The organism is Nocardioides lacusdianchii (genome assembly GCF_020102855.1).
In the GTDB taxonomy this organism is placed as follows: domain Bacteria; phylum Actinomycetota; class Actinomycetes; order Propionibacteriales; family Nocardioidaceae; genus Nocardioides; species Nocardioides lacusdianchii.
In genome coordinates this window covers 1-54,443 of record NZ_JADHZD010000014.1, presented here as the reverse complement: position 1 = coordinate 54,443, position 54,443 = coordinate 1, and the positions used below count along the sequence as shown (strand labels likewise).

Below are 54,443 nucleotides of genomic sequence, written 5' to 3'. Positions count from 1 at the left end.
ACCCCGGCCGCGTCTTCAGCCGCGAGCAGCTGCTGCAGGAGGTCTGGGGCTACGACTACTTCGGCGGCACCCGCACCGTCGACGTGCACGTACGCCGCCTGCGCGCCAAGCTCGGCACCGAGCACGAGCACCACATCGGCACGGTCCGCAACGTCGGCTACCGCTTCGTCGTCCCCTCCCGCGACAAGGACGCCGAGGAGCCGTCCCGCTCCTCCCGCTCGACCTCCGACGCCTGATCCGGTCCCCCCTTGAGCGGGGAAGGTCCTCGTGACATGTCAGGGACGACCCTCCCCGCTGTCGTGCACTCGTCCACAGGCTCGCCGACGCGTGCGTCGACCGCTGCCGTCGCGGGCAGGCGTACGCCATGCCTCTCGACGCCGTCACCGACATCCTCGCCCGCCAGGACGGTGTCATCGCCCGGCACCAGCTCCTCGCGGCCGGGGTCACCCAGGCCCGGATCGACACCTTGCTGCGCCGGCGCGACCTCGTACCCGTCCATCCCGGCGTCTACCTGACGCACACCGGAGCGCCGACGTGGTCCCAGAGGTGCTGGGCCGCAGTGCTGTACGCCGGCCGCTCGGCCCTGCACCTCGAGTCGGCGCTGCACGAGCCGGGCAAGGGCGCCGCGCCCACAGGCCCTGTCCACGTCGCCATCGACTGGGGCAGGCGGGTGGTCCCACGGAGCGGCATCTGCGTCCATCGGGTGCGGGGGCTCGAGGAGAAGGTCAGGTGGAACCTCTCGCCTCCGCGCGTGCGCATCGAGGTGGCGGCGATGGAGGTGGCGCACCGCGCGCCCGACGAGCTCGCCGCGATATCGGCGCTGGCCGCGGCCGTCGGCGCGCGACGTACGGTCGCGGGCCGCCTCCGCGAGGAGCTCGTTCGGCGGGGACGGCTGCGGCGCCGCGCCCTGTTGACCGGCCTGCTCGACGACCTGGAGCGCGGAACCCACAGCGTGCTCGAGCACGGCTACCTCGCGCGGGTCGTCCGGCCGCACGGCCTGCCCGAGCCGACGGCCCAGCAGGCGCCGGTCGCCGTCGCCGGCAGGACGGAGTACCGCGACGTCGCGCACGACGACGTGGACCTGGTGGTCGAGCTCGACGGGCAGCTGCACGACCGCTCCGAGGCGCGAGACGACGATGCCGACCGGGACCTCGACGACCTCGCCCGCGGCAAGGTCGTGCCGCGGTTGCGCTACCGGCAGGTCTTCGCGACGCCGTGCCGCACTGCTTCTCGCCTCGCCGTCCTGTTCCGCGCCCGCGGGTGGGACGGCATCCCGGTGGCGTGCGGGCTGCCGGCGTGTCCCGTCGGTGCGGACGAGCGGGGAAGCTCCTCGTGACATGTCGAGGACGACCTTCCCCAGTCTTTTGCCCACGCGCACGCGGCTAGGGTCGGGGCGTGGACGAGGTCGCCGAAGTCATCCGGATCGCCGAGGCGGCCGCTGCCGCCGACGGTGCGTCACCGCTCGACGAGGCGGCACAGATGGCGCTGACCGACGGCACCGCCGCCGTCGCGGTCCTCGACGGTGGCTTCGCGCTGGTGCACGACGGCGACCTGAGCCTGGCGGTGCACCCCGACCACCGCGGGCGGGGCGTCGCGACCACCCTGCTGCAGGGGACGGCGTACGCCGATGCGCGCACCGCGTGGTCGCACGGCAACCACCCGGCCGCGTCGCGGCTCGCGGCGAGCCACGGCTGGGAGCGCGTGCGGGACCTGTGGGTGATGCGCCGCAGAACGCACGAGCAGCTGCCCCCGCTGGAGCCGCCGCCGGGGGTGACGATCCGCGGCTACCGCGAGGCCGACGCGGACGCGATCGTCGCGGTCAACGCGGCGGCCTTCGCGAGCCACCCGGAGCAGGGCGCGATGGACGCCGGCAACCTGGCGCGGCGGATGGCCGAGCCGTGGTTCGACCCGGCGGGCCTGCTCGTCGCCGAGGACGGGTCCGGGGTGCTGGGCTTCCACTGGACCAAGCAGCACGACGCCCGGCTGGGCGAGGTCTACGTCGTGGGCGTCGTGCCGGCGGCCCAGGGCCGGGGGCTCGGCCGGGTGCTGACCCTGGCCGGTCTGCACCACCTCGCCGGTCTCGGTGTGGACGAGGTGCTGCTCTACGTCGAGTCGGACAACGCGCCGGCCGTCGCCGTCTACTCACGCCTCGGCTTCACCCACGCGGACGTCGACACCCACGTGCAGTACGCACCGACCGCTGACTAGCGCAGCGGGCGCACGTGCAGCCCGACCTCGGGGTCGACGACGACCTCCTGGGCGGCGGGCATCTCGTCGACGGTGAGGGTCGCGTCGACCGGGACGTTGCGCTTCACGAGCGCGAGCGCGACCGGGCCGAGCTCGTGGTGGCGGGCGCTGGATCCGACGAAGCCGACGTCGCGGCCGTCGTACGACACCGGTGATCCGACAGGGGGAAGGCGGTTCTCCGACCCGTCGAGGTGGAGCAGAGCCAGCCGTCGCGGCGGACGGCCGAGGGTGTGCACGCGCGCGACCGTCTCCTGCCCGCGGTAGCACCCCTTCTCGAGGTGCACCGCCGGACCGATCCAGCCGACCTCGTTGGGGATCGTGCGGTGGTCGGTGTCGATGCCCAGGCGCGGCTCGCCACGCTCGATCCGCAGCGCCTCGAAGGCCCACAGGCCGGCAGCGGGCTCGGCAGCGTCGGCGTACGCCGCCATGCGCTCGCGCGGGACGAGGTCGTAGCGGCCGCCCGTCCGTGACGGAGCGTCGCCGGGCCGCCACATCACGGCGAGGTCGTCGACCAGCGCGATCTCGACGCGGGTCATGAACTTCATCCGCTCCAGCCACTCCACCAGCGCGGCACCCGCGCCCGGCTCGGTGTGGGCGGTGAAGGACTCGCCGTCGTCGACGCCCGCGAAGGCGTGCTCGACGTGCCCCTGCGGGCTGAGGACCAGCGCCTGGGTCCACACGCCGGGCGCGAGGCCCTCGAAGTACTGGGTGGTGAGGCTGTGCAGCCAGCTCAGTCGGTCGGGACCGGAGACCCGCAGGACGTCGCGGTGCGACAGGTCCACGAAGCCCTCGCCGCGGGCCAGGCTGCGCTGCTCGGTGTTGAAGGAGCCGTAGTGAGCGGCGACCGGGGCGTCGATGCCGTCACCGGCGACGGCTCCGGGAAGGGCGAGGAAGGGGCTGGCCATGCCTCGAGTCTAGGTCGGATCCCCCGAGGCGCAGTCCGCGCAGACCCCGAAGATCGCGAGGTGCCCGACGTCGACGGTGAAGCCGTCCTCGCCCAGCGCCGCGACGAGCGGTGCGACGACCGCGGGGTCGTAGGAGCGTACGGCGTGGCAGCGGCGGCAGACCGCGTGGACGTGCTCGTGCTCGCGGGTCGAGTGGTAGGTCGGAGCGCGGTCGCTCAGGTGGGTGTGGCGCACCAGGCCGAGCTCCTCGAGGACCTCGAGGGTGCGGTAGACGGTGGAGGCGTTGACCGAGCTGACCTGGCTGCGCACGTGGGCGAGCACCTCGTCCGGCGTGGCGTGCCCGAGCTCCTCGACGGCGCGCAGGATGAGCTGGCGCTGCGGGGTGAGGCGCAGCCCCTGCTCGCGCAGCCGGGCAGCGAGGTCGTCGCTCATCGCAGGGCTCACACCCGCTGGAGGCGGGCCCAGGTGTGGGGCTGGAGGTCCTGGCCGACCGCGGCCATGTCGTAGGCGTAGAGGAGGTCGCCCTCGACGTTGCCGTACATCCGCGACCCGCCGGTGACCTCCTTCGCGGTCTCGGTGAAGGACACCCCGGCGGTGTGCATCTCGAGCTTGCCGCCCTCGGCTGCGCCGTACCAGACCTCGGAGAAACCGATGTTGTGCGCGAGGAGCAGCTCGACCTTGCCCGGCTCCGGGCAGCGCAGGAAGCCGGTCTCCATGGCGGCGTCGCGGACGAACTCGCCGTCCTCGTCGACGATCCACGCGCGCGACATGTAGTGGAAGAACGGCCGGCCGTCGTGGGTGAAGATCAGCTCCTGGCCGAAGTGGAACTTCTCGATCGTCGGGTAGTCGCCGTGGCCGTTGCCGCGCCAGGTGCCGAGCAGCCACGCCACGGGGCCGCAGTTGGGGTGGAGGTTGTCCGGCAGCTCGAAAGGCATGGGTGTCACTCTAATGTGAGGCCATGGCTCGCTCACTCGTCGTCAAGGTCACCTGCGGCGCCGAGGACCCCGAGCGCCTCAACCAGGGCTTCACCGTCGCTGCCGCGGCAGCTGCCTCCGGCGCCGACGTCTCGCTCTGGCTGACCGGCGAGGCCGCGTGGTTCGGCGTACCGGGTCGGGCCGAGGAGTTCACCCTCGACCTCGCCACGCCGCTGGACCAGCTCATGGGGGCGGTGCAGACCAGCGGGACGGTCACCGTCTGCTCGCAGTGCGCGGCGCGGCGCGGGATCGTGGAGGGCGACCTGCGCGAGGGCGTGACCATCGCCGGTGCCGCCGTGTTCGCTGAGCAGGTCCTCGGCGACGGCGTCCAGGCGCTGGTTTACTGACCCTGTGGTTTGGCCGCACCCGTGACGGGGCAGGGTGCAGCCATGGGGGGAACGCTGACGATCGACTGGGACAACCTCGAGTCGCTGCTGGGCGCGATGGTCGAGGTGGGTCTGCAGTCGAAGGAGATCGACACCTACTTCCAGCAGCACGTCGTCAACACCGTGGGGCTCGACTACCCCTCGTGCGCGCTCAAGCCGATCGGTGACGTGCTGCCCGAGCTGGGCTCGGCCTTCGAGGATGCGCGGCGCTACCACCAGCGGCGCTGGGTGGAGGTCATCCACTCCCTGGCCACCAGCGCGAACGACCTGAACCGGGTCGACCAGGAGATCGACCTCGACCTGCGGGCGTACGCCGGCGGGCTCGACTCGATGCCCGACACGACCATCTCGGTCAAGGTCTTCGAGCCGACCGACCTGACCCTCGACGACCCCGCCGAGGGCGAGCCGCAGCTGAAGCACGACCAGACCTGGGAGATGACCTCCGCCGGCTACGACGAGACCCGCGACGCCATCAACGCGGGCATCGACTTCATCAACGGCCTCGGCGCCCCCGGCGTACACCTCCCGCGCCTGCCGGAGAAGTCCCTCGAGGACTACATCGTCTATCCGCTGGCGGGCAACTACCGGCTCCTCGGGGCCAACGCCGACGCGTGTCGTCACACCACCACGGCGTTCCGCGACTGGTCGCTGAACTTCGGCCGGCTCGCGCTCAAGACGCAGTTCTGCGTGACCGGCTCGACCGCGCACCAAGCTGGCCGCCAAGCTGAGCAGCAAGCTCAGCCCACTGGGATGGCTCGTGTTCGCCAAGGAGGTCGTCGAGAAGGGCTTCGGCGCAGTCTCCGACATCTACGACGACATCATGGACTGCAAGCAGATCATCGAGGCGTGCTTCAGCCTGGTCGACACGATCGAGGCGTGGGCACGCGCGATGCGCGACTCTCTCGCGGTGATGGAGAAGGTCCGCGACATGGTGCGAGAGCTGCCGACCTCCGAGCCCGGCGGCGGGCTCGGAGGCATGCCGCCCGTCGACCTCCCGAGGGTGGAGCGGAACCTCGGTGAGATCTCGCTCGAGATCTCTGACTCCAGCGAGCAGGAGTCCGCCCTGGACGACGAGCTCGAGGAGCTCGAGGGGCAGGCCGAGGAGCAGGCTGAGGGCGACGAGGAGGACGACGACGACGGACCGGTCATCATGGCTCCCGGTCCCCTCGGCCAGCCGCCCTTCGTCGATGGCGGCTCGACCTCGACCCCGATGATGGCCTGACCCGCTGACGACCCCTTGGAGACCCTTCGTGCCCCGTAGCCTGCCCGCGCTCATGATCACAGCCGCCCTGCTGACCGGGTGCGGCACCCAGGACGACACCCCGGCGCGACCCGCGCCCCCGGCGGCGGCCCCGTGCCTGATCACGGCCGAGCAGCTCGCCGAGATCACCGGCGTCGAGCAGTCGCTGTCCGCGGCCGACGCTCCGCCGCTCGACCCGGACGACGACGCCGTGGAGGAGGTTTCCTGCGACACCGCCCTGGACGAGCGCGAGGTGAAGATCAGCTGGCAGGTCGGCGGGGCCGACCTCACCGTCGGAGGACCGATCACGCACGACGAGCTGCGTGTCTTCGTCGAGCAGGGCGACGCGGAGGTCGAGGAGGCCGAGGTCGGAGCAGCCGAGCCGGCGTGGGTGGGCACGCGCCGCGAGCTGAGCCGCGTGTGGGCGACTGCGGCGGCCGTCGAGGGGGACGCGCGCCTGGTCGTGGAGGTGGTGGGCGACGACGAGACCACCGACGTGCCCCAGGCACGCGCTGAGGTCGTGGCCGTCACCGAAGCGCTCGTCGAAGCCGTGGGAGCACGCGGATGACCCCCCTGGAGTTCTTCGACGCGTCCGCCCCCGTGACCGACCGGCCGAGCACGACGGAGGTGCTCACCGAGCTCGGCGGCCTCACCGCGGAGCGGGAGCTCCTCGCCGCACTCGACGACCTCGACGACCTCGTCGCCACGGCGTCCGAGCACGATCGGGACGACCCGGTGCCGCAGGAGCTGGTGGTCCTCCTGCGCGAGCTCACGGGAGCCGATGGCGCACCCGTCGCGTGGAGCTCGCTCAATCGTCGCGTCCGCGACGGGCTCACCACGTGGGACGCCTTCTGGGCCGACCCGAGCGCCGAGCAGGACGGCGTACGTCTCGTGCACGAGGTGCTGGGTCGCTTCGGCGCCGCCCTGGGGTCGGCCCTGGGCGCGCACGGCTCCTGAGGCCGACGGACGGCGAGAACAACACCTCCCGTTCACCGAGCGGTGCCAGACTTGACCCATGAACGACCCGGCCACCCTCACCAGCGCTGTCTCCCAGTCGGTCGACGAAGGCCCGGTGGCCGAGCCGTTCGGTCACCCGACCGACACCTTCGACGTCGAACCGCCCTACACGCCCGACGCTGCGGCGATCGACGCCGTGGAGAAGTACGACGACCGGTTCATCGACCGCGAGATCTCCTGGCTCCACTTCAACCAGCGGGTCCTCGAGCTCGCCGAGGACCCGAGCCTGCCGCTGCTCGAGCGGGCCCGATTCCTCGCGATCTTCGCCAGCAACCTCGACGAGTTCTTCATGGTCCGCGTCGCGGGCCTCAAGCGCCGGATCGCCGCGGGCGTCGCCGTACGCGCAGCCAGCGGGTTGATGCCGCGCGAGCAGCTCGAGCAGCTCTGGACCAGCAGCCGCGAGCTGATGGAGCGCCACGCCCGGGCGCTGGTGGCCCTGCTGCCGGAGCTCGGCGGGCACGGCATCGAGATCCTGCGCTGGTCCGAGCTCGACCGCGAGGAGCAGAAGGTCTGCAAGAAGCTCTTCAAGGACCGGATCTTCCCCGTCCTCACCCCCCTGGCCGTCGACCCGGCCCACCCGTTCCCCTACATCTCCGGGCTCTCGCTCAACCTCGCGGTCGTCGTGCGTCACCCCGAGACCGGCACCGAGCACTTCGCGCGGGTGAAGGTGCCGCCGACCTTCGGTCGCTTCGTCGGCCTGGGCAACCAGCGCTTCGTGCCCATCGAGGACGTGATCGGCGAGCACCTCAAGAAGCTCTTCCCGGGCATGGACGTGCTCGGCGCCCACACCTTCCGCGTCACGCGCAACGAGGACCTCGAGGTCGAGGAGGACGACGCCGAGAACCTGCTCAAGGCGCTCGAGAAGGAGCTCCAGCGGCGCCGCTTCGGCCCGCCCGTGCGCCTCGAGGTCGAGCAGTCGATGGATCCCAAGGTCCTCGACCTGCTGGTCTCCGAGCTGGGCGTGGGCCGCGACGAGGTCGTCTCACTGCCCGGCCCCCTCGACCTCACCGGCCTGCACTCGATCGCCGACCTGCCGCGCGACGACCTCAAGTACGCCGCGTTCCTGCCGACCACGCACCCGAGCCTGGCCGAGGTCGAGTCGTCGTCCCCCGTCGACGTCTTCGACTCGGTGGCGCGCCACGACGTGCTGCTGCACCACCCCTACGACTCGTTCGCGACGTCGGTGCAGCGCTTCCTCGAGCAGGCCGCCGCCGACCCGCACGTCCTCGCGATCAAGCAGACCCTCTACCGCACGTCCGGCGACAGCCCCATCATCGAGGCACTCATCGACGCGGCCGAGGCCGGCAAGCAGGTGCTCGTGATCGTCGAGATCAAGGCGCGCTTCGACGAGCAGGCCAACATCCGCTGGGCCCGCAAGCTCGAGCAGGCCGGCTGCCACGTCGTCTACGGCCTGGTGGGCCTGAAGACCCACTGCAAGCTGTCGATGGTGGTGCGCGACGAGCCCGAGGGGATCCGTCGCTACGTCCACCTCGGCACCGGCAACTACAACCCGAAGACCGCCCGCGTCTACGAGGACCTCGGCCTCCTCACCGCCAACCCGGAGATCGGCGAGGACGTCGCGCTGCTCTTCAACAACCTCTCGGGCATCAGCCGCAACCGGACCTACGACCACCTCCTCGTGGCGCCGCACAGCGTGCGCGAGGGACTCATCACCCAGATCCACCAGGAGATCGCCCACCACCAGGCCGGTCGCCCCGCGGGGATCCGGATCAAGGCGAACTCGGTGGTCGACGAGGCGGTGATCGACGCGCTCTACCTCGCCTCGCAGGAGGGCGTACGCGTGGAGCTGGTGATCCGCGGCATCTGCGCGCTGCGCCCCGGCGTACCCGGCCTGTCGGAGACCGTGCGGGTGCGCTCGATCCTGGGCAGGTTCCTCGAGCACAGCCGGGTGTTCTGGTTCGACAACGGCGGTGACCCGGCGGCGTGGATCGGCTCGGCCGACATGATGCACCGCAACCTCGACCGCCGCGTCGAGGTGCTCGTACGCCTGCGCGACCCGCACGTCGTCGCCCAGGTGGGAGCACTGCTGGACCTGTCGCTCGACCCGGGCACCACCGGGTGGGAGCTGGGCTCGGACGGCGAGTGGCGCCAGCAGGTCGGCGTACGCCACCTGCACGACGAGCTCATCGCCCGACAGCGGGGCCGGCGCCGCTGAGCGCCGCGTCACACCCTGCGCGGCGACGTACGCCGCAACTTGCGTCGTAGGGCGGCCGACCCCCTAGCATGAACCACGGTTCATCCGCCCCCCGTTCGGAGTTCACCGTGCGTTTGAAGTTCCGCCCTGTCGACAGCTCGTTCTACGACCTCTTCAGCGAGGCCGCCAACCACCTCGTCGTCGGCTCCCAGCTCCTCAACGAGATGCTGTCGGCCGGCAGCTCCAAGGCCGAGGTCGCCCAGCGCATGCGCGAGGCCGAGCACGCCGCGGACGAGACCACCCACTCGATCATCCGGCGCGTGAACAGCACCTTCGTCACGCCCTTCGACCGCGAGGACATCTACTCCCTCGCCTCGGCGCTCGACGACGTCATGGACATGATGGACGAGGCCGTCGACCTGGTCCTGCTCTACGAGGTCACCTCGCTGCCCGCGGAGACCACCCAGCAGGTCGAGGTGCTCCAGCGCTGCGCCGAGCTCACCGCCGCGGCGATGCCCCAGCTGGAGTCGATGGGCAAGCTCGACGAGTACTGGATCGAGATCAACCGGCTCGAGAACACCGGCGACAAGTCCTACCGGCGGATCCTCGCCAACCTGTTCAGCGGTGAGCACGAGGCGCTCGAGGTGATGAAGCTCAAGGACATCGTCGAGTCCCTCGAGGGGGCGATCGATGCCTTCGAGAAGGTCGCCAACATCGTGGAGCAGATCGCCGTCAAGGAGTCGTAAGACTGATGGAGATCGGCATCATCATTGCCGTCGTCGTCGTCGCCCTGGTGTTCGACTACACCAACGGCTTCCACGACGCGGCCAACGCAATCGCGACGTCCGTCTCGACGGGCGCGCTCAAGCCGCGCGTCGCACTCGCCATGGCTGCTGTCATGAACTTCGTCGGCGCCTTCCTCGGCCAGAAGGTCGCCCAGACCGTCTCGGAGACGATCGACCCCGGCACCGGCAGCCATGCCCTCGTGATCGTGATGTGCGGCCTCCTCGGCGCCATCACCTGGAACATGATCACCTGGTACTACGGCCTGCCCTCGTCCTCCTCGCACGCCCTGATCGGTGGCCTCGTCGGCTCCGCGGTCGCTGCGGGCGCCACGGCCAACTGGGGCGTCGTGCTGGAGAAGGTCGTCATCCCGATGTTCCTCTCCCCCGTCGTCGCCTTCTCCCTCGGCTTCGCGGTGATGGTGGCGATCATGTGGATCTTCCGCAACGCCAACCCGGGTCGCGCCAACCGCGGGTTCAAGATCGCGCAGACGATCTCCGCAGCCGCGATGGCGCTCGGCCACGGCCTCCAGGACGCGCAGAAGACGATGGGCGTGATCTTCCTGGCGCTGCTCGCCGGTGGCTACGTCGGTGCCGACGACCCGCTTCCGCTCTGGGTGATCATCGCCGCGGCGGCCGCCATCTCCGCCGGCACCTACTCCGGCGGCTGGCGCATCATGCGCACGCTGGGTCGCCGCATCATCCACCTCGACCCGCCCCGCGGCTTCGCGGCCGAGTCGGTGGCCGCGTCGGTGCTCTACTCGACGGCGTACGTCTTCGAGGCGCCGATCTCGACCACCCACACCATCACGTCCGCGGTCATGGGCGTCGGCGCGACCAAGCGCCTGTCCGCCGTGCGCTGGGGTGTGGCGAAGTCGATCCTCACCGCCTGGGTGCTGACCTTCCCGGCCGCCGGCTTCGCCGCGGCGATCTGCTACTGGGTGGCGCACCTCTTCCTGCCCTGAGGTCGGTCGTCTGACCGTCCTCTGCGTCATACGGACCCGCACCTATCCGTGCGCGAACGTATGACGCTCGGGGTCGCCTGTCGGCCTGCGGTCGCCCTGCGTCATACGAAAGCGCACTCATGGGTGCCGGTTCGTATGACGCTGATCCGCGGCGGCAGGACCGGCCCAAACGTACGCCGCCTCATGCCGCAGGCCCCAGCCCGGACCACCCTGCCTCGACCAGCGCCCGCTCGACCTGGGCGAAGAACTCGTCAGCGGCAACGCGGAGGCCCAGGACCGGAAGCCGGAGCACGGTGAGGTGGTCGAGAGTCACGTCGTTGTGGCGCAGGGCGTCGGCGACGACTTCCTGCGCCAGCGCGTGCTGGATCCCGTCGACCTCGACCACCACGCCCCACTCCTCCCACACGACGTCGAGGTAGTGGCGACCGTCGGCACCTCGGCGTACGACCTGGCGCGTGGGCTCGGGGAACCCCCGGCTCCGGCACTCGCGGGCGAAGTCGAGCTCGGCGAGGCTGTGCACACCGCCGAGCAGGTCCGTAACGAGGTCGGTCAGGAACGCCAGGCGGCGGTCCCGCTTCACCTGGAGCAGCGCCTGTCCGATCCGATCGGCCGGGGCGATGCCCTGCTGGACGACCATGGTCATCAACAGGGCAGCCTGGCGGTCGCTGCGCGCCCACAGCGCACCGCGTACGGCGGCGACCTCCGGGCGCGTGCGAGGCGGGCCTGCGCCACCAGCCAGGTCGTCGACCCTCCATCGACGCGTCTGGCGTACGTCGACGAGCGCGTCGCGGAACACTCGAGCGCCGCGCGGGACCGAGACCCGGTGCCGATCGACGTCGAACCCGGTGAGGCCGGCCGCGACCAACGCCGACGAGCCGTCCAGACGGGCACGCGGACCACCCGACAGCTGGGCCGCCCACAACATGGTCGAGAGAGCCATCGGGCCGGTGTGCACGACCACGACGTGGCGCCCGACCCGCTGCCACCGCCGGGCGCGGACGTTGGCCCGCACCTCGGCCCTGCTGAGCCCGGCGGAGTACAGCTGGCGACGGGAGACCGCCCACCCCTGGTCGCGCCCGAGGCGTTCGGCCCGGCGGCGACGGGCGGCCCTCAGGGAGGCAGTGCGGGGAGTTGGTTCTGTCACCGCTCCACGGTCGCCGCGCGGTTCGTCGTACGCCACGGGGCAGCCTTGCGCCTGTGGAGCACCCGCGCCCGACCGCGCCTGTGGACGGTTGCTGGCTCGCCCTCGCCGCCGTGGTCCCGCCCAGCGTCATACGAAGGCGCACTCATCGGTGCGGGTTCGTATGACGCAGAGGCGACCCCGACCGCCGAGACCGACGCACGAAGCGCTGGGTACCTGGGGACATCCTGGTGGGCGCTACCCCCGTATCGCCTACCAGGACATCCCCAGGTACCCAGCGCGAAGGCCGAGGACCCGGAGCGACTCAGCCGAAGCGGCCCGAGATGTAGTCCTCGGTGCGCTTGTCGTTCGGGTTGGAGAAGATCGTCGAGGTGAGGTCGTACTCCACGAGCAGGCCGGTGCGGTTGCCGGTGGTCTCGTCGGGACGCGCGGTGAAGAACGCGGTGCGGTCCGAGACGCGCGCGGCCTGCTGCATGTTGTGGGTCACGACGATGATCGTGTACTCGTTGCGCAGCTCGAGCATGAGGTCCTCGACGCGGGCGGTGGCGATCGGGTCGAGCGCCGAGCACGGCTCGTCCATGAGGATCACGTCGGGCTTGGTGGCGATCGTCCGGGCGATGCAGAGGCGCTGCTGCTGGCCACCGGAGAGGCCGTACGCCGACTGCTTGAGCTTGTCCTTGACCTCGTCCCAGAGCGCGGCACCCCGCAGCGCCTCCTCGACCAGGTCGTCCATGTTGTCGACCTTCATGCCGGTGACCCGCGGGCCGTAGGCGATGTTGTCGTAGATCGACTTCGGGAACGGGTTGGGCTTCTGGAAGACCATGCCGATCTGGGTGCGTACGGCGATCGGGTCGACGTTCTTCTCGTAGATGTCCTGCCCGTGGTAGAGCACGCCGCCCTCGACGTGGGCGCCCGCGACCAGGTCGTTCATCCGGTTGAGGCAGCGCAGCACCGTGGACTTGCCACAGCCCGACGGGCCGATCATCGCGGTGATCTCGTGGCGCCCGTAGGCGAGGTTCACGTCGTGCACGGCGTGGAAGTCGCCGTAGAAGACGTTGAGGTCGCGCGTCTCCATCACCGGGTTGACCGGGGAATCGGGCAGGCGCCGCTCCGCGCTCATGTGGACGTCGCCGAGCGACCCCATCTGCGGGAACGTGTCGGAGGAAGTGGCAGAAGCCATGTCGTCAGTCTCTCTCACCAGGATCGCTGGAACTTGTTGCGGATGAAGATGGCCAGTCCGTTGAGCCCGAGGATCATCACGAGGAGCACGATGATGGCGGCCGAGGCGGCCTCCTGGAACGCGTCCTGCGAGCTCGAGCTGAGGCCGTAGATCTGGATGGGCAGCGCCGTGATGGGACTCATCATCCCCTCGGGGTCGAAGCGCACCGACGAGGCGAGCCCGAGCATCAGCAGCGGTGCCGCTTCGCCGATCGCGCGTGACAGGCCGAGGATCGTGCCGGTGGCGATGCCGGGGACCGCCGACGGCAGCACCTGGCGCCACGTCGTCTGCCAGGTGGTCGCGCCGAGCGCGAGCGAGCCCTGCCGGATCTCCTCGGGCACCGCGCGCACCGCCTCGCGGGTCGTGATGATGATGACCGGCAGGATGAGCAGGGCGAGCGCGATCGCACCACCCAGGACGATGCCCTTGCGCTCGATGCCGATCAGCGCCATCACCGCGACGGCCAGCAGGCCGTAGACGATGGACGGAACCGCGGCGAGGTTCTGCAGGTTCACCTCGATGATGCGGTTGTACCACCGGCGGGAGTCGGCGAACTCCTCGAGGTAGACGGCGGCTGCGATGCCGAGGGGCACGGCCATGAGGGCAGTGAAGAGCATCAGCCAGAGGCTGCCGAGGATGCCGGCGCGGAAACCGGTGCGCTCGGGGGTGAGCGTCGAGTCGTACCTGGTGACCAGGTCGGCGTCGAAGCGACCGGCGCCGGCGATGGCGGTGTCAGCGATCAGCACGACGAGGACCATCACGCCGAAGAACAGGGAGAACCACAGCAGGCCGAGGAAGACGAGCGACCCGGGGCTGCGCTCCCGGCTCCTGCCGGTTGCCAGCTGGACGGTCTCACGGGCAGTGGTGGCGGCGATGCTCATCAGTAGGCCTGCCTGTAGCGACGGACGAGAGCGATGCTGATCATGTTGATCACGAAGGTGATCACGAAGAGCGTCAGGCCGACCGCGAAGAGCGTGTTGTAGGACGTCGAACCCACGGGGTTCTCACCGCCCGCGGTCGTGGCCATGAAGCCCGTCATGGTCTGCATGCCCTCGAGGGGGTTGAGGCTGAAGTTCTTCTGCGACCCGGCGGCCAGCGCCACGATCATCGTCTCGCCGACGGCGCGGGACAGGCCCAGCACGATGGCAGCCGCAACGCCCGAGAGGGCCGCCGGCAGCACGACGCGCAGGGTCGTCTGCATGCGGTTGGCACCCATGGCGTACGAGCCCTGCCGCAGCGCCTGGGGCACGGCCGAGAACGCGTCCTCGGCCAGCGAGGCGATGGTCGGGATGATCATGACCCCGAGCACGAGGCCTGCGGCCAGGGCGTTGGTGAACCCGACTCCGAGGCCGAGGATGTCCTGGAGCAGGGTCGGGGTGACGAACATGACCGCGAAGAAGCCGTAGACCACCGACGGGACGCCCGCGAGGAGCTCCACGGTGGGCTTGAGGATCTTGCGCGCCCGCCGGGACGCGTACTCGGAGAGGTACATCGCCGCACCGAGCCCGAGGGGCACGGCGACCAGCAGGGCGATCACGGTCGTGACCATCGTCGCGGTGATCAGCGGGAACACGGCGAAGCGGGTGCCCTCGTCGAAGGAGAAGAACTCCCTGAAGGGCACCTCGGCGAAGAAGTGGACGACCGGCTCGATCAGGGCGACGAGGATCCCGATCGTGATGGCGACCGAGAGCATCGCCGACGCGAAGAGGACCGCCTTGATCGCGGTCTCGGCCGGACGGGCCTTGCGGCCCAGGTCGATGGGGGCGCCGGGCAGGCCCGTCCCGAAGGACGGGCCTGCGCCGGTGCTGCTAGTGCTGCTCATGAAGGGGTGACGACTCTTCCTGTCAGGAGGAGAGGCCCTCGAGGGCGCTCTGGGTCTCGCTGTAGAGCTCCTCGCTCAGCGGGATGTACTTCGCCGCCTCGGCGATCGTCTCGAGGTTCTCGATGTAGAAGTCGACGTACTCGGCGGTGGCGGAGTTGTCAGCGTAGGACGAGTTGCTCACGTAGATGAAGAGGGGGCGCGACAGGGGCGTGTACTCGCCGGCCTGGGCGGTCTCGGCGGACGGCTCGACGCAGCCGGCGCCGTCGTCGATGGACAGCGCCTTGAGCGAGTCCATGTTCTCCTCGTAGTAGGTGTAACCGAAGAAGCCGATCGCACCTTCCGTGCCGGAGATGCCCTGGACCAGGACGTTGTCGTCCTCGGAGGACTCGACGTCCTTGCGCAGCTCCTCGGACTCGTCCGCGACGACGTCGGCGGCCATGTAGTCGTAGGTGCCGGAGTCGGTGCCCGGGAAGAAGAAGGAGATCTCCTGGTCGGGGAAGCTCGGGTCGAGGTCGCTCCAGTTGGTGACCTCGGAGCCGGGGCCGACGAGCTCGATGAGCTGGTCGGTGGTGATGCAGTCGACCGCGAGGTCGGGGTGCACGGCCACGGTGAGGGCGTCGGTGGCGACCTGGAGCTCGGTGTACTCGACACCGCCCTCCTCGCATGCTGCGACCTCGTCCTCCTCGATCGGCCGGGAGGCGTCGGAGATGTCGGTCTGGCCCTGGCAGAACACCTCGAAGCCGCCGCCGGTGCCAGCAGCACCGACCGTGACGCGCACGTCGGGGTTCTCCTCGGAGAGCAGCTCGGAGGCCGCCTTGGACATGGGCTCGACGGTGGAGGAGCCGTCGACTGCCACGGTGCCGCTGGCGCCGGAGCCTTCCTCGCCGGAGCCGGCGTCACCGCCACCACAGGCGGCGAGGGTGAGGGCAAGAACGGTCGCGCCGGACGCGGCGGCCCAGCGGGTGGAAGTGCGCTTCACTTCGGTGCTCCTGAAAGTCTGATGTGTGCTGACATCAGTGAAGGTAGGGACGTCAGGAGAACGACCACGGCGCCGTCGGTGAACGCACGATGAACTGAACCGGGCCGAATGGCGTCGCGGACTCGTGCGTGAGACGGCGATCACATGAACTCGTCCCAGCGGCCTTGACGGGCGGGCCCGAAAAGCCTAGAAGTCGCAGGTCAGAGGGCCAACGGCTCGGTCGCGACGACCTTCCCGCGACGGTGGTGCACCACCAGCATGCCGCCTGGCTCGAGCCTGACCTCAGGCACCTCCAGCGCGTCGAGCACCGTCGGCAGCACCGGCCGGTGGGTGCACAGCACAGCGCTCTCCCCGACCTCGAGCAGGCTGTCGACCAGGTCGACCACGCTGTCGGTCGTGGCGCCCTCCTCGCTCAGCTCGTCGTAGGTCTTCAGCGGCCAGCCGGTCACGTCGACGTACGGCGTCACCGTCTGCACGCAGCGGGTGCTGGAGGAAGTGTGCGCCAAGGTGACGTCGAAGGCCGACAGCAGCGGCACCAGGCGCTGCGCCTGGGCCTGGCCGGTCTGGAGCAGCGGCCGCAGCCGGTCGTCCTGGCGCCACGCGCTGCGGGAGCGGGCCTTGGCGTGGCGCAGCACCACGAGCGTACGCGTCTTGCGCCGCAGGGGACGCGCCTCGGCCAGGGTGGCGCGGTCGTAGGGGTAGGTGAGGCGGCGCTCGGCCTCCTTCCAGGGCACCCACTCGACGGCGTCGATCTCGTCGTTGGGGCGGTAGCGGCCCACGTCGTCGCTGCCGACCACCCGCGCGGTCCAGTAGTCGACGGTCTTCCACCGCCCGTTGGACATCCGGTAGCGCTGCCGGCCCAGCGCCGGGCCGAGCCGCACGTCGAGCCCGGTCTCCTCCGCCACCTCGCGCACCGCGGCGGTGACCACGTGCTCGCCGGGATCGAGCTTGCCCTTGGGGAAGGACCAGTCGTCGTACTTGGGACGGTGCACGAGCAGCACGTCCCCACCCTTGCGCGTCACCACGGCACCGGCAGCACGCACGTCGCGGAGCTCACCACCCTGAGGCATGGACGTAGTCTCACACCCACCCCGACCCCTGAGGAGACCCCGTGTCACGTCGCACCACCGTGGGCCTGGTGGCCGTGGTCGTGCTCGCGCTCGTCGCCTGGCTCGGGTGGCGGCTCCTCACCCCGGACGACCCGCTCGCCCGGGCGCTGCGGATGGCGCCGGCGGAGACCAGCCGCGCCGCGTGGACCGACTGGGAGGGCGTACGCCGCGAGCTGGGCGCCGAGGTCGACGCCGACTCCTCGGCCGTGGAGGTCGACGAGCTCCTGGCCGAGGCCTTCGACCGCGACCTGTCCCCCATGTCGGCGCTCGGCACGTCGGCGGGCGTGATGCAGGAGGAGCTCGGCTTCTCCCCCGCCACGCTCACGTGGGAGCTGCTGGCGCAGGGGCCGGGCGGCGCGGTGGAGATGATGGGTGTGGCCGACGACGTCGACCTCGACGCGATCGCCGAGCGCCTGGTCGCGCTGGGCTGGTCCGAGCCGGAGGACGAGGGCGGCGTGTGGGTCGGTGGTCCAGACGTGCTGGCGAGTGTCGGGCCGGGCCTGACCCCCGAGCTGCAGCACGTCGCGCTGCTGGCAGACCAGCGGGTCGTGCTCGCCTCCGACCAGGCGCCCTACCTCGAGCAGGTGCTGGCGGTGGTCGACGGTGACGACGACGGCGCCGAGGACCTGGCCGAGCTCGCGGGGACGCTGGAGCAGCCGCTGGCAGCAGCGGTGTACGACGGCGCGTACGCCTGCGAGACGCTCGCCATGTCACAGGCCGACGACGCCGCGCAGGCCGAGGCGGACCAGCTCGTGGAGGCGGCGGGCGGGGTGCACCCGCTGACGGGCTTCGCGATGGCGCTGCTGCCCGACGGCGACCTGCGCGCGGTGCTCCAGGTCGAGGACGCCGACGACGCGCCCGCCGACGCCGACGCCCGTGCCCGGCTCGCGGCCGGGCCGGCCCCGGGGCAGGGCGGTGACTTCACCGAGCGCTTCAGCGTCGAGCGCGCCGGGGCCGAGGGCCGCGAGGTCGTGATCGACCTGCGACCGGTCGAGGGGGCGTACGTCCTGTCCGACCTCACGAGCGGACCGGTGCTCTTCGCGACCTGCTGAGCAGGCAGCGGCGGGTCAGTCCACCGGCCGGCGCGGGGTGACCCCGAGCAGCCGGTCGATCTCCTCCTGGGTGAGGTGATCCTCGGACTCGCTGGCCGCGATGATCAGCGTGGTGGTGAGCTCGACCTCGTTGAGGAGGTCGCCGTCCTCGAGGGTCACGTCGAACTGGTCGTGCACGTCACCCTCCCATCATCTTCGATCATCCGACTCTAGGCCGTCGGTCCAAGTGTCGCCGACATTGCCGCCCGGGCCAATGACCCGAACGTGCTACTAGTGTCGCCTGAGAACGAATCCGGCCCCACCCCCCCTGAGGGGATGGGGCCGGATCTCGATCAGATCTGGAACAGGTCCAGGATCAGCCGATCAGAGCGGACGGACGTTCTCCGCCTGCGGGCCCTTCGGGCCCTGGGTGACGTCGAACTCGACCTTCTGGTTCTCGTCCAGCGACTTGTAGCCGTTGGACTGGATGGCCGAGTAGTGCACGAAGACGTCGTCGCCGCCGTCCTCCTGCGCGATGAAGCCGAAACCCTTCTCGGCGTTGAACCACTTCACGGTGCCTTGAGCCATGTGCTCGGTACTCCTGTTATCGGAACGAGAAGCCGTCACTTCGACGACTCCGCACCAAGTGCGGTGACACGTCGCTCCGACTCACAAGCTGGAAGGCCCGAAGATGGAAACGCCGTTGGATCACAAACTCCGCTGGCGTCAACCTGCTGGAACTTGCACCTGTTGCACCACGAACCCTACCAACAAATCGCCGGACGTCACGGTCCGAGGGGCACCTGTGGGTGAACAGTCGGCCAACGGGGTCGCCGAGGCTCCCGCAGGGCCCGCCCGCCACGCTCGCGGGGCGCCCGAGCCGCCGACCGTCGGGTGCGGGATACTCGGGCGTGGACGCGCGCCCTGCGGCGTGTCCCGGGCCTCTAGCTCAATGGGTAGAGCAGCGGACTTTTAATCCGTTGGTTCAGGGTTCGAGCCCCTGGAGGCCTACCGACCTCAGCGGACCTCGACCGCTCCGACGCGGTAGGTGCCGGCGGTGGTGCGACCGGCGTTGGCCAGGTGCATCGGCGCGGAGTAGCCCGACGGGTCCACGACGCCGACGAACAGGTCGTACCTCCCGGCCTTCATGCCCTTCGTGCTGACCTTCCTGCTCCGCACAGCCGTGTCGACCAGTCCCTCCAGGGGCCGGCCGAGCGACCGGGTGATCGTCCGCCCGGTCGCGGCGTGGACGAAGGTGAGCCGTACGTCCCAGGCGTCGTACGCCGGAGCGGCACCCTGGTTGGTCCACGCCGTGCGCACCACGACCTTGCGTCCGGCGTCGAGGACGTCGGGCAGCGTGAGCGAGCGGACCTTGATCCGGTAGCCGGCGGTCGCGAGCGCCGTGGTGTACGCCGTGCGCTGGCGCCCGGTCAGCTCGGTGCCGCGCCACGGCATGTTGCCCGAGGACAGGGTCGAGACGTGGAAGCGACGGACCTGCTGGGCTCCCAGGACCGGGTCGGCGCGGGTGCACCACTCGGAGAAGAACGGTCGCGTCCTCCACACCGACTGCAGGCGCTTGTCCGTCGCCACCATGGAGTGCATGTCCGGGCAGCCGAGGCTGTCGGTGCGCAGGCCGAGGTTGCGGTGGTTGCGCAGCGCCTCCAGCGTGAAGGGCACCGGCGTCATCGTGTTGAGCAGGACGTGCTTGCCGGGGAAGGCCGAGGCGACCGCATCGACGAGGGCGAGGCCGTTGGCGTCGGAGACCCGCTCGCCCTCCCAGACGTGCCACTCGCCGTACGCGCCGTAGCCGCCGACGTCGACGTAGCCCAGCCGCGGGTCGTCGCCGTAGCGCCGACCGAGCTCGGTCATCAGCTCGCGCCACTGCGCGACGAAGACCGGGGAGTTCCAGTCTGGGACGTCCGTGCCGGCCTGCCGCGGCACGAAGTCCGGGGTGACGGGCGGCAGGTCCGCGCGGCTCCCCATCCAGCAGCCCGGGCAGTAGGCCATGACGCGGAAGCCGAACTTGCCACCCCGCGAGCCGGCCTCGGCGAGACCGGTCTCGATCCAGCTGAAGTCCCAGGCGTTGTCGGCCTTCTCGATCCGGCCCCAGTAGACCTGGTCGCGGTAGTAGACGTCGTTGGACGTCACCGTCGCGGGCGTCGGCTCTGCGCCGAGCCAGCGGTACTGCCCGCGCAGCGGGTTGGGCAGGTCCGCCGTCATGCCCAGGGGGGCCATCCGGAAGGTGCGCTCCGACCGCTGCGGCGAGGCCCCTTGCGCGAGCGCCGACGAGCCGAGGATCGGCACCGCCAGGCAGACAAGTGTCGCCAGCGCGACCAGAGCGCGCCGCCGCGCTTTCGTCAGGCTGCTCAGGTCACGGACGCGCACGCTCGCCATTGTGGGCGAAGTTCAAGGATCCTCGCAGAACTACCGGAGAATCCGGCAAGTCGATGCGCGCCTCACGCGCCGCCGACACGGTCGGCGGGGACGCCGCGCACACCGGAGTCGGTGAGCTCGGCCTCGCGCTCGGCGGCGGCCTCGAGCTCCTGGCGGCGCGTCTCCTCCATCATCGCCCGCGTCGCGTCGTAGATGCCGGGGTCGGAGACCAGGTCGGCGGCACCGCGGCGCAGCCGGGCCAGGGCGGCACGGGCGAAGATCTGCTGCTCGGTCGTGGTGCGCTCGGAGCGGTTGTTGCTGATGAAGGTGATCGCCCACCGCATCAGCGCGGAGACCTGGTTCTTGAAGCCGGTGAGGTAGACGAGGTGCACGCCGAGCCACATCAGCCAGGCCACGACGCCGGTGATCCGCAGCTTGCCGACCATCGCGACGGCGCGGAAGCGGCTGATGATCGCCATCGAGCCCTTGTCGAAGTACTTGAACGGCGCCTGCGGCTGCTTGCCCTCGAGGCGGTTGTTGATCTCCTTGGCGGCGTACTTGGCGCCCTGGATGGCGACCTGCGCGACGCCCGGGAGGTTGTCGAGGGCGATCATGTCGCCGACGACGAAGACCTCGGGGTGGCCGGGCAGGGTGAGGTCGGGGTTGACCGCGATCCGGCCGGCGCGGTCCAGCGGGGCGCCGGTCTGCTCCGACAGGGTCTTGCCGAGGGGGTTGGCCTGCACGCCGGCGGCCCAGATCTTGGCGACCGAGTTGATGCGCTCGACGTGGCCGTCCTTGAACTTCACCTCGAGGCCACGCTCGTCGACCTCGGTGACCATGCCGCCGAGCATGACCTCGACGCCGAGCTTCTCGAGCTCGGCCTGGGCCTTCTCGCCGAGCTTGGCGCCGAAGGGCGGCAGCACCTGAGGGGCCGCGTCGACGAGCACGATGCGGGCGGTGCGGGTGTTGATCGCGCGGAAGTCCTTGTTGAGCGTGCGGTGCGCGAGCTCGGCGATCTGGCCGGCCATCTCCACGCCGGTCGGACCGGCGCCGACGACGACGAAGGTGAGGAGGTGGTCGACGTCGTCGCCGCGGGTCGCCCCGAGCTCGGCCATCTCGAAGGCGCCGAAGATGCGTCCGCGCAGCTCGAGGGCGTCGTCGATGCTCTTCATGCCGGGGGCGAACTCGGCGAAGTGGTCGTTGCCGAAGTAGGACTGGCTGGCACCGGCGGCGACCAGCAGGGAGTCGTACGACGTGACGGTGTCGCGCCCGAGGACCTGCGAGGTGACGGTGCGGGCCTCGAGGTCGATGCCGGTGACCTCGCCGAGGATCACGCGCGCGTTGTCCTGGCTGCTGAGGATCTCGCGGGTCGGCGGGGCGATCTCGCCCTCGGAGAGGATGCCCGTCGCGACCTGGTAGAGCAGCGGCTGGAAGAGGTGGTGGGTGGTCTTGGCGATCACCGTGACGTCGACGTCGGCGCGCCTCAACGCCTTGGTGCCGAACAGTCCGCCGAACCCGGAGCCGATCACGACCACCTTGTGGCGGGGTGCCTGCGTCGCGGTCATGGGAGCTCCTGGGGTCGTAGGTGCAGTCACGTCGGTCACCATTGTCGTACCGCCGTGCGCGTCGGCGTGAAACGCCGGGCGCGTCTGGTTGCTCACACCCACTACCCAGCGTCGCGAGAAACTATGGTGTTGTCGAGGTTTGAACCACCCGACGGTCGGGTAATCAGGCTCCACTGGACTACCCACCCCCCTCGAAATGAGTCCCAGTGCCGCTGAGCTCCGAGTTGACGCTGGCGTCGTCGCCGCGCGCCGCGGCTGACGCGCGCCGCTGGGTCAGCGACATCTGCCGGCGGCTCGACCGACCCGACCTCGTCGAGTGCGCCGAGCTCGGCGTCTCCGAGCTCGTGGCCAACGCGATCCTCCACGGCGAGGCCCCCTACAAGGTGCGCGTGCGCGGCACCGCCAGCCATCCCCGCATCGAGGTCGTGGACGGCTCGACGAAGCCACCGGTGCCTCCGGCCCCGCTCGACCTCGACGACCTCGACCTCCTGCTCACCTTCGGACGCGGCCTCGCGATCGTCTCCCAGTGCGCCCTCGCCTGGGGCGCGACCATCGAGTCCGACAGCAAGATCGTGTGGTTCGAGCCGTCGGAGCAGATGAGCGACGAGGGGTCCGCGGAGTGGGTGATCGACCAGCACGACGCAGACGCACCCGAGCCGACCAGCGAGGCAGCCGTCGAGATCCGCCTGATCGGGGTGGACGTCCCGCTCCACTCCTCCCTCAACCGGCAGTACCACGAGCTGCGCCGCGAGCTGCGCCTGCTGTCGCTGTCGCACCAGTCCGACTACCCCCTCGCCGGCGACCTCACCTCGATGTTCGCCAACTTCGAGCGCCAGTTCCCCACCTCCTTCCACCGCCAGATCCGCGACGCCGAGTCGCGCGGCTTGCCCCGGGTCGACGTGGCCTTCCCGATGGTGCGCGAGGCCGGCCCGATCTTCGTGACGATGACCGAGATGTTCGACGTCGCCGACGCCTTCTGCCGTGCCGAGCGCCTGCTCTCCATGGCGCGCACCGCGGCGCAGCGCGCCTTCCACAACTGGATGCTCGGCGAGCTCGTCCACCAGCTCGACGGAGCGACCGCCCGGCCGTGGACGGGCTTCCCCCGGGCGAGCGCCGCGTCCACCAGCCGGGTCGGGTGAGCCCCCGCCCCCTCCGCGCTGCCGACCTGCTGCTCGTGGCCGCGGGCGGTGCCGCTGGAGCCGCGGCGCGCCACGGCATCGACGTCGCCGCCGGGGACACGCTCTTCCCGTGGGCCACGCTCGCCGTCAACGTCGTGGGGGCCTTCGCCCTCGGCCTCCTCCCCGCGATCGCGGTCCTCGGGCGCTCGCACCGGTGGTCGCTGCTCCTGGGCCCCGGTCTCCTCGGCGGCTTCACCACGGTGTCGGCCTGGGCCGGCCAGGTGCGCGACCTCGCTGCCACCGGCCAGGCACCGCTGGCCGGACTCCACCTCGCCGCCACGCTCGGCGCGGGGCTCCTCGCGGCCGCGATCGGCCAGCAGCTCGCCCACCGGCCCGAGCCCGAGGAGGCGACGCGATGACGGCCCTCCTCGTCGCCCTGGGCGCCGCGGTCGGCGCTCCGCTGAGGTACGTCCTGAGCCGCCGCGACGGCGTGTTCCCTGTCGGCATGCTCGTGGTGAACGTCCTCGGCTCGGGACTGTTCGGGGTGTTCGCCGCCCTGTCGCTCGGCGAGGCATGGTGGGCCCTGCTCGGCACCGGCTTCTGCGGCGGCTTCACGTCGTTCTCGTCGTTCGCGGTGCAGTCGGTCACCCGCCCCGCGCGTACGGCGGCGGCGTACGTCGCTGCGACGACGGTCCTCTCGATCGGGGCCTGCGCACTCGGCTGGGTGCTCGGCACCGGACTGGGCTAGACGGGCACCGGACTGGGCTAGACGGGCACCGGACCTCAACCCCAGCCGAGCTGGTGCAGCCGGGCGTCGTCGAGGCCGAAGTGGTGGGCGACCTCGTGCACCACCGTGATGCGCACCTCGTCCTCCAGCTCCTCCTCCGTCTCGGCCATGTCGAGGAGCGGCCCGCGGAAGAGCAGGATTCGGTCCGGGAGCATCCCGGAGTGGTTGGCCGGGCGCTCGGTCAGCGCCAGTCCGTCGTAGAGGCCGAGCAGGTCGGGGTCGTCGTCCGGGGCCTCGGCCTCGACCAGCACGACCACGTTGTCGACCAGTCGGGCCAGCTCGTCGGGCAGGCCGTCGAGGGCCCGTTCCACCATCGCGTCGAACGCGGCCGGGTCCAGGTCGAGGGGCATGGCTCCCACCCTAGGGAGGCACCAAAGCAGCCACAGAGGCCAGAAATGCCGATCAGGGTGAGCCTGGTGGCTCACCCTGATCGGCATGCAATGGCGACCCCGACGGGACTCGAACCCGCGGCCTCCGCCGTGACAGGGCGGCGCGCTAACCAACTGCGCTACGGGGCCAGGTTGTAACTGGTGAAGCGGGTGGAACTCTAACCCATGCTCTTCGGAGACCACCAATCGGCGCCCGCCCCCGAACCGGGCCGCACCCCCAACCGGATTCGAACCGGCGCTACCGCCGTGAAAGGGCGGGGTCCTGGGCCGCTAGACGATGGGGGCCCGCCCGGTCGAGGACACGCCTGACCGAGCGCGCCCAGCATAGGGCCAGCGGTGCCCTGCCCTCCAACCCGCGGACCCGTCGCGGCACCCCCCTTTGGGGTGGCCGTGTCGAAGTTTCGTCCCGAGTTACCCATCTGGCAGCGAATTGACACCGACTTTGACTAGTCTTGCCTTCGTGAGCAGGAAGGCTCGGCAGTTGCGCTTCCTCGTCGTCGATGACAACGAGGACATTCGTGACGTCTTCTGCCGTCTCGTGGAGAGGGCCGGCCATGAGGCCGCCACCGCCGTGGACGGCATGGACGCAGTGGAGACGCTGCAGCGCGAGACCTTCGACGTGATGCTCCTCGACCTGACGATGCCGCGCATGAGCGGTGTCGATGTCGTGCGCTGGCTACGGGAGCATCCCGAGGTCGCGCCGGACGTGCGGATCGTCGTGATCAGCGCGTGGGCGGGTGAGCACCGAGCTGTTCTCCAGGAACTCGGCATCGAGACAGTCATGCAGAAGCCGCTGCGCATCCAACAGCTGACTGACCTGATCGCCGAGACACTGCATGCCCTGGAGTCCCAGGCCCGTCCCTGAAATGCACCACCGGGTCCCGGACTCCCAGCAGTGTCGCCCCGCACCGCCTTCGGCGCGAGGCACCACCCCACCCCACCCCACCTGGAGAACACCATGATGAACCGCATCCGCACCGCCATCGAGTCCAAGCGTGCCGCCGACCAGCTGCAGGCCTACTACCTGTGGCGCCCGGGCCCCGGCCGCCGCTGACCTGCGAGTGATCCACGCGCCGTGACGCACGTGGACAGCGCCGAGTCGGCCGGCGGCCGGCTCGGCGCTGTCCTCTCCGCCCCGCGCACGGGCGTCGTACGCCTGTCCCCGACCGGGCCTTTCCTCGTCACGACCCACGCCGATGCCCGGCGGGTCCTGACCGAGCCACACCTCTTCGACTTCCCCGGCGACGTCACCCGCAGCGGTGACCTGTCCGGGAGCACCGGCGAGAGCCGGTCGGGCCACACCGTCTTCGCCCCGCTGCCCCCCGACCAGGTCACCCGCGGGGTCCACACCTTCGAGCGCGAGCTCGCGGCGGCTCTCGACACGCACGACCGCACCCGCCCTGCGGAGCCGTACGACGCGATGGTGCTGCTGCGCGACCCGGTCGCGCGCTCGACGACCGCCGCGGTGCTCGGCCACCTCGACGAGGCTCGGCGCGACCGCGTCGGCGCCCTCGTGCTGGCCTGGATCGACGCGCTGGCGCCCGTCATCTCGGCACGCCGGCCGCCCGGGCGCTGGAGCCGTACCCGCCGCACGGAGAAGGCGGCCCGCTACGCCCTCGAGGACGAGCTCACGCCGCTGGTGGCTCCCGAGGACACCCCTGCCCAGGTGGCGACGCTGCTCGCGGCCGGCATCCAGGTCCCGATCGCCGCCGGCGCGTGGCTGCTGGCATGGCTCGGCCAGCACGAGACCGGGGACGTCGACCCGACGTACGCCGTGTGGGAGACGTTGCGCCTCACTCCCCCGACCTGGGTCACCGCGCGTCTCACGACGGAGGAGGTGGAGCTGACCGGCGCTCGGGTGCCCGCCGGACGCGTCGTCCTCGTCAGCCCGCTGCTGCTCGGGCGCTCGGACGTCCTGGTGCCGGGCGGCGACCCCGACCGCAGCACCTTCGATCCGGACCGGTGGCAGCACGGTGACCGGCGACCGGGTGCCTGGCTGCCGTTCGGAGCAGGACCGCACGCATGCCCGGGCCGTAGTCTGGGTACCGCCCAGCTGGTCCACCTCGCCCGGTGGGGAGTGGACCGGACGATCTCCTTGAGCCAGAGCGTGTCGATCGACCAGAGTCGGGGCATCCTGCCCTCACCGTGCCGCTTCACCGCCTCGCCGAGGGAGACCCCGTGACCCAGCCGTCCGCGCTGCAGGACGTTTCCTCGCGCGGGCCGGTCTCCACCGACGCCGCCAGCCTGGCCGGACTCGTCCTCGAGGCCGAGATCAGCGTCGACGAGGCCATCGTCCGCACGGCCGCGCACCTGCTGTCCTACGACCGGGTCGACCTGGTGGCCGCCTCGCTGACCACGTTCGCCCCCGAGGACCCGACCGGATGGCTGCGCCTCGGTGGCCGTGCGTGGGTGCGGGACTGGTCGCGCCCGGGTTTCGGGTCCCTCCTGCCGCCCCCGGATGCCGGACCCGAGGCGGCGCTCACCATGCCGTGGCTCTCGACCCACGCCCGCGCGCACGGTCTGGCCGTCCTCACCGACATCGAGCTCCTGCCGGACGAGGCTGCCCAGGACCGCGCCGAGCTGGGCCGGGCGAGCGTCCGCAGCCTGGTCGCGACGACCCTGCTCTCACGTGGGGAGATGTTCGGCAGCGTGTCGGCCGTGAGCATGGCCGTCGGTCCGTGGCCAGAAGTCTTCATCGAGGACCTGCGGCTGCTGACGGCCGCGATCACCTCGCGCATCATGCTGGAGCACTCGCGCCGGGCCCTGGCCGAGGCGATCGACGCGGGCGCCGAGGCACAGCTGGCCTACCAGCAGTTCTTCGGCGCGGTGGGCCACGAGCTGCGTACGCCGCTGAGCTCGGTCCTCGGCTACACCGAGGTGCTCCTCGACGACGCCGGCCAGTCGCCGCAGGACCCGGTCTCGGCGGCCCTGCTCCGTGACGGTCCGGCGATGGTGCGGGCCTGCGAGCAGGTGCTGACGGTGGTCGACCACCTGCTCGGCACCGGTCGCGCCCTGTCAAGCGACGACCAGAAGCAGGACGTCGTCCTCGCCGAGGCCGTGGCCGACGTCGTGCACTGGCACCGCAACCCCGCCCGGGCGGCGGCGGTCGAGATGCACGTCGACATCGATCCCGCCGTCACCGCGTGGGCGCACCCGTCCGGCGTACGCCAGGTGCTGGCCCACCTGCTCGGCAACGCCATCAAGCACCACCGCAACGGCGCGGGCGAGGTGCACCTGACGACGCAGCGCCTGCGCGGCGAGAGCGGGCTGGAGATGGTGCGGGTCCTGGTGCGGGACGACGGACCCGGCCTCGAGGCCGACCAGCTGCTGCACGCCTTCGAGCCGTTCGTGCGGTTCGCGCCCCGCGACACCAAGGGCAGCGGGCTGGGGCTGTCGATGTCGCGCACGATCGCCGAGCGCGACGGTGGCGCGGTGCGAGGCGAGTCCACCCCCGGCGTCGGGTCGTCCTTCTGGCTCGAGCTGCCCGTGCGCGGCTCCTGAGGCGAGCCGATTCCGTCCCTGCCGCGCGACTCATGTATTCTCGTCCCGCTTGGGCAGGTAGCTCAGTTGGTACGAGCGATCGCCTGAAAAGTGATAGGTCGGCGGTTCGACCCCGCCCCTGCCCACAAGCACAGAAGGGCCCCGATCACGTCCCGATCGGGGCCCTTCTGCAACTCCCGGCCATGATGGTCCCCGTGCTCCCCCGCCTCGAGATCGTGCGCCGGTCGCGGCCGGTGGACCTCCTCGCGCCCGACGCGGTCGAGGTCAGGACCGACGACGCCGGCGCGGTGGAGATGCCGGCCGTGGCGCCGTACGTCGCCGTGACCTCGCCGGCCGTCGACGGCCCCGGCCCCGCGCTGCGCCTCGGCGGACACCGCCTCGGGATGACGGTCACCAACGGCTCGGTGGCGCTGACGGTCGACGGCGACGGCGAGCGCCGCGAGCTGCGGAGCCGACGCTTCCAACGCGCCGAGGGGCCGACCGGCACCGCGCTCACCCTGACCGGGACCCACGTCACTGCGTGGACCTTCGAGCACTCACGCTGGGTGGCACGAGCGCGCCACGACCTGCGTGAGGTCCTCGACACGCGCGACGAGGCCGCCCTGGCCGACCTCGTCGTCGAGCTGCCGACCGGAGGCGGTGCGGCCGGTCGCTTCGGCCAGCTCGGCCTGCGCGACACCAGGTTCGTCACCGCCGAGGACGGAACTCCCCTGCGCGAAGGCGACACCGCGTGGCTGACCGCGACGTCCGCCGGTCCGGGGTTCTTCGACACGGCGCACACCAGCGTGTGGTCGCTCGACCTCGGCACGCTCGAGGTCACCCACGGCGCGGACCTGTTCTTCCGACGTCCCGACCGACCGGGCGTCTTCGGCGACCACGCCACCCACCTGGTCCGCACCGACGACGGCGGCTGGCTCGTGGCCACCAGCACGTGGGGCGACTTCGAGCAGCCGGCCCCCCGCGCAGGACGACGTACGCCGGCGGGGTTGCGCGTCACGCTGGCCGAGTCGGACGCCGACCTGCTCCACGGCGCCCACGTCCTCGACACCCGCGAGCTGCCCCTGCCCAGCGACGGGCTCGCGTCGATCGCCACCTGGGACCCGCACCTGGTGCGCCGCGACGACGGCTGGCTGGTCGGCTTCGTCAGCGCCCGGCGGTTCTTCGACTTCCACCCGGCGCTCGCGGGCGGCCCCGCCCTCGACGACCTGCGCCTGCTCGGTGCGGCGACCGACCGGACCGCGACCGAGGGAACCACCCTGGTCGAGGTCGACGGCCGGACGGTCGTCCTGGCCAGCGACGGTCGCGACTCCCAGCGGGGGCGCCGGGCCCGGTTCCCGGCCTTCGACCTCGCGATGGTCGAGCGCGGCACCCTGGACGCGCCGTACCCCACCAACCTCCCCTGGCCCACCCTCGCCGCCGTCGACGGCGGCTGGGTGATGGCGACCTTCGACGGTCGCCCGTCCGGCGGGAAGCTGCTCGGCTACGGCACCCACGGCGACCTGGTGCTGATGCGGTCACGGTGACGCGCCGGGACTACGCTGGGAGTGACGGCGGTCACCACCCCTCGACCGCTCCGACCAGGTCCGCACACCCCGCGGCCGCACCCACCAGAAAAGGACCCATGAGCATGTCTGGAGCCACCAGTTCGGGAGTCGACGTCTTCGAGCTCGGCAGCGAGCACGAGCAGGTCGTGTTCTGCAACGACCGCGCGAGCGGCCTCAGGGCCATCATCGCGCTCCACTCCACCGCCCTCGGCCCGGGCCTCGGCGGCACACGCTTCTTCCCCTACGCCAGCACCGACGACGCGATCGCCGACGTGCTCAACCTCTCGCGCGGGATGTCGTACAAGAACGCGCTCGCGGGCCTCGACCTCGGCGGCGGCAAGGCCGTCATCATCGGCGACCCGGCCGAGCTGAAGACCGAGGCGCTCCTGCGTGCCTACGGCCGCTTCGTCCAGTCGCTCAACGGGCGCTACTTCACCGCCTGCGACGTCGGGACCTTCTCCGACGACATGGACCACATCGCGCGCGAGTGCGACTACGTCACCGGCCGCACCGTCGCCCACGGCGGCGCGGGCGACAGCTCGGTGCTGACGGCGTACGGCACCTTCCAGGGGATGCGCGCCGCGGCCGAGCACGCCTGGGGCGAGCCGACGCTGGCCGGTCGCACCGTCGGCATCGCCGGGGTCGGCAAGGTCGGGCGCCACCTCGTGCGCCACCTCGTCGAGGACGGCGCCACCGTCGTCGTGACCGACGTGCACGCCCCGTCGGTCGAGGCAATCCGCGCGGAGTTCCCGCAGGTCCAGGCTGTCGCCTCCACCGAGGAGCTGGTCGCGAGCGAGCTCGACGTCTACGCACCGTGCGCCATGGGCGGTGCGATCAGCGACGAGGTGCTCGAGGTGCTGCGCGCCACGATCATCTGCGGCGCGGCCAACAACCAGCTCGCACACCCGGGCATCGAGAAGAAGATCGAGGAGCGCGGGATCCTCTACGCCCCCGACTACTGCGTGAACGCCGGCGGCGTGATCCAGGTCGCCGACGAGCTCGAGGGCTTCTCCTTCGAGCGCGCCCAGCAGCGTGCGACCGGCATCTTCGACACCACCCGACGCGTCCTCGAGCTGGCCAGCTCGGACGGCGTCACCACCGCCGAGGCCGCCGACCGTCTCGCCGAGCGTCGCATGCGCGAGGTCGGCCGGCTGCGCGGCATCCACCTCGGCTGACCGGGCGGTTCGTCGCGCACGACGTCACTGACCTCCCCCGTTCCTCGCGGTAGCACTGCAAGGAACGGGGGAGGTCACTGCGTCTCAGCGAAACGTTGTGCCCGCTCGACGTGTGTCAGCGCAACGAAGTGCCCGCTCGGCGTGAGGGCGCACTCGTACGACGGACCACCCGGTCACTCGATCACCCGGATGGCGCGTGCGTGCGGCGATCGGTCAGTCGACGCGACGACGCGGGTCGGCATGGTCCGACCACTCGTCATCGTCGGGTTCGACATCCGTCGAACGGTGGGTGTCCTCGCCGTGCAGCTCCTTCGCCAACGCGCCGAAGTCCGTCTCGTGAGTCCGGTACTTCAGGTCGCGTGCGACCTTCGTCTGCTTCGCCTTCGCTCGGCCGCGCCCCATAGGGTCGACCCCCTCGCACACTTGGCCGGGGCTGTCGGGAGATTCTCCCGACGCGCCCGGTCTGATCGGTTACATATCGTGGGGGCAACGCTACCTGAGCGGTGGCTGTTCCCGCACACCAAGACCCCGCAATTCGTGACCGAACCACGGAAAGTCCGTCACCAGCCGGGGTGCTGGCCCTCCAGCACCACGCGGCCGCCGTCGCGGTCGTCCTTGCGGGCCTCGCCGGCCACCCACGCGCGGATGCCGTGGCCGGCCAGGAGGGCGATGGCCGCGTCGACCGATTCCGGCGCCGTGAGGGACACCATGCCGACACCGCAGTTGAGGGTCGCCTCGAGGTCGGCCTGGGGCACCTGCCCCACCCGGCGTACGACGTCGAAGACCGGCTGCGGCGTCCACGTCGAGCGGTCGATGCGCACCGACAGCTCCTCGGGCAGCACGCGCTCGAGGTTCGCCGCGAGCCCTCCGCCGGTGACGTGCGACATGGCGTGGGTCTCGGTGCGCTCGGCGAGGTCGAGGCAGGCCTTGGCGTAGATGCGGGTGGGCTCGAGCAGCTCCTCGCCCAGGGTGCGGCCGAACTCCTCGACCTCGCGGTCCACCGTCCAGCCGGCACCGCCGACGTCCGGGGAGCCGAGCAGGACGTGGCGCACGAGGGAGTAGCCGTTGGAGTGCAGGCCGCTGGCCTCCATCGCGATGACCACGTCTCCGGGGCGCACCCGGCCGGGACCGAGGAGCTTGCTCGCCTCGACCACGCCGGTCGTGGCGCCCGCGACGTCGTAGTCGTCGGGGTCGAGCAGACCGGGGTGCTCGGCGGTCTCGCCGCCGATGAGGGCGCAGCCGGCGACCACGCACGCCTCGGCGATGCCCTTGACGATCGCCGCGATCCGCTCGGGGACGACGCGGCCACAGGCGATGTAGTCGGTCATGAAGAGCGGCTCGGCGCCGCACACGACGAGGTCGTCGACGACCATGCCGACCAGGTCGAAGCCGATGGTGTCGTGCTTGTCCATGAGCTGCGCGATCGCCACCTTGGTGCCGACGCCGTCGGTGGAGGTGGCCAGCAGCGGCCGCTCGTAGCGGGTGAGGGCGGAGGCGTCGAAGAGCCCGGCGAAGCCGCCCAGCCCGCCGATCACCTCGGGGCGGCGGGACTTCTCGACCCACCCCTTCATCAGGTCGATGGCACGGTCGGCCGCCTCGATAGAGACCCCGGCGGCGGCGTACGCCCCGGATCCGGTGGAGGCGCCCGGGGGCACGTCGGAGGGGGCAGCGGGGGACTCGGTCACGTCTCTCCTCAGGAGCGGCGGGTGCTGGTCAGGGGTTGTTGAGGACCGGCAGCGCGCGGCCCATCGTCGGCGACTGCAGCGTCGCCTCGAGCAGGTGCTTGCCGAGCAGGCTCTCGTCTGGCAGCTCGATGGGGTACTCGCCGGTGAAGCAGGCCGTGCACAGGCGCTCGGCCGGCTGGGCGGTCGCGTCGACCATGCCCTCCAGCGAGATGTAGCCGAGGCTGTCGGCGCCGACGCTGGCGGCGATCTCCTCGGGGGTGAGGCCGTTGGCGATCAGCTCGGCCCGCGTGGCGAAGTCGATGCCGTAGAAGCACGGCCACTTCACCGGGGGGCTCGAGATCCGCACGTGGACCTCCAGGGCACCCGCCTCGCGCAGCATCCGCACCTGCGCGCGCTGGGTGTTGCCGCGCACGATCGAGTCGTCGACCACGACGATGCGCTTGCCGCGGATCATGTGCTCGAGCGCGTTGAGCTTCAGCCGGATGCCGAGCTGGCGCAGCGTCTGGCTGGGCTGGATGAAGGTGCGCCCGACGTAGGCGTTCTTGACGAAGCCCTGGCCGAACGGGATGCCGGACTCGGCGGCGTAGCCGGACGCGGCGGGGGTGCCGGACTCCGGCACCGGCATCACCAGGTCGGCCTCGACCGGGAACTCGCGCGCCAGGCGGCGGCCCATCTCGACGCGCGCCTCGTGGACGTTGCGGCCGCTGATCGTGGCGTCGGGGCGGGCGAGGTAGACGTACTCGAAGACGCAGCCCTTGCGGGCCGGCTCGGCGAAGGTGTGCGAGCGGAGGCCGTTCTCGTCGATGACGATCATCTCGCCGGGCTCGACCTCGCGCACGACGCTGGCACCGATGGTCGCGAGCGCCGCGTCCTCGCTGGCCACGACCCAGCCGCGGTCGAGGCGACCGAGGACCAGCGGGCGGATGCCCTGCGGGTCGCGGGCGGCGTAGAGGGTGCCTTCGTTCATCCAGACGAAGCAGAACGCACCGCGCAGCAACGGCAGCACCTCGAGCGCGCGCTGCTCGAGCGTGGTGTCGGGGTGGTGCGCCAGCAGCGCGGTGACCAGACCGGTGTCGTTGGTGGAGGTCTCGACGTCGCGGGCCTGGAGCGGCAGCTCACCGTCCGGGTCGGGGAGGTCGGCGACCATCTCGCGCAGCTCGTGGGTGTTGATGAGGTTGCCGTTGTGGCCGAGCGCGATCGACCCGTCGACGGTGGGCCGGAACGTGGGCTGGGCGTTCTGCCAGGTGCTCGCGCCGGTGGTGGAGTAGCGCGAGTGGCCGATGGCGAGGTGACCCTTGAGCGAGTCGAGCGTCGACTCGTCGAAGACCTGCGAGACCAGGCCCATGTCCTTGTAGACCAGGATCTGGCGCCCGTTGCTGACCGCGATGCCCGCGGACTCCTGCCCGCGGTGCTGCAGGGCGTAGAGGCCGAAGTAGGTCAGCTTGGCGACGTCCTCGCCGGGGGCCCACACACCGAAGACGCCGCAGGCGTCCTGCGGGCCCTGGTCCTGGGGGTCGAGGGCCGTGGTCAGACGGCCGTCGCCGCCCGTCCGCCTGCTCGTCTGGTAGGGCACGACCCCGAGTCTAGGGCCGATCGGCTCACATCCTCGACGCACCGTCCCTGATGGCCTCCCGGATGCGCGTGTAGGTGCCGCAGCGGCAGATGTTGCGGATGGTGTCGAGGTCGGCGTCGGTGATCTGGCCACCGCTGGCGGCGACCTTGTTGACGAGCGCGACCGCGGCCATGATCTGCCCGGGCTGGCAGTAGCCGCACTGCGCCACGTCGCGCTCCAGCCACGCCTCCTGCATCGGGTGCAGGCCGTTGTCACCACGCTGCGCGGGCTCGACCTGGTCGGGAAGCCCCTCGATGGTCGTCACCTCGTCGTCGGCACCGAGCTGCCCGACCGGCACGGCGCACGGGTTGAACGCCTTGCCGTTGATGTGGGACGTGCACGCCTTGCACACGTTGATCCCGCAGCCGTACTTCGGCCCGGTGATCCCCAGCAGGTCGCGCAGCACCCACAGGACGCGTACGTCGTCCTCCACGTCGACCGTGACCCGCTCGCCGTTGACGATGAAAGTCTGCTCTGGCATGTCGTGCTCCTCAGGAGGTCAGCTCGAGGCCGTCGGTCGGCGACTGCGGGACCGGCGGGACGAAGGGCTTGGGCTCGAAGGACAGCTGGGCGTGGTTGATCGGGAAGCTCGTCGGCATGGTCCCCGTGGCCCGGGCGTAGGCGCAGGCCACGGCGGCGAAGGAGGCCGCGACACCCGCCTCGCCGGCACCGCCGGGCACCGTCTCCTCCGACGGCATCACGATCACCCGGACGTCGGGTGGGGTGTTCCACTGGCGCGTGTAGAAGTAGTTGTCCCAGCTCGCCTCGAGGAAGTGCCCGTCGCGCAGGTGGAGGCTGGACGTCAGCGCGAGCGCGATGCCGTCGTTGATGCCTCCCTGCATCTGGGCCTCGAGGCCGCGTGGGTTGATGGCCAGCCCCACGTCGATGGCGAAGGTGACGCGGGTGACGCGGGGGCCGGTGACGGCGTTGCGGATCTGCCGGCCGGTCGTCGCGGGTCGGGTGTCGATCTCCACGAGGCAGGCCGAGACGCCCTTGTACTCCTTGTGGATCGCGATCCCCTGCGCGGTGCCCGCCGGCATCGGCCTGCCCCACTCGCCCGCCTGCGCCACGGTGTCGAGGACGGCCAGCAGCCGCTCGTTGCGCTGGAACTTCCGGCGGAACTGGTAGGGGTCCATCCGCATCTTCGCGGCGAGCCGGTCGACGACGAGCTCGCTGGCCACCCGCACGTCCGGTGAGTAGATGTTGCGCATCGAGCCGGTGTTGAAGCGGTCGTCGGTCTCCACCAGGGTCTGCACGACGGCGCCGAAGTCGTAGGGCACCTCCTGGGTGAGGGCGAAGATCGTCTGGGCGAAGCCGAGGTTGCCGACGCCGGCCGGGAGGTCCGCCGCGGCGGCGGTGATGATCTCGCCGAGACCGTGGCGGAAGTCCGTCTCCACGCAGGTCAGCGACTGGTTGAAGGCCAGCACGTTGTTGCCGAGGACCGTCGCCTGCACCCGGCAGGTGCCCATCGGGTGGCCGCGACCGACCCGGGCGTCGTCGGCGCGGTGCCACATCAGCCGGACCGGCGCCGCCATCTTCTGCGAGATCTCCGCCGCCTCGAGCGCGGCGTCGAAGAACAGCCGACGACCGAACGACCCGCCCGCGGTGACGACGTTGACCTTCACCTTGTCGGGGCTCATCCCGAGCTTGAGGGCGATCTGCTGCTGGGCGACGATCGGCGACTTCAGGCCCGACCAGATGGTGGCGCCGTCGGGCCGGACGTCGGCGATGGCGCTGTTGGTGTCCATCGCGGAGTTGCTGCGGAAGTAGAAGGTGAAGTCGCCCGACACCGTCTGCGCGAGCGGGGTGTTCGGCAGCTTCGGCATCGGCAGCTGGGCCGCGCGGAGCTTCTTCAGGATCGTCGCGTCGCTCTCCCCCGCGACCGGACCGTCCTTCCAGACCACGTCGAGGGCGCGGACCGCGTCGATGCACTGCCCGTAGGTCCGGGCGCGGACGGCGACGCCCGTGCTGACCTGGGCGACGTGGGTGACACCGGGCATCGCCTCGACCGCGGCCTGGTTGCGTACGGACACCGGGGTGCCGTTGAGCGTGGGCGCGCGGCACACCATGGTCGGCAGCGCGTCGGGGACGTCGAGGTCGGTGGTGAAGTCCTTGCTGCCGGTCACCGCGGCGAGGGCGTCTACCCGGTTGGTGGGCTGCCCGATCACCGCGAAGTCGCGCTCGCTCTTGAGCTCGACCTCCACCGCGCGGGTGCCGCCGGAACCGGCCCTCACCGCCAGCTCGCCGTAGGTCACCGACGCACCCCCCGGCGCCGTGATGACGCCGGCCTTGGCGACGAGGCCGCCGACCGTGTCACCGAGCACGATCGCGGCGGCGTCGAGCAGCGCCTTGCGCGCCACCGCGGCGGCGACCCGGATCGGGGTGTAGGTCGAGATCGTGGTGTTGGACCCGCCGGTGAGCTGGTTGAAGAGCAGCTCGGGACGGGCCGGCGCCAGCGTCACCCGCACCCGGTCGACCGGCAGGTCGAGCTCCTCGGCGATGAGCATCGCGGTCGAGGTGGTGATGCCCTGCCCGACCTCCATGCGCGGCAGCTCGAAGCTGGCCGTGCCGTCCTCGTTGATCGTGACGGTGATCAGGTTCGCCGTCGGACGTGCCGCGTCGGTGAGCATGTCGTTGAGGTCGTAGAGCTCCGGCACCTGGGGCAGGGTCGGGATCTCCGCGCCCGCGGGCGGGGGGTCGACGAGCACGAGGTCGGCAGCCGCGACGAGGGTCGCACCGCCGAGGACGTAGCCGACGAAGCGGCGGCGGTCGACGGCGTACGGCGAGAGGGCGGCCTGCGCGCCGGCGGCGGGGTCGCACGAGGGGTCGTTGGAGGGGGTCATCCGCGTCACCCGATCTGGTCGGCCCGGCAACCTCCCGGGCTGAGGCCCCTCCCCAGGAACCGCCCCATCACTGTGACAGCAGAAGTGTCACCATTCAAGGAGCAGTCCGGATGACGGCCCCTCAGCCGTCGGGCAGGACCGCGCGGACGCGGTGGAGGGCGAGCCGGGCCGCGGCGCGCGTCGACGCCGGCAGGGGCGCCAGGTCCAGCAGCACGTTGCCCCTCGTCCAGGCCGGGTCCGAGGGCAGCGCGCCCTCGGGACCGGCGTACGCCTCGGTCGAGGCCAGGCCGAGCGCCTCCTCGAGCCCCAGCAGCGGACCGCCGTCGTCCGGCTCCCAAGTGGCGTCGGGCCGGCACACCATGTCGTGGCGCAGGGACTCGATGAGCGCGGTGACCGTGTGGAACGGCGCGGTGGTCGCCAGGGCGGCACCCAGGCCGACGAGCCCCATCGGCGCGACGGGCGCCGGGACGCGCAGCCGGGTCAGCCCCACCGCGCGCGAGCAGGCGCGCATCAGGTCGGGGTAGGACACGACGTCGGGACCCCCGACGTCGACGGCGCCGAGGGGGCCGTCCTCGGCCAGCGCGGCGTCCATCGCCCGCAGCACGTCGGAGACCGCGACCGGCTGCACGGAGCTGTGCATCCACAGCGGGACCGGCTGCACCGGGAACAGCGTCGCGATCTGCCGGATGATCTCGAAGGACGTCGACCCGGCCCCGATCACCACGCCGGCGCGCAGCGCGACGGCGTCCGTGCCCGACCCGAGGAGGATCCGCTCGACCTCGAGGCGCGAGGCGATGTGGGCCGACAGCTCGGACTCGGCCACGTCGGGGACGAGGCCGGAGAGGTAGACGAGGCGGCGTACGTCGCTCGCGGCCACCGCGTCTGCCACCACCTCGGCGGCGAGCCGGTCGCGGTCGCCGAAGTCGGAGCGGTTGAGGGAGTGCACGAGGTAGACCACGGCGTCGACGTCGCGGACCGCCTCGGCGACGACCTCGGCGTCGGTCACGTCGCAGCGGATGGCGCGCACGCGCTCGTCCCAGCCGAACCGGTCCGGGTCGGGCACCGACGACGACGCGGCGACGACCTCGTGGCCGCGCTCGAGCAGGTGCGGGACGAGGCGGGAGCCGACGTAGCCGGTCGCGCCCAGGACGAGGACCCTCACGCCTCCCCCAGGTGCTTGAGCAGGTTGCGGGAGAAGACCGCGCCCATGTGCTTGACCACCCCGGCCATCACCCGCTCGACCGCGATCCGGGCCAGACCCGGGAGCGGCAGGGTGGCGGCGATCTCGAGGTCGATGCTGACCTCGGTGCCGCCGTCTCCGTGGTCGGCGAGGTCGTAGGTGCCGGTGACCGCGGTCATCTCGTCGGGCTGCTCGGGGTCGTGGGTGAAGACGATCCGCTCCTCGGGGTGCAGCTCCATGACCTCGGTGAACTTCGGGGCCACGGAGATCCCGAGCACCGGGATGGTGCCCATCCGCCAGGTCCACCGGTCGCCGTGGGCCTCGATGGAGGTGACGTACGGCGTCAGGCGGGCGATGAGGTCGGGGTCGGTGAGTGCCGCCCACACCTCGCTGCGCGAGGACTGGAGGACCGCCGACGAGCGGTCGCGGGCACGGAAGGTCGCCATGCCGTCACGCTACCGACGCCCACCCAGCCCAGTGGCCCCTTCGGGTGGGCGGTCAGCGTGCGAGCTCGCCGAGGTTGCGCAGGAGCAGCGCCTCGGCCTTGACGACCTTCTCGAACTCGGCGAGGTGCAGGCCCTCGTTGGCGCCGTGGGCGCGGGTGTCGGGGTCCTCCACGCCGGTGACCAGCACGCTGGCCTGCGGGAAGGCCTCGAGGAACTCGGCGATGAAGGGGATCGAGCCGCCGACGCCCATGTCGACCGGTGCGGTGCCGTCCCACGCCTCGGCGAACGCGGCGCGCGCGGCGTCGTACGCCGGACCGCTGGCGTCGATCTGCGTCGCCTCGCCGGTGTCGACGACCGTCGTGGTGAGGGTCGCACCCCACGGCGTGTGCTTCTCGAGGTGCGCCTGCAGGCACTGCACCGCGTTGGCGGTGGTGTCGCCGGGCGCGATGCGCATGCTGATGCGGCAGCGCGCAGCCGGGACGAGCGTGTTGGAGGCGCCCTCGACCTTCGGGGCGTCGAGGCCGGTGATGCTGATGGACGGCTTGGTCCACAGCCGCTCGACGACCGAGCCCGAGCCGATCCACTCGATGCCCTCGGCCGCGCCGGACTCCGCGCGCAGGCGGGCCTCGGGGTAGTCGACGTCGGCGGCGGGGCCCGAGTGCAGGCCCGCGACGGCGACGTTGCCGGCGTCGTCGTTGAGGCTGGCGATGACCCGGCTCAGGGTCATGATCGAGTCGGGCACCAGCCCGCCCCACATGCCGCTGTGCACGGCGTGGGTCAGCGTGCGGACCTCGACGTCCATGCGCACCAGCCCGCGCAGGCTGGTGGTGAGGGCGGGCTCGCCGATGTCCCAGTTGCCCGAGTCGGCGATGACGATGACGTCGGCCTCGAGGCGGTCCTTGTAGGTCTCGAGCAGCTCGACGAGGGTGTCGGAGCCGACCTCCTCCTCGCCCTCGATGAACATCACCAGGTTGACCGGCAGGTCGTCGCCGAAGATCCGGACCGCGCCGAGGTGGGCGGCGATGCCGGCCTTGTCGTCCGCGGCACCGCGCCCGTAGAGGCGGTCGCCCCGCTCGGTGGGCTCCCACGGCGGGGAGTCCCAGTCGGCGTGGTCGTTCTCGGGCTGCACGTCGTGGTGGGCGTAGAGCAGCACGGTCGGCGCACCCTCGGGGCCGGCCTTCTTCGCGATCACGGCCGGCGGGGCGTCGTCGTACGCGCGGACGATCTCGGTCTCGAAGCCCTCGGCGGCGAACAGGTCACGGGTGGCCTCGGCGCTGCGCTCGACCTCGCCGGCGCGGGCCGGGTCGGCGGAGACCGACTCGATGCGGACCAGGTCCTCGAGGTCGCGGCGGATGCCGGGCATGACCTCGGCGAGGCGAGCGGTGATGTCAGTCATACCGACACCCTAGGACGCGTGTCTCAGCCGTCGAGACTCGCCCACTCGCCGCTGCGCCTCTCCATCCCGAGCTGACGCCCCGCGTCGGCGAAGCCCAGGCGGCGATAGATCCCGATGGCCTCGCCGTCGGTGTCGGCGACGATCACGAGGGTGCGTACGCCGAGCCGGTCGAGCGCGTGCTGCCCGGCGGCGTGGACGACGGCCGCGGCCAGACCCTTGCGACGGTGGTCGGGGTGGGTCTCGACGCTCTGGAAGCGGGCCACGCCGTCCTCGGTGACGAAGGCACCCGCGGTGGACACCAGCGTGCCGTCGACGAAGGCGCCGAAGCGCTGCCCGCGACCGGCGTCGACGAGGCGGCGCTCCTGGACGTTCTTCTGCCGCGCGAAGGTCATGAAGGCCTCCTCGGACGTCTGCGGGTAGAGCTGCTGGCTGAGCCGGGCGCGCGCCTCCCAGTCGTCGTCGCCGTCGAGGGCGCGGACCTCGGCCTCGACCTCGCGAGGCGCCACCAGTGCGGACGCTGTCAGCACGGTGTCGACGTCCACGCTCATGCCGGCGGCCTCGAAGGCCGCCCGGGCGTCGTCGGTGAGGTCGGCGGTGTCGATGCCGATGCTGACGTGGTCGGCCAGCGGGAACTCGGTGTGGAAGGCGCCGACCACCTCGCGCTCGCCGCCGGGGACGGGCGGCTGCGCGAGCAGGATGAAGTTGCCCCAGAAGTAGGACGGGTTGTCGGGCGAGCGGACGACGAGGTGCGTGCCGCGGTCCTCCACGATGCTGCCGGAGGCGGTCAGCAGGGCGAGGTCGGTGCGGAATCCGAGGGAGCTCACGTGCATGGTGCGGAGGCTAGTGGCTCACGACGTTGACCAGCGCACCAGCGGCCACCATCCGCTCGAGCTGGGCGCGGACGAGCGCTGCCATGCGCGGCAGCATCGCCGTCGTACCTCCCGCGACGTGCGGGGTGATGAGCACCTCCGGCGCGGACCACAGCGGGTGCCCGTCGGGCAGCGGCTCCGGGTCGGTGACGTCGAGGGCGAAGCGCAGCCGCCCGGCGTGGCGCAGCACCGCCTCCGTGTCGAGGACGGGTCCGCGGGCGACGTTGACGACCAGGGCGCCGTCCGGGAGCAGCGCGAGGGCGTCGTCGTCGAGGAGCCCGCGCGTCGCCTCGCTCAGCGGGACGAGCACGACCACCACGTCCTGCTCCGGCAGCAGCTCGGGCAGGTCGTCGATCCCGCGCACCCGGCCGACCAGGTCGTCGTCGCGCCTGCGCGAGGCGACGGCGGTGACCGTGGTCCGCATCGGCAGGAGCCGCTCGGCCAGCGCACGGCCGATCGAGCCGTAGCCGAGGACGAGCACGCGCGCGTCGGCCAGCGAGCGGCGTCCGGGCATCGGCTGCCAGTGTCCGTGGCCGCGCACCGCCTCGGGGATGCCGCGCAGGCTGGCCAGCACGAGGCCGATCGCGTGCTCGGCCGTCGCGTCGTCGTGCACGCCGGTGGCGTTGCACAACGTGATGCCGTCCGGCAGCCGCTCCGCCACGCCGTCGTACCCTGCACTCTGGAGCTGCACCACACGCAGGCCGCGCAGCTCGTGGCCGCGGTCGATGACGTCGGCGCGGGTGGCGTAGTGCGGCACCCAGAGCTCGACCTCGCCGTCGGGCGGCGGGCCGTCGCCGTTCCAGACCACGACCTCCACGCCGTCGACGGGGCCGACCGCGCGGGCCAGCTCCTCGGTCGCGACGGCGGCCCTCACGGGGCCCCCAGCGGGAGGTAGGCCGACAGGTCGGTGCGCTCCCCGCTCGCGCGGACGGTGCCGGCGTCGACCGCCTCGTGCCACGTCGTACGCCCGGTGGCGAGGGCCAGCCAGGTGTCGGCGTCAGTCTCGATCACCGCCGGCGGGGTGCCGCGGGTGTGCCGGACCCCCTCGACGACCTGGACGGCGGCGAAGGGAGGCACGCGGACCTCGACCGACCGGCCGGGCGCGCGCTGCTCGAGGACCGCGAGGTAGTGCTTGACCAGCGCCTTCGTGTCGCCCTGCGCGTGGGCGGTCGCGAGGTCGGGGGGAGTGAGCTTCCTGAGGCGAGCGGGCACGGGGCGAGGCTAGCCCCCGGTGGCCACGACCGGCTCAGGCGATCGAGTCGAGGATCTCCAGCGTTGCGGTCCACGCCTGGCTCTCGGGGTCGATGACGACGAAGTGGTCGCCCTCCACCCGCACGATCTCGGCCTGCGCGCCCGCCGCCTGCGCGTCGACGACGTAGCCCTCGGACTGACCGAGCGGGACGATCGCGTCGTCGATGCCGTGCACGCACCACACCGGCACGTCGAGCGGGATCTGCTGCTGGGGGTCCCACTGGGCGTCGTCGGGGCCGGGCTCGTGGCCGAGCAACGAGGCGGCGGCACCACCCCCGAGACCCATCCGCTCGGACATGACGAGGTCGAGGACGCCGGCCTGGGAGATGGCGTGGGTGACCGCGACGCGGGGCGCCTCGCGACCCGCCGCCCACACGGCCAGGTGACCGCCGGCGGAGTGGCCGAGGGTGACGACGGTCGAGGTGTCGAGGTCCTCCACGTCGGCGAGGGCGTCGATCGCGGCCGCGACGTCGTCGAAGGTCTGCGGGGTGCCGCCACCGTTGCCGACGCGGCGGTACTCGATGTTCCAGGCGGTCCAGCCCTCGGCCGCGAGCGAGCGGGCCAGCGGCTGGCCGAGCGTGAGGTCGTACGCCGACTTCCAGAACCCGCCGTGGATCACCACGACCACGCCGCGGGAAGCCCCGTCGGGGCGGTGCAGCTCGACGACCTGGGACGGGTCGTCGCCGTAGGTGATCAGCTCGGCCCCCTCCGGCGCCGAGGTCGGACCGGGGGCGGTGTCGGACACGGAGAACTCCTCGGAGCAGGCGCTCAGCAGCGCGGACGGGACCAGCCCGAGTGCGGGCAGGGCGAGCAGCGTACGACGGCGCATGGGAGGGGTTCGGAGCCGAGCGGCGAGCGGCTGGGTCGGCGGCCTCACGCGGGGACCGCGCCCACCCGCGAGAACCGCACGCCCACCTCGGCCACCCGCTCCGCCAGCTCGGGCGGGGACTCGACGGTGAAGTCGGCGCCGGACGCGGCCAGCACCATGACCGGCCAGTCGAGGTCGTCGACGTTCATCTCCAGGACGCAGCCGTCACCGTCGGGGATCACGGTCCCCCAGCGACCCACCGACGCGGCGAGGTCGTCGGCGCCCATCGCCAGCCGCACGCGTACGGCGTGGCGCTGCGGCATCCGACGGATGCCCTGCTGCACGAAGGCGAGGGCGTCTGCGGCGGGGAGGTCGCGCGGGCGGAACCGCTGGCCGGTGGGGTCCGGCGCGGAGATGCGGTCGAGGCGGAAGCTGCGCCAGTCCGCGCGGTCGCGGTCGTACGCCACGAGGTACCACCGCCGCCCGAGCGAGACCAGCCGCAGCGGCTCGACCCGGCGGTGGGTCACCTCGGCCTCGCGTGCGGCGTAGTCGAAGCGGAGCAGCTCGCTGTCGCGGCAGGCCTGCGCCAGCGTGGTGAGCACGGCGGCGTCGAAGACCGGTGCGCCCTCCCACGGCGCCGGCGCCTCGGTCTGCGAGGCGACCGCGTCCATCTGCCGGCGCAGCCGCGGCGGCATGAGGGAGAGGACCTTGGAGAGCGCCTGGACCGACCAGCCGTCCATGCCGGCGACCGCGCCGGCCGCCGCCGTACGCAGCCCGACGGCGATGGCGACCGCCTCCTCGTCCTCGAGCAGGAGCGGGGGCAGCGAGCCGCCGGCGCGGAGCTGGTAGCCACCGGCGGAGCCGCGCACCGCGTCGACGGTGTAGCCCAGCTCGCGCAGGCGGTCGACGTCGCGGCGCAGCGTCCGCGGGCTGACCTCGAGCCGCTCGGAGAGCTCCGGACCGGGCCAGTAGCGGTGGGTCTGGAGCAGGGACAGCAGCCGCAGCATCCGCGCACTCGTGCTCATGCCGTCCAAGATAGGTCTTCATGCGGACAGGAACTGACCGCATGGCTCCCTAGCGTCGTCCGCATGACCCATCACAACCACACCGGACCGGCGATCGTGACCCGTGGCCTCACCCGCCACTTCACCTCGCGCAAGCAGACCGTCGAGGCCGTCACCGACCTCGACCTCGAGATCGGGCAGGGCGAGCTGGTCGCCTTCCTCGGGCCCAACGGGGCCGGGAAGTCCACCACGCTCCGCATGCTCACCACCCTCATCCCGCCCACCTCCGGCTCGGCGAGCGTCGCCGGGCACGACGTGGTCACCGGCCAGCGCGACGTACGCCGTGCCATCGGCTTCGTCGGCCAGGGCAACGGCGCCGGCCAGCGCCAGCTCGGGCGCGACGAGCTCGTCAGCCAGGGCCGCGCCCACGGGCTCTCCCGCGCCGACGCGCACCGGCGGGCCGAGGAGCTCGTCACCGACCTCGACCTCGCGGCGGTCGCCGACCGCAAGGTCTCCTCGCTCTCCGGCGGCCAGAGACGGCGCCTCGACATCGCGATGGGGCTCGTGCACCTTCCGCGGGTGCTGTTCCTCGACGAGCCGTCGACCGGGCTCGACCCGCAGAACCGGGCCAACCTCCAGCACCTCGTCCAGCGGCTGCACGCCGAGACCGGGAGCACCGTCGTGCTGACCACCCACTACCTCGAGGAGGCCGACGCCCTCGCCGGTCGCGTGATCGTGGTCGACCACGGCCGCGTCATCGCCGACGACTCCGCGGCCCGCCTCAAGAGCGGGCTCGGCGATCTCGTGCGGGTCGGGTTCTCCTCGCCGGCGGACGCCGCCCGGGCCGCCTCCCGCCTCGAGCGGGTGCCGGACTCCCGCGTCGAGGTCGACGATCTCTCGGTGGACCTCCGGGTGAGGGACGGCTCCGCGATGGTCGGTGAGCTGCTGGCGGACCTCGGCGCGGACGGCGTACGCCCCACACGGGTCGAGGTCGCGCGCCCGACCCTCGACGACGTCTTCCTCGACCTCACCGGCCGCAGCCTGCGCGAGGCCCAGTCCACCCCGTCCGACACCACCCCCCTCGAGAGCGAGGTCGCAGCATGAGCACCTTCGTGAGTGACACCGTCAACGTGATGAACCGCGAGCTCAAGCCGGTCTGGCGCGAGCCGCTCGCCGTCGTCTTCGCGATGATCCAGCCGCTGGTCTTCCTCGGCCTCTTCGCCCCCCTCCTGCCCGAGATGGCCGGCAGCGGGTCCGCGTTGCAGTGGTTCGTGCCCGGCATCGTGGCGATGACCGCACTGATGGGCGCCTCCTTCACCGGCTCCAACCTGATGGAGGAGATGCAGTCCGGCTCGCACGAGCGTCAGCTCGTCTCCCCGCTCGGCCGCCCGGCCCTGCTCGTCGGGCGGGCGCTCAAGGAGGTCGTGCCGATGCTGATGCAGGTCGCGATCATCGTGGCCGTCGTGACGCCCTTCAGCTTCGACCTGCACCTCGGCGGCGTGCTGGCGGGCGCCGCGCTGCTCTCGCTCTTCAGCATCGGGGTCGGCGCGCTGTCGTTCGCCCTGGCGCTCGCGTCGAAGGGCGAGGACTGGATGTTCTGGACGATCCAGCAAACGCTGCTCTTCCCGACGCTGCTCACCGCCGGCGTCCTGCTCCCGGTCGAGGGTGCGCCGCGCTGGCTGGAGATCGTGTCGATGCTCAACCCGATGACGTACGTCGTCGACGCGACCCGCGCCCTCTTCGCGGGCACCTGGCCGGCGGACGTCGTCGCCCAGGGTGTCGCCGGGGCCGCGGTCGTGGCGGCACTCGGGCTGCTGGTCGGCGTACGGGCGATGCGGCGCTCGAGCTGAGCGCGAGCTTCCGGTCCCGAACTGGAGCCTCCACCCCGAAACTTCGGGGTGGAGGCTCCAGTTTCCCCGGGTACCCGGGGAACGCAACGAAGGGGAGAGCTCAGTCCCCGAGCACCGCAGGCAGCGTCGCCTGCCAGGCAGCCTTGACCTCGGCGACCGGGACGTCGAAGACGCCCTCGACCGAGATCGTGTCGCCGCCGGTGCGGCCGAGGGATGCGACGGGTACGCCGTGGCGCTCGGCGAGCGCGGCCAGCGCGTCGGCCTGCTCGTCGGTCACCGTCACCAGCACGCGGGCGGTGGACTCGGAGAAGAGAGCGACGAAGGGGTCGTCGGAGACGCCGGCCAGCGACACCGAGACGCCGATCCCCCGACCGAAGGTCGACTCCGCCAGCGCCTGCGCCAGGCCGCCGTCGGAGAGGTCGTGGGCGCTGGTGAGGACACCGTCGCGCGAGGCGTCCTGCAGGAGCGACGCGAGCGCCTGCTCTGCGGCGAGGTCGAGCCGGGGCGGGAGGCCGCCGAGGTGGCCGTGCACGACGTGGGCCCACTCCGAGCCGGAGAGCTCCTCACGGGTCTCGCCGAGGAGGAGCACCTGCTCGCCCGCGGCGGCGAAGCCGGTCGGCGTACGACGCGTGACGTCCTCGATGACACCGAGCACCGCGACCACCGGGGTCGGGAGGATCGCGGTCTCGCCGGTCTGGTTGTAGAGGCTGACGTTGCCGCCGGTGACCGGGATGCCGAGCTCGAGGCAGGCGTCCTTGAGACCGCGGCAGGCCTCGGCGAACTGCCACATCACGTCGGGGTCCTCGGGCGAGCCGAAGTTGAGGCAGTCCGAGACCGCGAGGGGACGCGCGCCGCCGGTGGCGACGTTGCGGAACGACTCGGCCAGCGCGAGCTGGGCACCGGTGTAGGGGTCGAGCTTGGCGAAGCGGCCGTTGCAGTCGGTGGAGACCGAGACGCCGAGGTTGGTCCCGGCGTCGACGCGCACCATGCCGGAGTCCGCCGGCTGCGCCAGCACCGTGTTGCCCTGGACGTAGCGGTCGTACTGGTCGGTGATCCAGGACTTGTCGGCGAGGTTCGGCGACGCCACGAGCCGCAGCAGGGTGTCGCGCAGCTCGTCGCCGGACGACGGGCGGGCGAGCGCCTCGGCGCCGTCGGCCTGGAGCGCGTCCTGCCAGGCGGGGCGGGCGAAGGGACGGTGGTAGGTCGGGCCGTCGTGCGCCACCGACCGCGGGGGTACGTCGACCACGCGCTCGCCGTGCCAGTCGATGTGGAGCCGGCCGGTGTCGGTGACCTCGCCGACCACGACGGCCTCGACGTCCCACTTCTCGCAGATCGTCATGAAGGCCTCGACGTCGCCGGGCTCGACGACCGCCATCATCCGCTCCTGCGACTCGCTCATGAGGATCTCCTCGGGAGCCAGCGTCGAGTCGCGCAGCGGCACCCGGTCGAGCTCGACGTGCATGCCGCCGTCACCGGCCGAGGCCAGCTCGGAGGTGGCACAGGACAGCCCGGCGCCGCCGAGGTCCTGGATGCCGGCGATGACGCCGGCGGCGAAGAGCTCGAGGGTGCACTCGATGAGCAGCTTCTCCATGAAGGGGTCCCCGACCTGGACGCTCGGCCGCTTGGCCGGACCGCCCTCGTCAAAGGTCTCGCTGGCCAGCACCGAGACGCCGCCGATGCCGTCGCCGCCGGTGCGGGCGCCGTAGAGCACGACCTGGTTGCCGGTGCCGGAGGCGTTGGCGAGGTGGAGGTCCTCGTGGCGGAGCACGCCGACGCAGAGCGCGTTGACCAGCGGGTTGCCGGCGTAGGTCTCGTCGAAGACGGCCTCGCCGCCGATGTTGGGCAGGCCGAGGCAGTTGCCGTAGCCGCCGACGCCGGCCACGATCCCCGGCAGCACGCGGGCGGTGTCGGGAGCGTCGAGCGGGCCGAAGCGCAGCGGGTCCATCACGGCGACCGGACGCGCGCCCATGGCGAGGATGTCGCGGACGATGCCGCCCACCCCGGTGGCCGCCCCCTGGTAGGGCTCCACGAACGACGGGTGGTTGTGGCTCTCGACCTTGAACGTCACGGCGTAGCCCTGACCGATGTCGAGCACACCGGCGTTCTCACCTATGCCGGCGAGCATCTTGCCGACCGGCGTCGTCTGCGGGATCTCGCCGAACTGCTTGAGGTGCACCTTGGTGGACTTGTAGGAGCAGTGCTCGCTCCACATGACGCTGTACATCGCGAGCTCCGAGCTCGTCGGCCGGCGTCCGAGGATCTCGCGGATCCGGGCGTACTCGTCGGCCTTCAGGCCCAGCTCGGCCCACGGCTGGTCCCGCTCGGCGTCGGCCGCGGCGATGGCGACCGTGTCGAGGGTGCCGGAGGCGCCGGAGGTGGTGGATGCGGACCGGTGGACGCTCGTCTCGGGCACGACCCCCAATCTACCGCCGCGGCTCCCCGGGCTCCTCGCCGGGCGCATAGTGGACGACCGTGATCGCTGCGGGGCGCTCGGCGTCGTCCTCGTCGGGGACGTCGAGGTCGCCCTCGAGCTCGACGTCGACGTCCCTCTCGTCAGTGGCGCCGGGGTCGCGCCCGGCATCCCGCTCGCCGCCCCGCTCGGCCTCGCGCTGCGCCTTCCGGGCGGCCCGCTCGGCCCGCTTCTCCTCGAGCAGCGCGCGCTTGGCCTCCTTCTCCGCATCCCTCTCAACGTCCTGACGGGACGCGCCGCGGTCCGCCGGATCGCCGACCCGGGGGACGGCCCTGGCGCCCCTGGCTGCGTGGGCGCCCGCTGCGGCCGAGCCCGATCCGCGCGAGGCGCCGTCGTCGGGACCGTCCAGGCGCGGCGTCGCCAGCCGGCGCGAACCGGCTCGACCGCCCGTCACCTGGCGCGACGCGCCGCCGGCCCGGGCCCCCATCGCGCCCGCCGCCATCCCGCCGATCATCGGCGTGCCGCTGCTCGCGGAACGCCGGCCCGCCCCGCGCCGGCCGAGAAGCGCACCGGCGGCCCCCGCGACCGGCGCGAGACCGGTGGACGCGAGGCCGGTGAGGTCGGGCACGGACACGGAGACCGACGCGATCGGGGGCAGGGCTCCCACGCCTGTCTGGGCAGATCCGGGGACCGAGGTCGACGGCACCACCATCGTGCCGACCCCGAACTCCTGGCCGTCGCCGCCCCAGCCTCCGGGGAAGTCGCCGCCGGCGAGCTCGGTGAGCCGGGAGCGTACGTCGACGAGCTCGGCGCGTGCGGCCCGCAGCCGGGCGCTCTCCTGGTCCAGCGACAGCGTCAGGCGGCCACGGATCTCCTCGGCCTGCAGCTGGCCGCGGTCGACCTTGCCGCGGTCGTCGTCCTCCGAGGGGTGGAAGACGAGGTGGCGCGACTCGCCCACGACCTCGTGGGGAATGACCGCGACCGTCGTCCAGGCCTGGTCGAGCTCCTTCTGCGAGGAGGTGACGATCGAGCTGATCGTGCGCAGCGACAGCGAGACCTGCCCGGCCAGCGCGGTGAACCGGTCGAGGTTGACCAGGACCTGGCGGCGGTGCTGGTCATAGCTCTCCGCGGCCGCCGCGTCCCATCCCTCCGTCGCACGCCGGGCCGCCTCCACGAGCTCGTCGCCGTGGCGCGCCATCCGCTCGGCGATCCGGGTCCACATCTCGGCCGCCTCGTCGAGTGGGCGCACGTCCGCACGCAGCTGCCAGGGGTGGGCGGGCACGTCAGCTCCCCCTCGGTCCGCGGGGTCCGCCGTCGAAGCCGTCGAGCGCGACGTGGTGGGCCGCACGCTCGAGCTCGGCCGCGACGGCGTCGTCGGCCCGGACCGCGTCCTGGGCCGCGTCGACCAGACCGGCGACGCCCAGGCCCAGGGTCTGGACCAGCGCGGCCACGACCTCGCCCGCGTCGGCCAGCGAGTCGGCGTACGACGTGGAGACCGCGAGCGCGCCGGCTGCGTCGCCCAGCCCCTCGCACGCGGCGGCGAGGTCCGGCAGCGCGGTGCTCCAGTCCTGGGCCATCGACCTCAGGACGCTCTCGGACGTGGCGGCGAGCTCGACCAGCCTGGTCGGCTCGACCTGCATCAGGGACCGCTTGCCGCTTCCGCTCACCCCAGCGGGATACCCGCGACCCGGTGGGCCAAACACGTCGTCCCGGCGTCTGTGGGTAAACAATTCTGTGGACGCGGTTTCGCAGCGGCGCGTTCGGGGAAGCAGGCCAGCACGGAACCCACCCCCGGGAACGCCTCCAGGAGCCGCGATGAACGCCGTGATGACCGTCGACCTGTCCGAGCTCGACGCCTGGTCCGCACAGGTCCAGCGCGCGAGCGACGACCTCACCGGGATCGCCCGCAACGGCGGCCACAGCCTGGTGCAGACCGACTTCGGCCCGATCCTGGAGACGATGATGGGCGCCTACAACGCCCTGCTGCCGTCGGTGAACCAGTCGCTCGAGGACAACGGCACCGGCATGCGCGACCACGCCGAGGCCCTGCGCGCCACGGCCCGCGACTTCACGCTCACCGAGGACGGGGTCGTACGCCGTCACAACGCGCACGGTGTCGACGCCCGTGACGGGTCGAGCAGCTTCTTCGACGTCGCGGAGACCACGATCCGGCGCGCGGCGCCGACCGAGACGAGCCTGCCGCAGATCAGCTTCGGCTTCCCCTACGACACCGTGTGCGACCTGGTGCGCATGCTGACCGGCTTCGACATCCGCGCCGAGCTCGCCGAGAAGATCGGCGGCGACGTGGTCGGCGCCTCGATGCAGGGCTCGTCCTTCGGCAGCCTCGGCACGTCGATGAAGGGCGTGGCGGCCAACCTGCAGAGCGGCGGCCAGACCATCTCCAAGACCTGGCAGGGCGGCGCGGCCGACGCTGCGGTCGGCCAGATCGGCACGTGGGTCGCCTCCCTCGACACCCAGGCCGCGCAGCTCGTCCAGATGGGCCAGAACGTCGTCCAGATCTGCCGCGACGCCTGGCAGACCGCGCTGGCCGTCGTGCAGTGCGTGAAGTCGGCCGTGCAGACCGTCTCGGCCGCGCTCGCGACCATGAGCATCCCGGGCGTCGGCTGGGCGCGCGTCGTGCAGGCGGTCTTCCAGGCCTTCCAGGCCGTGATGAAGGCCTACCAGGCGATCATGAAGCTGATCAACATCCTCAAGCAGGTCAAGTCCTTCATCGAGACGGTGAAGAACTTCTTCGACGGTGACAAGGCGCCCGTCTCCACGGCCACCGCGCCCACCGCCACCGGCGCTCCGGGCAGCGTCACCCGGGACCCGCGCTCGGTCGCCACGCCCACCGTCGGCCAGCGCCCCGTCGCCGTCACGGCATGAGCGAGGAGCTGCGCAGCCAGGCCGAGATCCTGGCCGCCATCGCCGGGGCGCGTGAGGACCTGACCACCGGTCTCGCCGACCTGCAGGCGACGGTGGAGGAGCTCAACTCCCGTCCGTTGCTCACCGACGAGGAGAAGCAGGCCCTCGAGGAGCAGGCCGAGTCCGGCGAGCTCGGTGAGGACATGCGCACGCTCGTCGGCAAGATCAAGGACGGCGAGGACACGTGGGAGCAGGTCTTCTCGGGCGAGTCCCCCCACGGTTCGCTGCTCCAGGGCCACCTGACGCGGATGTTCGAGGAGCACAAGGAGGACATCGCGCTGGCCTTCGAGGAGCTGATCGAGGCCGAGGAGGCCAAGGGCAACTTCCTCTTCGACGAGGTGCCCACCAGCGAGGCGTGAGCCGCGGGCTGCGAACTACACCCCTGTAGTTCGCGGGAAGGCCTGTGACGGGTGTGACTGGTGTGATTCGCTGGCCTCCGCCACCACGCTCGCCCGACCCGCCGGAGCCCCCATGCGTCGCCTGCCCCGTACGTTCCTCGCCGCCGCGACGCTCGTCCTCGCCGCACCGCTGGCGACCCTCGTGCCAGCCGTCGCCGCGGACCCGCCGGCACCGCGCCTGGCCTCGCAGCGCCAGGTCGCGCTGGCCACGCCCGGGGACTTCACCGGCTACGGCTTCGACCAGTGCGTCGCGCCCACCCAGAAGGCGATGGACACGTGGTGGCGCAAGTCCCCCTTCTCCGCCGTCGGCATCTACATCTCCGGCGACTCGCGCGCCTGCCGCACGCAGCCCAACCTCAGCCCCACCTGGGTCGCCACCCAGGTCGCGCGCGGCTGGCGGCTGCTGCCCATCGCCCTGGGCCCCCAGGCCTCCTGCCAGCCGCGTTTCCCGCGCTACGCCGACGACTTCAGGATCAGTGCCACCCCCACCGGCGGCTACGCCAAGGCGGCCCAGCAAGGCGCGGCCGAGGCCGACAAGAACGCCGCCGACGCGACGGCGTACGGCATCGGGCCGGGCAGCACGATCTGGTACGACCTCGAGGGCTTCGACCTCACCAACACCCACTGCCGCGAGTCGGCGCTCGTCTTCACCAGCGCCTGGGTGAGCCGGATCAAGGCGCTCGGCTACGTCGCCGGCTTCTACTCCAGCGCCAGCTCGGGCATCAAGATGCTCGACGACGCCCGCACGAAGCGCCCGGGCCAGTTCGCGTTGCCGGACCGGATCTGGATCGCGCGCTGGGACGGCGTGGCCAACACCTCGACGACCTACATCCCCGAGGACGGCTGGCGTCCCGGCGGCCGGATGAAGCAGTACCTCGGCGGCCACAACGAGACGTGGGGCGGCGTCACGATCAACATCGACAGCAACTTCATCGACCTCGGCGCCGGCTCCGTCCCCGCACCCGAGGCTCGCTGCCCCGGCACCCGGCTCGGGTTCTGGAAGTACCCCACCCTCACGCCGTCGGCCGCCCAGCGCACCCGGGTCAAGGTCCTGCAGTGCCTGCTGACCGAGCAGGGCACCTACTCCGGGCCGGTCAACGGCTCCTACGACGCAGCGACGGTCGCGGCGGCGCGCGCCTGGCAGGCGAAGCGGAAGTTCACCCCGACCGACACCTTCGAGAAGCGGCACTGGACCGCGCTGCTCGCCGCCGGTGCCCGTACGACGGTCAAGCGCGGCTCGGTCGGCGAGTCGGTCCACCGGCTCCAGCGGGCACTGAACGCAGCCGGGGCCGGGCGGTTCCGGGCCAGCGGCGTGGTCGATGCGAAGACCGAGGCTGCCCTGCGGGCCTACCAGCGCCGTCTGCGCATCCCCGTCTCGGGCGTCGCGACCCGCCAGACCTGGAACAAGCTGCAGCAGGGTCGCTGAAGCCGATCAGGCGGGCGGGCCGAGGACCAGCGCCACGCCGGTGAGGCCGGCGACGGCCACCAGCCCGACGAGCAGGCCCTGGGCCGGACGGCGCAGCAGCCACGCCGTGATGCGCTCGACCGGACCAGTCGGCTGCTCGCTCCGCAGGCGCCAGTGCTCACCCAGGAGCCCGGTGCGCTCGGCGTACCTCTCGAAGGGGATCGTGGCGAACGGCGGGACCGCGGCCACCAGCCCCAGCGCGAGGCGACCCAGCGACCACTTCTGGTCGACCGCGACGAGCACGGCGGCCAGGCAGTAGGCCACGAAGACGACGCCGTGGACCATGCCGAAGACCTGCACGCCGAGCTCGGTGGTCTCGGTGACGTACTTGAGGAACATGCCCGTCAGGAGGAGCGCCCAGGTGACGGCCTCCGCGAGGGCGGCGGTGCGGAAGAGCCGGCGGGGGGTGATCATGCGAAAGCGCGCTCGACGAGCGAGGTGAAGAACCCGAGCCCGTCGGTGCCGGGACCCGTGAGGTCCTCGACCGCGTGCTCGGGGTGGGGCATCAGGCCGACGACGTTGCCGCGCTCGTTGGAGATGCCGGCGATGTCGCGCAGCGAGCCGTTGGGGTTGTCGTCGAGGTAGCGCGCCACGACGAGGCCCTCGCCCTCGAGCCGGTCGAGGGTGGGCTCGTCGGCCACGAAGCCGCCCTCGCCGTTCTTGAGCACGATCGTGACCTCGGCGCCGGCGGCGTACGCCGATGTCCACGGGGTGTCGACGCGCTCGATGCGCAGACGCTGGTCACGGCACACGAACTTGCGGTGGTCGTTGCGGATGAGCGCGCCGGGGAGCAGGTGGGACTCGCAGAGGATCTGGAAGCCGTTGCAGATGCCGAGCACCGGCATGCCCTTGCCCGCAGCCTCGATGACCGAGGTCATCACCGGCGCGAAGCGGGAGATGGCACCGCAGCGGAGGTAGTCGCCGTAGGAGAAGCCGCCCGGCAGGACCACGGCGTCCACGCCCTTGAGGTCCTCGTCGCCGTGCCACAGCGCGACCGCCTCGTTGCCGCCGATGGAGACCGCGCGGCGCGCGTCGACGTCGTCGAGCGAGCCGGGGAAGGTGACGACGCCGACCTTCATGCGCGACCGGCCTCGTGGGCCACCTCGGACACGGAGTGGTCCTCGACGTGGACCTCGTAGTCCTCGATCACCGGGTTGGACAGCAGCGTCTCGGCGACCTTGTCGATCTCGGCGAGCACCGCGTCGGTGATCTCGCCGTCGACCTGGAGCTCGAACCGCTTGCCCTGGCGGACGTCGGTGACGAGGTCGAAGCCGAGGCGGGGCAGCGCACCGAGCACCGCCTTGCCCTGGGGGTCGAGGATCTCGGGCTTGGGCATGACGTCGACGACGACTCGGGCCACGGGGTGCTCCTGGGTGACAGCTGGGTGACAGATGGAGGCGGGCGAGGTCGATTCTAGTGAGCCGCCGCGCGGGCGCGCCCGGCGGGCATGACGATGGACCGACGGGGTACGCCCACGACGGAGCCCGACACTGTGCGAGGAGGTCGCCATGGCGAGGATCGGCATCTCCGGTTGGCGCTACGCCGGCTGGCGCGGGCAGTTCTACCCGCCCGGGCTGCCGCAGCGTCGCGAGCTCGCCCACGTCGCCGGGCTGCTCACGACCGTCGAGGTCAACGGGTCCTTCTACTCGCTGCAGCGGCCCTCGAGCTGGCGGGCGTGGGCGGCGGAGGTGCCCGAGGACTTCGTCTTCGGGGTGAAGGGCCCGCGGTTCATCACGCACATGAAGAAGCTCTTGGGCTCAAGGGCTGGATGCAACACCTCTGATCTGAGGGGTGTCCTGTGCGTCGCAGCCGTGTGTGTCCGATGTCGGTCCGGGTGGAGTTCTGGGCGCTGGTCCGTGAGGGTCTGACCGTCGCCG

General features: G+C 71.7%; 60 protein-coding genes and 4 tRNA genes (1 of these 64 running past the window's edge). 29 read left to right on the top strand and 35 right to left on the bottom strand.

Annotated elements, in window-relative coordinates:
- The 3 genes from IRX98_RS17635 to mshD form a co-directional block, all read left to right on the top strand.
- A protein-coding gene (locus IRX98_RS17635; protein WP_224278979.1) for a winged helix-turn-helix transcriptional regulator crosses the window boundary here: on the top strand, window positions 1–236 show its final stretch. Its footprint begins 496 nt before the window's first position; only the last 236 of its 732 coding nucleotides appear in the window; the start codon falls outside the window, past its left edge; its stop codon occupies window positions 234–236.
- Between the two features lie 128 nt (window positions 237–364).
- Window positions 365–1,336: a hypothetical protein gene (locus IRX98_RS17630; RefSeq protein ID WP_224278977.1), complete on the top strand. Its 972-nt coding sequence runs from the start codon at window positions 365–367 to the stop codon at window positions 1,334–1,336.
- Between the two features lie 59 nt (window positions 1,337–1,395).
- Window positions 1,396–2,208 carry a mycothiol synthase gene (mshD, locus tag IRX98_RS17625; protein ID WP_224278975.1) on the top strand — a complete coding sequence of 271 codons (813 nt, stop codon included), beginning with the start codon at window positions 1,396–1,398 and terminating at the stop codon, window positions 2,206–2,208.
- On the opposite strand, the gene ygfZ is transcribed toward mshD, so the two are convergent.
- The 3 genes from ygfZ to IRX98_RS17610 are packed head-to-tail and all read right to left on the bottom strand — an operon-like array spanning window position 2,205 to window position 4,087.
- Window positions 2,205–3,152 carry a CAF17-like 4Fe-4S cluster assembly/insertion protein YgfZ gene (gene ygfZ / locus IRX98_RS17620; protein ID WP_224278973.1) on the bottom strand — a complete coding sequence of 316 codons (948 nt, stop codon included), beginning with the start codon at window positions 3,150–3,152 and terminating at the stop codon, window positions 2,205–2,207. The genes mshD and ygfZ overlap by 4 nt on opposite strands.
- 9 nt (window positions 3,153–3,161) lie before the next feature.
- Window positions 3,162–3,584 carry a Fur family transcriptional regulator gene (locus tag IRX98_RS17615; RefSeq protein ID WP_224278971.1) on the bottom strand — a complete coding sequence of 141 codons (423 nt, stop codon included), beginning with the start codon at window positions 3,582–3,584 and terminating at the stop codon, window positions 3,162–3,164.
- A gap of 8 nt (window positions 3,585–3,592) precedes the next feature.
- Complete coding sequence (locus IRX98_RS17610) at window positions 3,593–4,087, bottom strand: heme-binding beta-barrel domain-containing protein (protein WP_224278969.1); 495 nt, start codon at window positions 4,085–4,087, stop codon at window positions 3,593–3,595.
- Window positions 4,088–4,110: 23 nt separating this feature from the next.
- On the opposite strand from IRX98_RS17610, the gene IRX98_RS17605 reads away from it, so the two are divergent.
- From IRX98_RS17605 to IRX98_RS17570, 8 genes are all read left to right on the top strand, one after another.
- Window positions 4,111–4,473 (top strand): DsrE family protein, encoded by a 363-nt coding sequence (locus IRX98_RS17605; RefSeq protein ID WP_224278966.1) that lies wholly within the window; start codon window positions 4,111–4,113, stop codon window positions 4,471–4,473.
- A gap of 42 nt (window positions 4,474–4,515) precedes the next feature.
- Window positions 4,516–5,532, top strand: a complete 1,017-nt coding sequence (locus IRX98_RS17600) for a hypothetical protein (RefSeq protein ID WP_224278964.1) — start codon at window positions 4,516–4,518, stop codon at window positions 5,530–5,532.
- Window positions 5,513–5,734, top strand: a complete 222-nt coding sequence (locus IRX98_RS17595) for a hypothetical protein (protein ID WP_224278962.1) — start codon at window positions 5,513–5,515, stop codon at window positions 5,732–5,734. Before IRX98_RS17600 ends, IRX98_RS17595 begins: the two co-directional genes overlap by 20 nt.
- Window positions 5,735–5,786: 52 nt before the next feature.
- A complete protein-coding gene (locus tag IRX98_RS17590) occupies window positions 5,787–6,320 on the top strand; it encodes a hypothetical protein (protein WP_224278960.1) in 534 nt (177 codons plus the stop codon).
- Entirely contained in the window at window positions 6,317–6,709 is a 393-nt protein-coding gene (locus IRX98_RS17585) for a hypothetical protein (protein ID WP_224278958.1), read from the top strand. The genes IRX98_RS17590 and IRX98_RS17585 overlap by 4 nt, the downstream gene beginning before the upstream one ends.
- 58 nt (window positions 6,710–6,767) lie before the next feature.
- On the top strand, window positions 6,768–8,945 hold the full coding sequence (locus IRX98_RS17580) for an RNA degradosome polyphosphate kinase (protein WP_224278956.1): 2,178 nt from the start codon (window positions 6,768–6,770) through the stop codon (window positions 8,943–8,945).
- A 107-nt stretch (window positions 8,946–9,052) separates the two neighbouring features.
- On the top strand, window positions 9,053–9,670 hold the full coding sequence (locus tag IRX98_RS17575; protein ID WP_224278955.1) for a DUF47 domain-containing protein: 618 nt from the start codon (window positions 9,053–9,055) through the stop codon (window positions 9,668–9,670).
- A 5-nt stretch (window positions 9,671–9,675) separates the two neighbouring features.
- Complete coding sequence (locus tag IRX98_RS17570; RefSeq protein WP_224278953.1) at window positions 9,676–10,671, top strand: inorganic phosphate transporter; 996 nt, start codon at window positions 9,676–9,678, stop codon at window positions 10,669–10,671.
- 181 nt (window positions 10,672–10,852) lie between these two features.
- Here IRX98_RS17570 and IRX98_RS17565 read toward each other — a convergent pair whose 3' ends face one another.
- The 6 genes from IRX98_RS17565 to IRX98_RS17540 all read right to left on the bottom strand — a co-directional run bounded on the left by IRX98_RS17565 (window position 10,853) and on the right by IRX98_RS17540 (window position 16,902).
- Window positions 10,853–11,851 carry a hypothetical protein gene (locus IRX98_RS17565; RefSeq protein WP_224278951.1) on the bottom strand — a complete coding sequence of 333 codons (999 nt, stop codon included), beginning with the start codon at window positions 11,849–11,851 and terminating at the stop codon, window positions 10,853–10,855.
- 265 nt (window positions 11,852–12,116) lie between these two features.
- On the bottom strand, window positions 12,117–12,887 hold the full coding sequence (gene pstB, locus IRX98_RS17560) for a phosphate ABC transporter ATP-binding protein PstB (RefSeq protein WP_372456096.1): 771 nt from the start codon (window positions 12,885–12,887) through the stop codon (window positions 12,117–12,119).
- A gap of 119 nt (window positions 12,888–13,006) precedes the next feature.
- Entirely contained in the window at window positions 13,007–13,912 is a 906-nt protein-coding gene (pstA, locus tag IRX98_RS17555) for a phosphate ABC transporter permease PstA (RefSeq protein WP_224278949.1), read from the bottom strand.
- Entirely contained in the window at window positions 13,912–14,853 is a 942-nt protein-coding gene (pstC, locus tag IRX98_RS17550; RefSeq protein ID WP_224278947.1) for a phosphate ABC transporter permease subunit PstC, read from the bottom strand. The genes pstA and pstC overlap by 1 nt, the downstream gene beginning before the upstream one ends.
- Window positions 14,854–14,875: 22 nt before the next feature.
- On the bottom strand, window positions 14,876–15,832 hold the full coding sequence (locus IRX98_RS17545) for a PstS family phosphate ABC transporter substrate-binding protein (protein WP_224278945.1): 957 nt from the start codon (window positions 15,830–15,832) through the stop codon (window positions 14,876–14,878).
- A 200-nt stretch (window positions 15,833–16,032) separates the two neighbouring features.
- Window positions 16,033–16,902 (bottom strand): NUDIX hydrolase, encoded by an 870-nt coding sequence (locus IRX98_RS17540; protein WP_224278943.1) that lies wholly within the window; start codon window positions 16,900–16,902, stop codon window positions 16,033–16,035.
- Window positions 16,903–16,943: 41 nt separating this feature from the next.
- Between IRX98_RS17540 and IRX98_RS17535 the strand changes: the two genes are divergently transcribed.
- Complete coding sequence (locus tag IRX98_RS17535) at window positions 16,944–17,993, top strand: hypothetical protein (protein WP_224278941.1); 1,050 nt, start codon at window positions 16,944–16,946, stop codon at window positions 17,991–17,993.
- Between the two features lie 15 nt (window positions 17,994–18,008).
- Here the strand turns inward: IRX98_RS17535 and IRX98_RS17530 are convergent, their stop codons facing one another.
- Complete coding sequence (locus IRX98_RS17530; RefSeq protein ID WP_224278939.1) at window positions 18,009–18,170, bottom strand: hypothetical protein; 162 nt, start codon at window positions 18,168–18,170, stop codon at window positions 18,009–18,011.
- Window positions 18,171–18,356: 186 nt separating this feature from the next.
- Window positions 18,357–18,560, bottom strand: coding sequence for a cold-shock protein (locus IRX98_RS17525; protein WP_056598399.1), 204 nt, complete (start codon window positions 18,558–18,560; stop codon window positions 18,357–18,359).
- A 350-nt stretch (window positions 18,561–18,910) separates the two neighbouring features.
- On the opposite strand from IRX98_RS17525, the gene IRX98_RS17520 reads away from it, so the two are divergent.
- Window positions 18,911–18,983: transfer RNA gene (locus IRX98_RS17520), tRNA-Lys, on the top strand.
- 6 nt (window positions 18,984–18,989) lie between these two features.
- On the opposite strand, the gene IRX98_RS23610 is transcribed toward IRX98_RS17520, so the two are convergent.
- Together IRX98_RS23610 and IRX98_RS17510 are read right to left on the bottom strand one after the other, a co-directional pair.
- Complete coding sequence (locus IRX98_RS23610) at window positions 18,990–20,357, bottom strand: DUF4832 domain-containing protein (RefSeq protein WP_224278937.1); 1,368 nt, start codon at window positions 20,355–20,357, stop codon at window positions 18,990–18,992.
- A 71-nt stretch (window positions 20,358–20,428) separates the two neighbouring features.
- Window positions 20,429–21,910, bottom strand: coding sequence for an NAD(P)/FAD-dependent oxidoreductase (locus tag IRX98_RS17510; protein ID WP_224278935.1), 1,482 nt, complete (start codon window positions 21,908–21,910; stop codon window positions 20,429–20,431).
- A gap of 206 nt (window positions 21,911–22,116) precedes the next feature.
- Here IRX98_RS17510 and IRX98_RS17505 point away from each other — a divergent pair, with 206 nt between their 5' ends.
- The 3 genes from IRX98_RS17505 to IRX98_RS17495 are packed head-to-tail and all read left to right on the top strand — an operon-like array spanning window position 22,117 to window position 23,776.
- The gene (locus IRX98_RS17505) at window positions 22,117–23,049 is read left to right on the top strand and encodes an ATP-binding protein (RefSeq protein ID WP_224278933.1); all 933 of its coding nucleotides are present in this window, start codon (window positions 22,117–22,119) and stop codon (window positions 23,047–23,049) included.
- Window positions 23,046–23,447 (top strand): fluoride efflux transporter FluC, encoded by a 402-nt coding sequence (locus IRX98_RS17500; RefSeq protein ID WP_224278931.1) that lies wholly within the window; start codon window positions 23,046–23,048, stop codon window positions 23,445–23,447. The genes IRX98_RS17505 and IRX98_RS17500 overlap by 4 nt, the downstream gene beginning before the upstream one ends.
- Window positions 23,444–23,776 carry a fluoride efflux transporter FluC gene (locus IRX98_RS17495; protein ID WP_224278929.1) on the top strand — a complete coding sequence of 111 codons (333 nt, stop codon included), beginning with the start codon at window positions 23,444–23,446 and terminating at the stop codon, window positions 23,774–23,776. The genes IRX98_RS17500 and IRX98_RS17495 overlap by 4 nt, the downstream gene beginning before the upstream one ends.
- Window positions 23,777–23,811: 35 nt before the next feature.
- Here the strand turns inward: IRX98_RS17495 and IRX98_RS17490 are convergent, their stop codons facing one another.
- The 3 genes from IRX98_RS17490 to IRX98_RS17480 all read right to left on the bottom strand — a co-directional run bounded on the left by IRX98_RS17490 (window position 23,812) and on the right by IRX98_RS17480 (window position 24,489).
- Window positions 23,812–24,165 carry a metallopeptidase family protein gene (locus IRX98_RS17490; RefSeq protein WP_224278927.1) on the bottom strand — a complete coding sequence of 118 codons (354 nt, stop codon included), beginning with the start codon at window positions 24,163–24,165 and terminating at the stop codon, window positions 23,812–23,814.
- Window positions 24,166–24,256: 91 nt separating this feature from the next.
- Window positions 24,257–24,333 (bottom strand) — tRNA-Asp (locus tag IRX98_RS17485).
- Window positions 24,334–24,416: 83 nt separating this feature from the next.
- Window positions 24,417–24,489, bottom strand: a tRNA-Glu gene (locus IRX98_RS17480).
- A gap of 175 nt (window positions 24,490–24,664) precedes the next feature.
- Here IRX98_RS17480 and IRX98_RS17475 point away from each other — a divergent pair.
- From IRX98_RS17475 to IRX98_RS17445, 7 genes are all read left to right on the top strand, one after another.
- The gene (locus tag IRX98_RS17475) at window positions 24,665–25,069 is read left to right on the top strand and encodes a response regulator (RefSeq protein WP_224278925.1); all 405 of its coding nucleotides are present in this window, start codon (window positions 24,665–24,667) and stop codon (window positions 25,067–25,069) included.
- 30 nt (window positions 25,070–25,099) lie between these two features.
- Window positions 25,100–25,258 carry a hypothetical protein gene (locus IRX98_RS17470; protein ID WP_224278923.1) on the top strand — a complete coding sequence of 53 codons (159 nt, stop codon included), beginning with the start codon at window positions 25,100–25,102 and terminating at the stop codon, window positions 25,256–25,258.
- 21 nt (window positions 25,259–25,279) lie between these two features.
- Window positions 25,280–26,386 carry a cytochrome P450 gene (locus tag IRX98_RS17465; protein ID WP_224278921.1) on the top strand — a complete coding sequence of 369 codons (1,107 nt, stop codon included), beginning with the start codon at window positions 25,280–25,282 and terminating at the stop codon, window positions 26,384–26,386.
- Window positions 26,383–27,705, top strand: a complete 1,323-nt coding sequence (locus tag IRX98_RS23605; RefSeq protein ID WP_224278919.1) for a sensor histidine kinase — start codon at window positions 26,383–26,385, stop codon at window positions 27,703–27,705. The genes IRX98_RS17465 and IRX98_RS23605 overlap by 4 nt, the downstream gene beginning before the upstream one ends.
- Window positions 27,706–27,756: 51 nt before the next feature.
- Window positions 27,757–27,830 (top strand) — tRNA-Phe (locus IRX98_RS17455).
- A gap of 69 nt (window positions 27,831–27,899) precedes the next feature.
- Window positions 27,900–29,228 (top strand): hypothetical protein, encoded by a 1,329-nt coding sequence (locus IRX98_RS17450; protein ID WP_224278917.1) that lies wholly within the window; start codon window positions 27,900–27,902, stop codon window positions 29,226–29,228.
- Between the two features lie 98 nt (window positions 29,229–29,326).
- Window positions 29,327–30,424 (top strand): Glu/Leu/Phe/Val family dehydrogenase, encoded by a 1,098-nt coding sequence (locus IRX98_RS17445; RefSeq protein ID WP_224278915.1) that lies wholly within the window; start codon window positions 29,327–29,329, stop codon window positions 30,422–30,424.
- 213 nt (window positions 30,425–30,637) lie between these two features.
- On the opposite strand, the gene IRX98_RS17440 is transcribed toward IRX98_RS17445, so the two are convergent.
- The 13 genes from IRX98_RS17440 to IRX98_RS17380 form a co-directional block, all read right to left on the bottom strand.
- Entirely contained in the window at window positions 30,638–30,826 is a 189-nt protein-coding gene (locus IRX98_RS17440) for a DUF3073 domain-containing protein (protein ID WP_224278913.1), read from the bottom strand.
- Between the two features lie 158 nt (window positions 30,827–30,984).
- Window positions 30,985–32,109: a phosphoribosylformylglycinamidine cyclo-ligase gene (purM, locus tag IRX98_RS17435; RefSeq protein ID WP_224278912.1), complete on the bottom strand. Its 1,125-nt coding sequence runs from the start codon at window positions 32,107–32,109 to the stop codon at window positions 30,985–30,987.
- A gap of 28 nt (window positions 32,110–32,137) precedes the next feature.
- Window positions 32,138–33,682 (bottom strand): amidophosphoribosyltransferase, encoded by a 1,545-nt coding sequence (gene purF, locus IRX98_RS17430; RefSeq protein WP_224278911.1) that lies wholly within the window; start codon window positions 33,680–33,682, stop codon window positions 32,138–32,140.
- 25 nt (window positions 33,683–33,707) lie between these two features.
- On the bottom strand, window positions 33,708–34,202 hold the full coding sequence (locus IRX98_RS17425; protein ID WP_224278910.1) for a (2Fe-2S)-binding protein: 495 nt from the start codon (window positions 34,200–34,202) through the stop codon (window positions 33,708–33,710).
- Window positions 34,203–34,212: 10 nt separating this feature from the next.
- Complete coding sequence (locus IRX98_RS17420) at window positions 34,213–36,564, bottom strand: molybdopterin cofactor-binding domain-containing protein (RefSeq protein ID WP_224278909.1); 2,352 nt, start codon at window positions 36,562–36,564, stop codon at window positions 34,213–34,215.
- A gap of 121 nt (window positions 36,565–36,685) precedes the next feature.
- Entirely contained in the window at window positions 36,686–37,726 is a 1,041-nt protein-coding gene (locus tag IRX98_RS17415) for an NAD-dependent epimerase/dehydratase family protein (protein WP_224278908.1), read from the bottom strand.
- Window positions 37,723–38,190, bottom strand: coding sequence for an SRPBCC family protein (locus IRX98_RS17410; RefSeq protein ID WP_224278907.1), 468 nt, complete (start codon window positions 38,188–38,190; stop codon window positions 37,723–37,725). Before IRX98_RS17410 ends, IRX98_RS17415 begins: the two co-directional genes overlap by 4 nt.
- Before the next feature lie 52 nt (window positions 38,191–38,242).
- Window positions 38,243–39,586: a dipeptidase gene (locus tag IRX98_RS17405; protein WP_224278905.1), complete on the bottom strand. Its 1,344-nt coding sequence runs from the start codon at window positions 39,584–39,586 to the stop codon at window positions 38,243–38,245.
- A 23-nt stretch (window positions 39,587–39,609) separates the two neighbouring features.
- A complete protein-coding gene (locus IRX98_RS17400; RefSeq protein WP_224278903.1) occupies window positions 39,610–40,416 on the bottom strand; it encodes a GNAT family N-acetyltransferase in 807 nt (268 codons plus the stop codon).
- Between the two features lie 10 nt (window positions 40,417–40,426).
- Window positions 40,427–41,329 (bottom strand): 2-hydroxyacid dehydrogenase, encoded by a 903-nt coding sequence (locus IRX98_RS17395; protein ID WP_224278901.1) that lies wholly within the window; start codon window positions 41,327–41,329, stop codon window positions 40,427–40,429.
- Window positions 41,326–41,667, bottom strand: a complete 342-nt coding sequence (locus IRX98_RS17390) for a sterol carrier family protein (protein WP_224278899.1) — start codon at window positions 41,665–41,667, stop codon at window positions 41,326–41,328. Before IRX98_RS17390 ends, IRX98_RS17395 begins: the two co-directional genes overlap by 4 nt.
- Before the next feature lie 34 nt (window positions 41,668–41,701).
- On the bottom strand, window positions 41,702–42,535 hold the full coding sequence (locus tag IRX98_RS17385; protein ID WP_224278896.1) for an alpha/beta hydrolase family protein: 834 nt from the start codon (window positions 42,533–42,535) through the stop codon (window positions 41,702–41,704).
- 44 nt (window positions 42,536–42,579) lie between these two features.
- The gene (locus tag IRX98_RS17380; RefSeq protein ID WP_224278894.1) at window positions 42,580–43,539 is read right to left on the bottom strand and encodes a helix-turn-helix transcriptional regulator; all 960 of its coding nucleotides are present in this window, start codon (window positions 43,537–43,539) and stop codon (window positions 42,580–42,582) included.
- Window positions 43,540–43,602: 63 nt separating this feature from the next.
- Between IRX98_RS17380 and IRX98_RS17375 the strand changes: the two genes are divergently transcribed.
- Window positions 43,603–44,622: an ATP-binding cassette domain-containing protein gene (locus IRX98_RS17375; RefSeq protein ID WP_224278892.1), complete on the top strand. Its 1,020-nt coding sequence runs from the start codon at window positions 43,603–43,605 to the stop codon at window positions 44,620–44,622.
- Window positions 44,619–45,368, top strand: coding sequence for an ABC transporter permease (locus tag IRX98_RS17370; RefSeq protein WP_224278889.1), 750 nt, complete (start codon window positions 44,619–44,621; stop codon window positions 45,366–45,368). Before IRX98_RS17375 ends, IRX98_RS17370 begins: the two co-directional genes overlap by 4 nt.
- A 100-nt stretch (window positions 45,369–45,468) precedes the next feature.
- On the opposite strand, the gene purL is transcribed toward IRX98_RS17370, so the two are convergent.
- The 3 genes from purL to IRX98_RS17355 are packed head-to-tail and all read right to left on the bottom strand — an operon-like array spanning window position 45,469 to window position 49,445.
- Window positions 45,469–47,781 carry a phosphoribosylformylglycinamidine synthase subunit PurL gene (purL, locus tag IRX98_RS17365; RefSeq protein ID WP_224278886.1) on the bottom strand — a complete coding sequence of 771 codons (2,313 nt, stop codon included), beginning with the start codon at window positions 47,779–47,781 and terminating at the stop codon, window positions 45,469–45,471.
- Between the two features lie 10 nt (window positions 47,782–47,791).
- Window positions 47,792–49,060: a hypothetical protein gene (locus tag IRX98_RS17360; protein WP_224278884.1), complete on the bottom strand. Its 1,269-nt coding sequence runs from the start codon at window positions 49,058–49,060 to the stop codon at window positions 47,792–47,794.
- Window position 49,061: 1 nt separating this feature from the next.
- Window positions 49,062–49,445, bottom strand: coding sequence for a hypothetical protein (locus IRX98_RS17355; protein ID WP_224278882.1), 384 nt, complete (start codon window positions 49,443–49,445; stop codon window positions 49,062–49,064).
- Window positions 49,446–49,593: 148 nt separating this feature from the next.
- Between IRX98_RS17355 and IRX98_RS17350 the strand changes: the two genes are divergently transcribed.
- The 3 genes from IRX98_RS17350 (at window position 49,594) to IRX98_RS17340 (ending at window position 52,527) form a co-directional block, all read left to right on the top strand.
- A complete protein-coding gene (locus IRX98_RS17350; protein WP_224278879.1) occupies window positions 49,594–50,664 on the top strand; it encodes a type VII secretion target in 1,071 nt (356 codons plus the stop codon).
- Window positions 50,661–51,062, top strand: a complete 402-nt coding sequence (locus IRX98_RS17345; RefSeq protein WP_224278876.1) for a hypothetical protein — start codon at window positions 50,661–50,663, stop codon at window positions 51,060–51,062. Before IRX98_RS17350 ends, IRX98_RS17345 begins: the two co-directional genes overlap by 4 nt.
- Window positions 51,063–51,174: 112 nt before the next feature.
- Window positions 51,175–52,527: a glycoside hydrolase domain-containing protein gene (locus IRX98_RS17340; protein WP_224278874.1), complete on the top strand. Its 1,353-nt coding sequence runs from the start codon at window positions 51,175–51,177 to the stop codon at window positions 52,525–52,527.
- Between the two features lie 6 nt (window positions 52,528–52,533).
- Here the strand turns inward: IRX98_RS17340 and IRX98_RS17335 are convergent, their stop codons facing one another.
- Genes IRX98_RS17335 through purS form a run of 3 tightly spaced genes read right to left on the bottom strand, consistent with a single transcriptional unit; the run spans window position 52,534 to window position 53,926 of the window.
- Complete coding sequence (locus IRX98_RS17335) at window positions 52,534–52,980, bottom strand: DUF3817 domain-containing protein (protein ID WP_224278872.1); 447 nt, start codon at window positions 52,978–52,980, stop codon at window positions 52,534–52,536.
- Window positions 52,977–53,645, bottom strand: a complete 669-nt coding sequence (purQ, locus tag IRX98_RS17330; protein WP_224278870.1) for a phosphoribosylformylglycinamidine synthase subunit PurQ — start codon at window positions 53,643–53,645, stop codon at window positions 52,977–52,979. The genes IRX98_RS17335 and purQ overlap by 4 nt, the downstream gene beginning before the upstream one ends.
- Entirely contained in the window at window positions 53,642–53,926 is a 285-nt protein-coding gene (purS, locus tag IRX98_RS17325; RefSeq protein ID WP_207082949.1) for a phosphoribosylformylglycinamidine synthase subunit PurS, read from the bottom strand. Before purS ends, purQ begins: the two co-directional genes overlap by 4 nt.
- Window positions 53,927–54,074: 148 nt before the next feature.
- Between purS and IRX98_RS17320 the strand changes: the two genes are divergently transcribed.
- Window positions 54,075–54,434, top strand: a complete 360-nt coding sequence (locus tag IRX98_RS17320; protein ID WP_224278868.1) for a DUF72 domain-containing protein — start codon at window positions 54,075–54,077, stop codon at window positions 54,432–54,434.
- The last annotated feature ends 9 nt before the right edge of the window (window positions 54,435–54,443 follow it).

What these genes read in the sequence shown, in the direction of transcription:
- IRX98_RS17425 (WP_224278910.1), bottom strand. Translation starts at nt 34,202, where the DNA reads ATGCCAGAGCAGACTTTCATCGTCAACGGCGAGCGGGTCACGGTCGAC.
- IRX98_RS17585 (WP_224278958.1), top strand. Translation starts at nt 6,317, where the DNA reads ATGACCCCCCTGGAGTTCTTCGACGCGTCCGCCCCCGTGACCGACCGG.
- IRX98_RS17605 (WP_224278966.1), top strand. Translation starts at nt 4,111, where the DNA reads ATGGCTCGCTCACTCGTCGTCAAGGTCACCTGCGGCGCCGAGGACCCC.
- IRX98_RS17340 (WP_224278874.1), top strand. Translation starts at nt 51,175, where the DNA reads ATGCGTCGCCTGCCCCGTACGTTCCTCGCCGCCGCGACGCTCGTCCTC.
- IRX98_RS17370 (WP_224278889.1), top strand. Translation starts at nt 44,619, where the DNA reads ATGAGCACCTTCGTGAGTGACACCGTCAACGTGATGAACCGCGAGCTC.
- IRX98_RS17345 (WP_224278876.1), top strand. Translation starts at nt 50,661, where the DNA reads ATGAGCGAGGAGCTGCGCAGCCAGGCCGAGATCCTGGCCGCCATCGCC.
- IRX98_RS17590 (WP_224278960.1), top strand. Translation starts at nt 5,787, where the DNA reads ATGATCACAGCCGCCCTGCTGACCGGGTGCGGCACCCAGGACGACACC.
- IRX98_RS17420 (WP_224278909.1), bottom strand. Translation starts at nt 36,564, where the DNA reads ATGACCCCCTCCAACGACCCCTCGTGCGACCCCGCCGCCGGCGCGCAG.
- ygfZ (WP_224278973.1), bottom strand. Translation starts at nt 3,152, where the DNA reads ATGGCCAGCCCCTTCCTCGCCCTTCCCGGAGCCGTCGCCGGTGACGGC.
- IRX98_RS17410 (WP_224278907.1), bottom strand. Translation starts at nt 38,190, where the DNA reads ATGGCGACCTTCCGTGCCCGCGACCGCTCGTCGGCGGTCCTCCAGTCC.
- IRX98_RS17630 (WP_224278977.1), top strand. Translation starts at nt 365, where the DNA reads ATGCCTCTCGACGCCGTCACCGACATCCTCGCCCGCCAGGACGGTGTC.
- pstA (WP_224278949.1), bottom strand. Translation starts at nt 13,912, where the DNA reads ATGAGCATCGCCGCCACCACTGCCCGTGAGACCGTCCAGCTGGCAACC.
- purQ (WP_224278870.1), bottom strand. Translation starts at nt 53,645, where the DNA reads ATGAAGGTCGGCGTCGTCACCTTCCCCGGCTCGCTCGACGACGTCGAC.
- IRX98_RS17490 (WP_224278927.1), bottom strand. Translation starts at nt 24,165, where the DNA reads ATGCCCCTCGACCTGGACCCGGCCGCGTTCGACGCGATGGTGGAACGG.
- IRX98_RS17510 (WP_224278935.1), bottom strand. Translation starts at nt 21,910, where the DNA reads ATGACCGCGACGCAGGCACCCCGCCACAAGGTGGTCGTGATCGGCTCC.
- IRX98_RS17320 (WP_224278868.1), top strand. Translation starts at nt 54,075, where the DNA reads ATGGCGAGGATCGGCATCTCCGGTTGGCGCTACGCCGGCTGGCGCGGG.
- IRX98_RS17400 (WP_224278903.1), bottom strand. Translation starts at nt 40,416, where the DNA reads ATGCACGTGAGCTCCCTCGGATTCCGCACCGACCTCGCCCTGCTGACC.
- pstC (WP_224278947.1), bottom strand. Translation starts at nt 14,853, where the DNA reads ATGAGCAGCACTAGCAGCACCGGCGCAGGCCCGTCCTTCGGGACGGGC.
- IRX98_RS17540 (WP_224278943.1), bottom strand. Translation starts at nt 16,902, where the DNA reads ATGCCTCAGGGTGGTGAGCTCCGCGACGTGCGTGCTGCCGGTGCCGTG.
- pstB (WP_372456096.1), bottom strand. Translation starts at nt 12,887, where the DNA reads ATGGAGACGCGCGACCTCAACGTCTTCTACGGCGACTTCCACGCCGTG.
- IRX98_RS17495 (WP_224278929.1), top strand. Translation starts at nt 23,444, where the DNA reads ATGACGGCCCTCCTCGTCGCCCTGGGCGCCGCGGTCGGCGCTCCGCTG.
- IRX98_RS17350 (WP_224278879.1), top strand. Translation starts at nt 49,594, where the DNA reads ATGAACGCCGTGATGACCGTCGACCTGTCCGAGCTCGACGCCTGGTCC.
- IRX98_RS17440 (WP_224278913.1), bottom strand. Translation starts at nt 30,826, where the DNA reads ATGGGGCGCGGCCGAGCGAAGGCGAAGCAGACGAAGGTCGCACGCGAC.
- IRX98_RS17380 (WP_224278894.1), bottom strand. Translation starts at nt 43,539, where the DNA reads ATGAGCACGAGTGCGCGGATGCTGCGGCTGCTGTCCCTGCTCCAGACC.
- IRX98_RS17615 (WP_224278971.1), bottom strand. Translation starts at nt 3,584, where the DNA reads ATGAGCGACGACCTCGCTGCCCGGCTGCGCGAGCAGGGGCTGCGCCTC.
- IRX98_RS17445 (WP_224278915.1), top strand. Translation starts at nt 29,327, where the DNA reads ATGAGCATGTCTGGAGCCACCAGTTCGGGAGTCGACGTCTTCGAGCTC.
- IRX98_RS17600 (WP_224278964.1), top strand. Translation starts at nt 4,516, where the DNA reads ATGGGGGGAACGCTGACGATCGACTGGGACAACCTCGAGTCGCTGCTG.
- IRX98_RS17570 (WP_224278953.1), top strand. Translation starts at nt 9,676, where the DNA reads ATGGAGATCGGCATCATCATTGCCGTCGTCGTCGTCGCCCTGGTGTTC.
- IRX98_RS17525 (WP_056598399.1), bottom strand. Translation starts at nt 18,560, where the DNA reads ATGGCTCAAGGCACCGTGAAGTGGTTCAACGCCGAGAAGGGTTTCGGC.
- IRX98_RS17335 (WP_224278872.1), bottom strand. Translation starts at nt 52,980, where the DNA reads ATGATCACCCCCCGCCGGCTCTTCCGCACCGCCGCCCTCGCGGAGGCC.
- IRX98_RS17405 (WP_224278905.1), bottom strand. Translation starts at nt 39,586, where the DNA reads ATGACTGACATCACCGCTCGCCTCGCCGAGGTCATGCCCGGCATCCGC.
- IRX98_RS17385 (WP_224278896.1), bottom strand. Translation starts at nt 42,535, where the DNA reads ATGCGCCGTCGTACGCTGCTCGCCCTGCCCGCACTCGGGCTGGTCCCG.
- IRX98_RS17375 (WP_224278892.1), top strand. Translation starts at nt 43,603, where the DNA reads ATGACCCATCACAACCACACCGGACCGGCGATCGTGACCCGTGGCCTC.
- IRX98_RS17580 (WP_224278956.1), top strand. Translation starts at nt 6,768, where the DNA reads ATGAACGACCCGGCCACCCTCACCAGCGCTGTCTCCCAGTCGGTCGAC.
- IRX98_RS17610 (WP_224278969.1), bottom strand. Translation starts at nt 4,087, where the DNA reads ATGCCTTTCGAGCTGCCGGACAACCTCCACCCCAACTGCGGCCCCGTG.